The sequence below is a fragment of the Pigmentiphaga sp. CHJ604 genome (assembly GCF_036972535.1).
Classification (GTDB): Bacteria; Pseudomonadota; Gammaproteobacteria; order Burkholderiales; family Burkholderiaceae_B; genus Pigmentiphaga; species Pigmentiphaga daeguensis.
The window spans coordinates 5,465,713-5,522,166 of sequence record NZ_CP136998.1; the positions used below are offsets into that span (position 1 = coordinate 5,465,713).

Below are 56,454 nucleotides of genomic sequence, written 5' to 3' on the forward strand. Positions count from 1 at the left end.
TGCGTCGAGTATGGCGGACCGGCGCTGGCGGGCCTCAGCCTGGACGACAGGCAGGCCATCCTCGCCTCGACCTTTCACACGGGATCGGACACCGCCATCATGGACGTCGATGCGCGCGCGCTCGACTACGTAGACGAACGCGCGGACGGCCGGCCCTACCAGGTGATGCGCAGCGACCCGGACGCGGACTACGCGGCGGTGCTGACCTACGACCTGTCGCGGCTGACGCCCATGGTGACCGTGCCGCCCACGCAGAGCGGCGCGGTCGACGTCGCGCAGGTGGCGGGCCGGCGCATCGACCAGGCCGCGGTCGGGTCCTGCGCCAACAACCGGCTGGAAGACATGCGGGCGGCGGCCGCCGTGCTGCGCGGCCGCCGGGTCGCGCGGCACGTCACGATGTACATCTCGCCCGGCAGCCAGAACGTCTATGCCGCGGCCGCGCGCGAAGGTTTGCTGGAGGTGTTCGCCGAGGCCGGCGCCACCGTGCTGTCGCCCGGCTGCAATACCTGTTGGGGCTACCTGGGCGTGCTCAGCGGCGAAGACGTCTCCATCACCACCCACCAGTTCAACTACCAGGGCCGCAACGGCAGCACCCAGGCCGCGGTCCACCTCGCCTCGCCCTACACGGTGGCGGCCTCGGCCGTGGCGGGAGAGATCACGGATCCGCGCCCGCTGCTGGCGGGCAGGCTTTGAGGAGCGGCGCGACATGAACGAGACATCCTCCGTGCGCACCCTGCGGGGCCGGGTCTGGAAATTCGGCGACCAGGTCTGCGGCGACGACGGCATCATCGAATTCGCCGCGGTGCGGGACGGCTTCGGCAAGCCGTTCGACCTGGACGCGCTCCGGCAGATGTGCTTTCGCCAGTTACGGCCGGAGTTCCCGTCGCAAGTCCGGCCGGGCGACATCGTCGTCGGCGGCAAGAACTTCGCGCATCACAACCACGTGGAAGTCAGCGTTGCCATCAAGGCCTCGGGGATCGCGGCGGTCCTGGTGGAGTCCTGCGAATCGGGCTTCATCCGGCGCGCGCTCAGCCAGGGGCTGCCGATACTGCTCGTTCCAGGCATCACGCGGGCCGTGGCCGATGGCGACGTGATCGGCGTCACGCCGGCCACCGGGGCGATCGAACTGGCCGACGGCCGCATCATCCCGTCACCACCGTTCTCGCCGCAGATGGTGCGGATCTGGGAAAGCGGCGGACTGGTCAACGCACTGGCGAGCGAGTTCGCGGCGGCGCGCATCTAGGGCCTGTTCCCGCTAAAAGCAGGCCCGCACAGGCCGGGAATGGGCCCTAGGCTGGATTCTTCAGGCGCGGGTCGAACTGCACGGTCCGGCGCAGCGACTCCCGCTCGGCCATGCGGTCGGCCCAGGCCGACAGGCGCGGCCGCGTGGCGCGCCACCGCAGGTCGGCGAAGCGGAAATCCGCATGGCCGACCCCCACCGCCACGCCCAGGTGGCCGATGTCGAATTCGCGGCGATCCAGCTCGTCCACCGTGGCTTCGAGCGCATCCAGCGTGGCCAGGGTCTTGGCGTGGTACGAGGACAGATGCGCCGGCGACTGGAGCGCCGGGTCGCGGCCGCGTTCGTTGTTCCACAGGATCAGGATGTCGGTCAGTCCGTTGCCCAGCGCGTGCCAGCGCAACGCCTCCAGCCGCTGGTCGAACCCCTGGGGAAACAACCGTCCCTTGCGGCTGTGATGGTCCAGGTATTCGCAGATGACCAGCGAGTCGTACAGGGCCACGCCCTCGTCGGTCACCAGGGTGGGGATCTTGCCCAACGGGTTGTCCCGCTCCACGTCGGCGTTCACGGTGGACAGCGAAACGATGGACAGGCGGGTTTCGATGGACGCGTCCAGTCCGGTCTCGATGGCCGCCGCCATGACCTTGCGCACGTAGGGGGAACGGGTGGACCAATGCAGCTTCATGCGCGCTTTCCGTCGAAACAGTTCGTATGGCGGCCAGTATATCCACCCGGGCATCCGGCCACCCCGCGCAAAGCAGGTGTGACGGCCGGGTGATAGCAGCGGACGGGCGGCGTCGCTATAGTCCGTGGATGCCTAGGAACGCGCGCGCCCGGGCGCGCCACAGGGGAGACAGATGGCCATCAGCTACGACCTCGTGCGATCGGTCAGCGCCCAGCTCTACGAACGCGCGCTGAAGAAAATACCCGAGGACACCAAGGAAGCGCTGCGCGCGGCCGAGCGCGGCGAGCACAACGAGGTGGCGCGCGGCACGCTGCGCATCATGCTGCAAAGCGCCGATGCCGCCGAGGCCCGCCAGCATTTCGTCTGTTCCGACTCCGGCGTGCCGGTGTACTTCGTCGGCATCGGCACCGGCGCCCAGCTGGAAGGCGATATCAAGCGGGCCTTCGCCGACGGCTTCGACGACCTGGTCGCCACCATCCAGCCGCCGCTGCTGGCCCACGTGACCAATCCGCTTACCAACGAGCGTGGCTACAAGGGCAAGGACATGCCCATCGTGACCTTCGACCTGATCGACGGCGCCGACTACGTGGACATCACCTGTTCGCCGAAGGCGCTGGGCTCCGGCCGCTGGGCCGCGCTGGAGATCTTCACCTTCCCCAGCCTGGAGACCATCGAGCGCTACGTGATGGAGGTCATCCTGAAGGCGGGGTCGCAACATTGCCCGCCGGTGGTGATCGGCGTGGGCATAGGCGGCACCTTCGACTATGCCGCCAAGCTGGCCAAGCAGGCGACGCTGCGGCCCATCGGCACGGTCAATCCCGAGCCCGTGCTGGCCGCGATGGAGGACCGCCTGAAGGAAGCCGCCAACGCGACCGGCTTCGGTCCCATGGGCACGGGCGGCGACAGCACGGCGATGGCCGTGCACGTGGACTATGCCTCGGGCCACGGCTTCACGCCGGTGGCGGTGTGCTTCAACTGCTGGATCAACCGCCGCACCCGCGCCCGCATCCATGATTCGGGCCGCGTGGAGATCATCGAATGACCGGCCGCCATGACGAGGACGCGACATCGTGAGCACCGTACACGAACTTGAATTGCCACTGGGCGAGCAAGCGGTCCGCGCGCTGCGCGTGGGCGACCAGGTCCGCCTGCACGGCGAGGTCGTGCTGTGCGCGGGCATGACCACGCATGAACGGCTGACCGGGCTGCTCGACCGTGGCGAAGCGCCGCCCATCGATCTGCGCGGCGCCGCGCTGCTGCACCTGGGCAGCTACAGCCGGGAAGCCGATGGCCATTTCGAGGTGCTCTACCTGAATCCCACGACGAGCACGCGCTTCAATGGCTTCATGCCGCGGTTGATACGCGGATTGGGTTTGCGGGTGGTGGGCGGCAAGGGCGGACTGGACGCTGGCAGCGTCGAGGCGATGCGCGCGGAGGGTTGCATCTACCTGTCGTTCCTGGGAGGTGGATGCACGCTTCTATCCGAGGCGATACGCGAGGTGGTAGCGGTGCACTGGAACGACCTGGTGCACCACTACCGGCTGGTGAAGCTGCGGGTGGAGGGGCTGGGCCCCGCCACCGTGGGAATCGACGCCCAGGGCAACAGCCTTTACGGCGACCTGGCGGAGACGGCCAGGGAACGGTTGCCTGAAATACTGGCCCGGCTGGATGAGCGGCGGCGTTCCGCCCGGGGTTGAGCGCTAGGGTTTGGGATTGGGCTCGGGTTCCGCGCCAGGCTGGCGCTGAAGCATGGGCCGGTGGAAGATCTCGCCCAGCGCGGCGTAGAAGGGCCCGCCCAGGCGGGCGATGGGGCGCATGGCGGCGCTGGCGACGCGGCGGCCGTCGTAGATGTCGGGAGACAAGTGGAAGGCGACGACCTGGCCGATGTACAGAGTGTTGTAGCCCTCGCCCAGGGCGATGGCCTGGTCCAGGCGGCATTCCATCTGCACGGGGGTCGAGGCGATGCGGGGCGGCTTGACGTGGTGGCTGGGCAGCAAGGGAATGCCCAGGGCCTCGGGTTCGCTGATCTCGGGCGGGTACTCGGCAGCGCTGGCGTGCATGATCTCCAGGTCGGCCTCGGTCGAGACGTTGACGACGAATTCGCCCGTCTGGACGATGTTGCGCGCAGTGTCCTTCAGGTCGCCGTCCAGCGTGGAGATGTTGACCGCCAGCATGGGCGGGCGGGTGGCGACGTAATTGTAGGAGCTGAACGGGGCGGCATTGACGCGGCCGTTCCCGTCCTGCGTGGTGATCCAGGCCACGGGGCGCGGCACCACGCAGCCGACGACGAGGCGGTAGGCGTCGGCCGGGTCCAGACCCTGGCCGTCGACGCGTATGAATTCCTTCATGTTCTCCGGTTCCAGTCGCGACGCGGCGAAGAGGCCGCACCCGCGGGGGTTCATTTCGCCAGCATGTCCAGGGCGCCCAGCAGTTCGGTCATCGCCGTCTTGTCCTTCTGGGCGAAGGCGGTGACTTCGGCCGGCGTCATGTTGTCGATGCTGCCATCCTGCTGCGCCAGGAAGCGCTGGTGTTCCGGCTCGGCGTTGATCGCCGTCAGCGCCGAGCTCAGTTTCTCGATGATAGCCGGGGGCGTGCCGCGCGGCGCCGCCAGCGCATACCAGGTGGAGACTTCGTTCCAGTTCTTGATGCCGGCCTCGGCCATCGTGGGCACGTCGGGCAGCAGCGAAGACCGCTTGGCACCGGTATAGGCGATGGCCTTCAGGCGGCCGTCCTTGACGAAGGGCAGCACGGGCGAGGCGCTCAGCATGCCCAGCTCGACCTGGCCGCCGATCAGGTCCTGCAGGGCCGGGGCGGCGCCCTTGTAGGGAACGTGGGTGATGTCTATGTTGGCGCGCCGGCGCAGCAGTTCGCCGGCCAGGTGGGTCGGGCCGCCGGTGCCGGCCGACGCGAAGTTGAGCTTGCCGGGCTGCTTGCGCGCGCGGTCGAGCAGGTCCTGCATGGTGTTGATGCCGAGCTTGGCGTTGGCCACCAGGACCACGGGCTGGTTGGCGACCAGGCCGACCAGGTCGAAGTCCTTCAGGCCGTCGTAGGTCGCGCGCTCGATCAGCGGACCGACCACCATGCCGGGCGAGGTGCCCATCAGCAGGGTATAGCCGTCGGGCTTGGCGCGCGCCACGTAGCCGGTGCCCACCATGGCCCCGCTGCCGGCCTTGTTCTCGACGACGACGGGCTGGCCCAGGCGGTCCTTGAGCCGGGATGCCAGCTCCCTGGCCAGCGTATCGGCGGGGCCGCCCGGCGCGTAGGGGTTGATCAGGGTGACCGGCCGGGTGGGGTAGTCGGACTGGGCGTGGGCGGCAGGCAGCAGCAGGGCCGTGGCCGCCAGGCCTCCGAGCAGGATGGCGAGTGCGCGTTTCAAGGTCGTCTCCATGGCTTATGGTTGTCCGCCATCCGGCCGCATCCGGCCATGGCGCTGCGACCCACTATAGAAGCGCGCACTTCCCCGTCCCAGGTCCGGGGAAGGCAAAGCTGATATGTACGGCGGCGCAACGGGCGCCGCGCCTACTCCGCCTGGATCCCCGCGTGCCGGATCTGCGCGCCCCATTCCTCGTACTGGGCGCGCACGAAGCGCTGGAAATCGTCTCCGGCCAGGAAGTCGGTCTCCATGCCCATGCCGCGCAGGCGTTCCTTGACCTCCGGCTTGTTCAGCGACAGCTTCAACTGATCCTGCCACCATTGCACCACCTGGGCGGGAAGCCGCGCCGGCCCGGCCACGCCTATCCAGCCTGTCAGGTCCAGCCCGGACAGGCCCAGCTCGGCGGCGGTCGGAACGTCGGGCAGGATGGTGGAACGCTTGTTGGATACCAGCGCGATGGCGTGCAGGTTGTGCGCGCCGATCTGCGGCAGCACGGCGCCCAGGTCGGAGGAAACGAAATCCACCCGGCCGCCCAGCAGGTCGGTCACGGCCGCGGGCTGGCCCTTGTAGGGCACACTCAGCACCTCCATGCCGGCGGCGCGGCTGAAGGCGGCCGAGGCGACCTGGCCGGTGCCCGACCCGTACCCGGTTGCCAGTGATTTCGGCTTGGCGCGGCCGGCCGCGATCAGGCTCCTGGCGTCCGCGTGCCCGCCCGCGGCGCGGGTCACCACCACCACGTCGAAGCGCACCATGCGGGCCACCTGGGTGAAGTCCGCCAACGCGTCGTGCTTCTGGATGGCCTTGGACAGGAAGGGGCCCGAGGAACTGGTGGCGCTGGAACTGGGCATCATGGTGTAGCCGTCGGGCGCGGCGCGCGCCACCGCGTCCACGCCCAGCGCGCCCAGCGCCCCGGCCCGGTTCTCGACGACGATCACGGCGCCCGTGCGGGCGCGTATGTCGTCGGTCACGATGCGCGACACGTTGTCGATGGAGCTGCCGGCCGGGAAGCCGATCACGAAGCGCACGGTCCTGCCCGCCTCGGGATAGCCCTGGGCATGCGCCGGCATTCCGGCATGCAGGGCGGCGCATGCCAGGCCCAGCGCGATCACCTTCCGCATAGAAGTCTCCTCTTTCCTTGTCGTGGTTGTCGTCAGCGCGGCGTGGACCAGGTCCGGCCGCCCAGCACTTCTTCGGTGTGTTCGCCCAGGCCCGGCGCATGCCGGCGCACGTCGCCCGGGGTCGCGCCGAAATGCACGGGGATGCCGGCCTGGCGCAGGCGGCCTTCGGTAGGGTGTTCGCATTCGCGCCAGAAACCCAGCGCGGCCAGGTGCGGGTCGGCCAGCAGGTCGTCGAAGCTGTGCACGGGCGCGAAGGGAATATCGGCGGTCTCCAGCGCCGCCAGCCACTGCGCGGTGGTGCGCGTGCGCAGGGTGTCCTCGACGTAGCGGTACAGCTCGGGAAAATGCCGGCTGCGGTCGCGGGCGGTGCAATAGCGCGGATCGTCCGCCATGCCCGGGTCGCCGGCCAGCGCGAAAAAGCGCCGCCATTGGGCATCGGTATAGGGGACCACGCTCAGGTAGCCGTCACGCGTCGCGAAGGGCCGGCGATAGTCGTTCAGCAGCCGGGCATAGCCGGCCTCGCCCTCGGCCGGCACGAAGCTGCGGCCGGCCAGGTGTTCCGGCGCCAGGAAGGCCACCATGCATTCGAACATGGGCACTTCTATGGACTGCCCGGTGCCGGTGCGTTCACGCGCGTACAGGGCGCAGGCGATGGCGTTGGACACGTACAGCGCGACGGTCTTGTCGGCCACGACCGAGTTGACGTAGCGCGGCGGCTCGGCGCCGCCCGCCCCCTGCAGCCACGCCAGGCCCGATGCCGCCTGGATCGTATCGTCGATGGCCGGCCGGCCCGCGTAGGGGCCGCGCTCGGAATAGCCATAGCAGACGCAATGGATGAGCCTGGGAAAGCGCGGCGCCAGCGTTTCGTGGTCCAGCCCCAGGCGCCGCAGCGCCGGCGCCCGCATGTTGGAGACGAACACGTCGGCCCCGGCGATCAGTTCCAGCAGCGCCTCGAGGCCGCGCGGGGTCTTGGCGTCGAGCACCACGCTGCGCTTGTTGCGGTTCAGGTTCAGGTGGGCATGGCTCATGCCCGCATGGCGTTGCGGCGTGACGTGCCGGAACACATCGCCCGCCGGCGGCTCGACCTTGATCACGTCGGCGCCCATGTCCCCCAGCATCTGGGTCGCCATGGGCCCCATGCCGACGGTGCTCATGTCCAGGATGCGCACCCCGTCCAGCGGACCGGCCATGTTCATTCTCCTCCCAGCAGCCGGCGCGCCAGCCGCAGGTGCGGCCGGTCGATCATCTTGCCGTCCAGGTTCAGCGTGCCCGCGCCGGGATGGGCGTCGAACGCCCGGACCACCGCCCGGGCCCACTGCAACTGGGCTTCGTCGGGTGTCAGCAGCCGGTTGATCGGCTCCACGTGGCGAGGGTGGATGGCCAGCTTGGCGACGAAACCGTCGCGTACCGCCTCGCGCGTTTCATCCGCCAGGATGTCGGGCGCGTCCAGGTCCACGCACACGGTATCCACCGCCCGCACGCCCGCTGCCGCCGCGGCCGCCAGGCACAGGGAACGCGCCAGCCGGAACGGCTCGGTGTAGCGGCCGGCCTCGCGGTTGCCGCGCGCGCCCAGGTCCGCGGCCAGGTCTTCCGCGCCCCAGGACAGCCCCCACAGCCGGGGCGTGGCGCCGGCATAGTCATGCAGGCCGAACAGCGAACGCGCGGTTTCGGTGACGATGGCCAGGACGCGTATGCCGCCCTCGGGCAATCCGGCCATGGCCTCGCAGGCGTCCAGGTAGTGGGCCGCCCGCTCCAGGTCGGCGCGCCGGGCACATTTGGGCAGCACGATGCCGAACGGCCGACCGGGCACGACGGCCGCCAGGTCGGCCAGCGCCTGGCCGCTGTCCAGCGCATTGATGCGCACCCACGCCTGCTTGGCCGCGGGCGCCTGGCCCAGCATGGCGCGCACGGCGTCCCGCGCCGCGACCTTGCGATCGGGCGCGACCGAGTCCTCCAGGTCGAGGATCAGGGCATCGGCGGGACTGGCGGCGGCCTTGTCGAACTTGCGCGGCGCATCGCCCGGAACGAACAGCATCGAGCGGACCATGGTGGTCTCCTCTAGGCCGGAGCCTTGTGCATCAGGGCGGAGCGCTTGCAGCGGGCGACGATGTCGTCGTCCTGGTTCAGCGCGAGGTGCTCGAATTCCACGATGCCGGCGTTCGGGCGCGAACGGCTTTCGCGCACCGACAGCACGCGGGTGCGCACGTGCAGCGTATCGCCGGCGAATACCGGCTTGGGGAAGGCGACCTCGCTCATGCCCAGGTTGGCCACCGTGGTGCCCAGCGTGGTGTCGTTCACCGTCATCCCTATCATCAGCCCCAGCGTGAACAGGCTGTTCACCAGCGGGCGCTTGAATTCCGTCCCGGCCGCGAAGTGCGCATCGATGTGCAGCGGCTGCACGTTCATGGTCAGCGAGCTGAACAGCACGTTGTCCATTTCCGTGACCGTGCGGGTCCAATCGTGGGCGAACTCCTGCCCCGGGGAGAACTGTTCGAAATACAGTCCGGCCATCGTCGTCTCCTGATCATTGTTCTTGTCTATGAAAAAAAGTTTATATACTTGAACATCAATATTCAAGCCTGCCCAGGCGCCGGCGCCGGGAAGTGGCCCCCTCGCATTCATGCCTATAGACTTTTGCCCATGAATACGAACGACGTGAAAAGCGCCAAGCGGGTGCTGACCATCCTGCAATTTTTCGCCCAGACCCGGGCGCCGGCCTCGCTGACGCAGATCTCGGCGGCGCTGGGGTTTCCCAAGTCCAGTTGCCTGGCGCTGCTGGATACCCTGGAAGGGGAAGGCTACGCCCACCAGACGGGCGGCCGCTACTACCTGACGCGCCGCTGGTTCAACGAGGCGCGCGCCATCGCCGAACACGACCAGTTGGCCGCCCGCGTCCGGCCGGTGCTGGAAGAACTGCGCGACAAGCTGCGCGAGACGCTGATCCTGGCCCAGCGCTCGGACAGCCAGGTGCTCTACCTGGACGTGGCCGAACCCGAGCGCATCGTCCGCTTCACCGCCCGCACCGGCGAACTCAAGCCCCTGCACGCCGCCGCCTCGGGGCGCGCGCTGCTGGCCGCGATGGCGCCGGCCGAACGCGAGGCGCTGCTCGCGCGCATGCCGCTGCCGCGCTTCACCGACCAGACGCCAACGACGCGGGACGCGCTACAAAAGATGCTGGAGGAAGGGGACCGGCGGGGCTATCACGTGAATCTGGGCGAGCACCAGGCCGACACGCTGTCGGTGGCCGCCCCGGTGGTGCTGTATGGCACGCCCTATGCACTGACCGTCGGGGCGCCGCTGGAGCGCGCGAAACCGCAGGTGCGGCAGATAGGCGGGATGCTGGTGGAAGCGGCGGCCAGGCTGGCCGCCGAGGTCGGCCGCGCCAACGCGGCGCCGGCCTGACACCGCCTACGCCGCCCCGTTCTCGTCCAGGCGCAGCGAGCGGGCCAGTTCGTTGATCCGGTCCTTGGTCTCTTCGACCAGCGAGCCGATCTCGCTGGCCGACGTGGACGAACGCATGGCGAGCTTGCGCACTTCGTCAGCCACCACCGCGAAACCACGCCCGGCGTCGCCGGCGCGGGCGGCCTCGATGGCCGCGTTCAGCGACAGCAGGTTGGTCTGCGCGGCGATCTCGTTGATGACCGCCACGATCTGGCCGATCTGCTCGCTGGAGGCCAGCACGGAATTCATGGCGCTGTGCGTGGTCTCGCGCTCGGTGTGCTCGGCCTGCACGTTCTTCAGGAAGGCGGTGTAGGCGATCTTGCCCTCGAGCCGTATCTTCGACAGCGACAGGAGGCCCCATACGCGCGTGCCGTCCTTGCGCTCGATGGGCACCTCACGGCTGGTGCCCACGATCTTGTCCTTGCCGGTCTCGCGGTTGGCCTCGACCAGCCGGTCGTGGTCGGCCTGGATGGCATGGGGCACCAGCATCTTGACGTTCCTGCCCAGGACCTCGTCGCGGCCGTAGCCCCACAGACGTTCGGCCGCGGCGTTGAAGAAGGTGACGTTGTTCTGTTCGTCGATGGTGACCACCGCGTCCAGCGCCTGCTCCAGCGTCTGGTTCATCATCTCGCGCGCGTTGTGCTCGCCCGTGATGTCCTTGACGAAGGCCGTGTAGGTGATGCGGTCGCCCACCTTCACGCGCGACAGCGACAGGCTCGCCCACACCTTGGCGCCGTCCTTGCGCTCGAGCCTCACCTCGCGGCTGGTGCCCACGATCTTGTCCACGCCGGTGCTGCGGTTGGCGTTCACGTAGCCATCGTGGGCGGCCTGGATGGCCTGGGGCACCAGCATCTTGACGTTGCGCCCGATCACCTCCGCGCGGTCATAGCCCCACAGCCGTTCGGCGGCCGAATTGAAGAACGTGACGTTGTTCTCGGCGTCGATCGAGACCACGGCGTCGATGGCCTGCTCCAGCGTCTGGTTGATGACCTCGCGCACTTCTCGCTCGCGCGAGATGTCCTTGACGAAAGCGGTGTACAGGATACGGTCGCCGACCCGGATCTTGGACAGCGACAGCGCGCCCCAGGCCTGGGTGCCGTCCTTGCGCTCGACCTGCACCTCGCGACTGGTGCCCACGATCTTGTCCTTGCCGGTCTCGCGGTTGGCCTGGACCAGCCGGTCGTGGTCGGCCTGGATGCCGCGCGGCACCAGCATCTTGACGTTGCGCCCGATCACCTCCGCGCGGTCATAGCCCCAGAAGCGCTCGGCGGCGGCATTGAAGAAGGTGACGTTGTTCTTCTCGTCGATGGAGACAACGGCGTCCAGCGCCTGCTCCAGCGTCTGGTTGATGGTCTCGCGCTCCTCGTGCTGCGCGGTGATGTCGCGCACGAAGGCGGTGTAGGTGATGTGCCGGCCGATGTTCACCCGCGACAGGGACAGGCTGACCCAGACCTTGCGGCCGTCCTTGCGGTCGATCTGCACCTTGCGGCTGGTGCCCACGATCTTGTTCTGTCCGGTCTCGCGGTGGGCGTTGACGTAGCCGTCGTGGGCCGCCTGGATGGCCTGCGGCACCAGCATCTTGACGTTGCGCCCGATCACTTCCGATCGCTCGTAGCCCCATAGCCGCTGCGCCGCGGCGTTGTAGAAGGTCACGTTGTTGTGCTGGTCGATGCTGACCACCGCATCGACGGCCTGTTCCAGCACCTGGGTGGAACGATCCGAACGGAATTCGAATACGCGCGCCAAGCGACTTGCGGTTCCCGACATGCCGACCTCCTATGAATACCAGGATCTCGGCCGCGCCCCGGGGGAATGGATCAGGGACAACCCTGAGTGCGCATAACTTCGGTCATCACGAACCTTTCTCCGCGCCGAAGGCTTCAATCCAGGCGGATGCCGAACTCGGCGACGATCGCACCCGCACGCCTGTAGTCGTCGCGCGTGCGCCGCGTGAAGTCTTCCGCCGAGCCCCCCACCGGCACTTCCCACTGCGCGCGGAATTCCTTCTGCACGTCGGGTTCGGCCAGGATGGCCGCGACCTCGCGATTGAGCCGCGCGACCACCGGCGCGGGCGTACCGGCGGGCGCCAGCATGCCGTACCAGGTCGTCACGTCCAGCCCCTTCACGCCCTGTTCCTCCAGCGTCGGGACCTGGGGCAACAGCGGGGAACGGGTAGGCTGCACGACGCCCAGGGCCACCATCTTGCCGGCCTGGACATGCGGCCAGAGCGAGCCGGGCACGCCATAGATCAGGTCGATGTGGCCGCCCAGGAGGTCGGTGATGGCGGGCGCCGTGCCCTTGTAGGGCACGTGCGTGATCGACACGCCCGCCGCGCGGTTGAACAGTTCTCCGGCGATGTGCATGGGCGAGCCGCTGCCCGGGCTGCCATAGCTCAGGCCCGGGCGCTTCCTGGCCAGCGCGACCAGTCCGGCCGCGTCGGACACGTCCAGGCCGGGCCGCGCGGCCAGCAGCAGCATGCCTTGCGACAGCTGGATGACCGGCGCGAAGGCGCGCACGACGGCTGGCGTACTTGCCTTGGGCAACAGATGGGCGGCCAGGATGTCCTGCTGCATCTCCTGGGCGTAGTCCTGCTTGGCCGCCCACTCCGCGCCTTCGTCCGGCAGGCAGGGGGCGGGCCGCGTCAAGGCATAGCCATAGGTCTGGCATACGCCCTCGCCTTCGGCGCGCATGCCCTTGGGCCGCTCGCCCGCCTGCACGGCGCGGATGCCCGCCCGCAACTGGCGGCGGAACAAGGCGATGCCGGCATCGGCGGCGGTGAGGTTCTCGTTGGCCTGGATCGCCATCCTGCCCTGCGCGACCCAGGCATCCCAGTCGCCCGGGTTGCGGTGCCGTTCCTCGTAGCTGCGCTCGCCCGTCTGGCCGAAGGTGATCGTGGCAAGGTAGTCGGCACGCGCTTTTTCGCTCCATTTGGGCGACAAATGCAGCCATCCCATGTGCATCGCGTTGAAATCGTCGTTGGGCACGATCCAGGTCGACAGGCCCAGGCCATGGCTGGAAGGCAGTTGGCGCCGGTAGCGCAGCTCGATCGCCTGCCGTCTGCCCGGCTCGCCAGCCATGTTCTCGGGAATCGCGTCGCCCAGGCGGATGCCGTCGGGCACGCGGGCGATGTTGGGCAGGATCAGCTCGTTGACGCGGCAGTAGTACAGGTCATGCACGCGCCGCACGCTGGTGGTGATCTGCCCGATGGGCGTCTCGCAGGCCTGGATGACGGGAAGATCGTAGGCGTAGTCGCCGAACTGCTGCACGTCGAACATCGAATGCAGAAAGGTCAGGTGGATGGGATCCTGCGTGTTCTCGCGCAATTGCACCCAATTGCATGGGTTATGCCAGCAGAACGGCAGATATTCTTCCTCGTCGTGGTGCATGAAGTCGTAGTCGGGAAATGGCGGCCGCTGGTCGGGCGGTCCCATGTACGCGAACACCAGGCCGCGGAACTCCCGCACCGGATAGGCGCCGTGATACATGCGGGACGCCAGCGTGCCGGGCACCTTCTCGCCCGGCACGTCCAGCAGCGCGCCGTCCACGCCATAGTGCCAGCCATGGTAGGCGCAGCGCAGCCCGTGGTCCACGATCAGCGCGAACTCCAGCGAGGTGCGCCGATGGCTGCAATACCGCTCCAGCAGGCCGAGCTGGCCGGAGCGGTCGCGGAACACCACCAGTTCTTCGCCCAGGATGGTGATGGGCACGGGCAGGTCCTTGATGTCGGCGGCCAGCGCCACCGGCTGCCAGAAACGGCGCAGGTACTCGCCGGCGGGCGTGCCGCGGCCGACCTCGGCCAGTTCCCGGTCGGGCGTCGTGGATTGCCGGCGGTCGTAGCCGCCATACGGTCGGGTTGCGTTGCGGACATCCTGCGCCATCGCGAGCCTCATCGAAGTGGAATTGATCGCATTGTCCCGACCGGCCCACGGCAGGGGAAGCCGGCCACGGTCAATTCAGCTGTAGGTAAACAGGATGTAATCGAACGTGCAGCACTAGGTATCGCGATAGAGCCATGGCACACTCGGCCTGTTCCGTCCGGCCCGGGATCACGCCATGGACCATTGCAAACAGCTCGAATCCTTCGTTGCCGTGGCGCTGCACGGCAGCTTCTCGGCCGCGGCCCGCAGCGAAGGCGTGGCTCCCAACGTGATGCGCGAACGCATCGACGCGCTGGAGGGGCGCCTGGGCGCCCGGCTGGTGCACCGCAGCCCGCGCGGGCTGTCGCTGACCGAGGCGGGCGCCGGCTTCCTGGATGCCGCGCGCGCCTTGCTCGCCAACCTGGAACAGGCCGAGGCGGCCGTCTCGGCGCGCGCCTCGGGCGCGCACGGCCACCTGCGCGTCACCGCCCCCGCGGGCTTCGGGCGGCGGCACATCGCCCCGCTGATCCCGGCGCTGGTGGCCCGCCATCCTTCGCTCGACATCACGCTGGACCTGCACGACCACTACGCCAGCCTGCCCACCGGCGACTTCGATTGCGCCTTCTTCATCGGCGACCCTCCCGACAGCAGCCAGGTCGCGATCCCGCTGGGCGGGACGCGGCGCGTGGTGGTCGGCAGCCCCGCCTACCTGGACCGCGCGGGCGTACCGGCCCGCCCCGCCGACCTCGCCCGCCACAACTGCCTGTGCTTCCACGGCGAAAGCCAGATGCAGGCCCGCCATTGGCAGTTCCGGGTGGATGGCCGGCTGCTGCAGCAGCCGGTCTCCGGCACGCTGCGCTGCTCGGACGGATCGACGCTGCACCAATGGGCACTGGCCGGCATAGGCCTGGCCTGGCGCGCGCTGTGGGAGGTCGACGACGACCTGCGCCACGGCCGGCTGCGGTCGGTGCTGGACGACTACGCGGTGTCGAACGTGGGCATCTACGCCGTGGTGCCCCAGCGCCGGCACATGCCGTCGCGGGTGCGGGTGTTCATCGACCACCTGCGGCAGGCCTACGGCGATCCGGGTTATCCGTCGGCGCCGGCGGCGCGGCTGTAGTTCAGGACGCCTGGGCGGCCCGCGCCTTGGCATAGCGGATGAACAGGGCGGGGATCTCCGGCAAGGTCCGGCCCCGCACGCCGACCAGCACCGGTTGCAGTCTGGGCGACTGTCCCGGCACGGCATGGAACTCCAGCACGCCCGCCTCCACTTCCGCAGCGAAGACGCTGCGGCCGGCCAGGGTGAAGCAGCCTCCCAGCGCCAGCATCTCGCGCAGTATCTCGGCCGAGCCCGCTTCCTGGAAAAGCGGCATCGCGGGGGTGACTCCCGCGTCCTGGAACAGCAGCCTGACCGACGCTTCGTACAGCGTGCCGCGGCGCACGGAATACAGCGGCAGCCCGGCCAGCACCTGCATCAGCGGCCGCCCGCCGGGACGCACGGTTCCCGCTTTCGCCACCCAGCCCAGTTGCTCGTTGAAGCGCGCCTGGACCGTCATGGTGCCGTCCACCGCCGCGCCAGGCAGGAAGGCGCAATCGATATCCCCTTCGGCCAGGCAGGCGCGGATTTCCTCCGAGGTCCCCGCGCGCACGGTCAGCCGCACGCCCCGGTTTTCGCGGATGAAACCGGACAGCACCCTGGGCACCAGGCTGGCCGTGGCCGTGTGGAAGGCGCCGATGCGCAGTTCGGGGCGCCCGCCGGCACCCTGCTGCACCGACGCGATGGCGCTGGCCGATAGCCGCAGCAGTTCGCGGCAATGCGGCAGCAGCGCCTCGCCCGCGCTGGTCAGGTTGACGCCCCGGTTGTGCCGGCGCAGCAGCGCCACGCCGACGCTGGCTTCCAACTGGGCGAGGCGGGTGGAGACGTTGGACTGCACGGTGCCGAGCGACACGGCCGCCCCGGAAATGCTCTGGGCTTGCGCCACGGCCAGGAAGTAGCGGGCGGATTCGATGTCGAGCAGCGGCGCGTTCATCGTTCCAGCATAGCAGGATGGCACTTTCTCATATCCATGAAAAAGATTGATCCCATCTTTAAAACAGGGATCCATCTCCACATCCCGGGACTATCGTGACGGCATGGAAAAAAGCTATGACGCAATCGTGATAGGCGCGGGATCCGCCGGCTGCATCGTCGCCCGCCGCCTGTCGGAGGACGGCCAGTGCCGGGTGCTGCTGCTCGAGGCGGGCCGGGACCCCGGTCCCCTGGAAACGCCGGCCATCCGCCACCCCTATCCGCTCTCGGCCTACGACGCGGCGCTGCAATGGCCCGGGCTGACAGGACAGATCGTGGGCGGCGCCGACCGCCGCATGGCCCGCGTCCCGCAGGGCCGGCTCGTGGGCGGTTCGTCGTCCATCAACGCCATGGTGGCGATGCGCGGGATCGCGGCGGACTTCGACGAATGGTGCGAAGCCGGCGCGCAGGGCTGGAGCTGGCGCGACGTGGAGCCCTACTTCCGCCGGCTCGAATCCGCCGATCCGCACCGGGACTGCGACGATGCCGCCGCCATCGCCATCACGCGGCAATCGGCCTCGCCGCATCGGCGGCTCAGCAACGCGCTGCTCGCCACGTGGGAAGACGCGGGCTATCCGCGTATCGCGGATCCCAATACCGATTTCCGCGACGGCTGCTTCGTGCAGCCGGTCTCGACCGACCGGGGCGGCCGCTGCTCGGCGAACCGCGCCTACCTGGGCACGGCCACGCGGGCCCGGGCCAACCTGGACATCCTGCCCGACACGCGCTGCCTGCGGCTGCGGATCGAACAAGGACGCGTGTGCGGCGTCGAAACCGAGTCGGCCGGCACGCCGCGGGTCTTCCTGGCCCCTCGCGTCTTCCTGTGCGCCGGCGCGTTGCAGACGCCCACCCTGCTGCTGCGTTCCGGCATCGGCGATGCCGCCGCGCTCGAAGCGCTGGGCATCCGGACGGTGGCGGACCTGCCCGGCGTCGGTCGCAACCTGCAAAACCATTGCGCTCTGCCCCTGGGCGTCATCCTGAAAGGCAGAAAAGGACTGCCGCCCGGCCTGCCGACCGCGCACGCAGCCTTGCGGCTGTCCTCGGGTGCCCATCGCTCCGGCGGCGACGTCTACCTGTCGGTCTGGGACCGGGCCGCGTGGCATGCCGCGGGCAGCCACGTGGGTGTACTGAACGTCGTGCTCCACCGCCCCGCGTCGAGCGGATCGGTCACCCTGCGCTCCGGCGACAGCCGGATCGCGCCCGCCATCGACTTCAACATGCTCGACCACCGATCGGACGTCGAGCGCCTGTCGATGGGCGTGCGGGCTGCGATGGAGTTCCTGGAAAGCCCGCGTGTACGCGCCATCGGCCGCGGCACCGGACTGGTCAAGCTGGGCAAGGCCGCCGCGTGGATGGGCTTTCGCACGTCCGCGACGCGCCTGGCGAGCCGCGCCATGACCGCCGCCAGCAGCCTCTGGCCCGGCCTCCTGTCACCCCTGTATGCGCTGGCGGTAAAGCCGCTGCCTGATCCGCTGCTGGGCCCCGCCGACCCGCAGGCCATGCAGGCGGCGCTGCGGGCGTCGATCGTGCTCCAGTACCACCTGGTCGGCACCTGCGCGATGGGCCCGGCGGCATCGAGGCTGTCGGTGGCATCGCCCGACGGCCAGGTCCACGGCGTGGCGGGGCTGACGATCGCCGACGCGTCCCTGCTGCCCGCGGTGCCGCGCGCCAACACCAATCTTCCGGTGATGATGGCCGCGGAGAAAATCTCGGCCATGTTCCTGAATCGATGAAAAAAGACACCCGCGCGACAGGCGCGAACAAGGAGACATCATGCTGACACGACGGACCTTCCTGGGCATCGCCGCCGGCGCCGCCATCACCGTCCGGCCCGCTTTCGGGGAAACCTTTCCTTCCCGGCCGGTCAAGGCCCTGCTGGGCCTGAGCCCGGGCGGCGGCGCGGACCTGCTGGCCCGCATTCTCTTCCGCAGCATGGAGGCGGAACTTCACCAGCCCATCGTGCTGGAGAACCGGCCCGGCGCCGGCACCACGCTGGCGGCGGAGGGCACCGCCCGCGCCGAGCCCGACGGCTACACGATGTACGTGGCCACGGGCAGCTACGTCACGAGCGCGGTCCTGCTGCGGGAACGCGGCGCGGCGCTGCAGCGTTCGGGCCGGGGCCTGCTGGATGCGCTCGCGCCGGTCAGCCTGATGTTCACCGCACCCTATTGCATCGCCGCGCGGCGCGGTTCGGGGCTGGACTCGATCCAGGACGTGCTGGCGCAGGCCCGGCGGCGCCCGGGCGAACTCACCTATGCCTCGTCCGGCATAGGCAGCCAGCCCCATTTCGCCGGCGAGCTGTTCCAGTCCGCCACCGGGACCCGGCTCCTGCACATCCCCTACAAGGGCCTGGGGCCCGCCATTGTGGGCGTGCTGGGCGACCAGGTGCAGTTGGTGTTCTCGGACATGAACTCGGTCTTTCCCCGGCACCGCAGCGGCGAGATGAAGATCCTGGCGGTGACCGGCGACGCGCGGCCCGCGCTGGCGCCCGACATCCCGACGATGAAGGAATCCGGCATCGCCGGCATGGATATCGCCGCCTGGCAAGGCTATCTGGTGCCCGCACGAACGCCGGCCGCACGCATCGACGTGCTGGCCTCGGCCATCGACCGCAGCCTGCGCGACCCGGCGGTGCGCGACCGCGTGCTCGAGAACGCCGGCGTGCCGGCGGACACGTCGCCGGCGCACTTCCGCGCCTTCCTCGAAAAAGAAACGCGGCTCTATCGCAGGCTCGCGGAATCCGCGGGCATCAAGGCGGATTACTAACAGCGTCCGGCATGGACAGGGAGAGACAGGTGGTCAACTACGATTTTTCAGGACAGGTCGCCGTCGTGACCGGCGCGGCCAGCGGCGTGGGGCTGCGCATCGCGCAGGACCTGCTGGGCGCCGGCGCGCGGGTGTCGATGTGGGATGTCGGCGCCGAGACGCTGCGGGCGTCGGCCGCGTCCCTGGACCCGGCCGATGGCATCGATCAACGCACGGTGGACGTGCGGCGTCACGAGCAGGTGGAACAGGCGGCCCACGCCGTCCTTGCCCGCTGGGGGCGGATCGACATATTGATCAACAATGCGGGCATCATCCGCCCGCCCGGCCCGTTGGCCTCGTCGTCGCTGGCCGACTGGGACGACGTCCTGGCCGTCAACCTGACCGGCACCTTCCACTGCTGCCGGGCCGTGATGCCCATCATGGCGCAGGCGGGATACGGACGCGTGGTCAACGTCGGCTCGACCTCCGGCAAGGAAGGCAATCCCTACACGCCCTCGTACTCCGCGGCCAAGGCGGGCGTCATCGCGCTGACCAAGAGCCTGGGCAAGGAATTCGCCGCCAGCGGCGTGCTGGTCAACTGCGTCGCGCCCACCGTGCTGAACACGCCCATGACCCGCCGCAACATCGAGATCGCGCCGGAACGCACGCAGCGGCTGCTGGAAAAGATTCCCATGGGCCGCCTCGGCGAAGTGGAAGAACTGGCCGCCATGCTGGCCTGGCTGTCGTCGCGGGCGTGCAGCTTCAGCACGGGCGCGGTCTTCGACCTGTCCGGCGGGCGCGCCACCTATTAGTCCCCCACAGCCGCACTTGATCCGCAAATGAAAAACGCCCGTGAGGGCGTTTTTCATTCAGACCGCAACGAACGTCCATCCAACCCAGGGCACAGCGGCGCCGGGCCGCCCCAAGGCGGGTCCCCGCCCCCTCGGGGGGCTGCCGCGTAGCGGCTGGGGGGCTCACCATGCTGGGGCGCGCGTCAGCGCGTAGGGGGGCCCTCTACCCCAGCTTGGCCAAGGCCGCGTTCAGCGTGGCGCTGGGACGCATGGCCTTGCTGGCCAGCTCGGGGCTGGGACGGTAGTAGCCGCCGATGTCGTTCGGCTTGCCTTGCACCGCGCCCAGCTCAGCCACGATCTTGGCTTCGTTGTCGGCCAATTCCTTGGCGACGGGCGCGAACGCGGCCTGCAGTTCCTTGTCCCCGGTCTGGGCGGCCAGGGCCTGGGCCCAGTACAGGGCCAGGTAGAAGTGGCTGCCGCGGTTGTCCAGGCCGCCGACCTTGCGGGCGGGCGACTTGTCCTCGTCCAGGAACTTGCCGGTGGCCTGGTCCAGCGTGGTGGCCAGCACCTTGGCCTTGGCGTTCTTGTACGTGTCGGCCAGGTGTTCGATGGAAGCGGCCAGGGCCAGGAACTCGCCCAGCGAATCCCAGCGCAGGAAGCCTTCTTCCAGGAACTGCTGCACGTGCTTGGGCGCCGAGCCGCCGGCACCGGTCTCGAACAGGCCGCCGCCGGCCATCAGCGGAACGATGGACAGCATCTTGGCGCTGGTGCCCAGTTCCATGATGGGGAACAGGTCGGTCAGGTAGTCGCGCAGCACGTTGCCGGTGACCGAGATGGTGTCCTGGCCCTTGCGGATACGCTCGACCGACAGCCGGGTGGCCTCGACCGGCGACAGGATGCGGATGTCCAGGCCGCTGGTGTCGTGGTCCTTCAGGTACTTCTCGACCTTGGCGATGATCTGGGCATCGTGGGCGCGGTTCTTGTCCAGCCAGAACACGGCCGGGGCGCCGGTGGCGCGGGCGCGGCTGACGGCCAGCTTGACCCAGTCCTGGACCGGCGCGTCCTTGGTCTGGCACATGCGGAAGATGTCGCCGGCTTCGACCGGCTGCTCCAGCAGCACCTTGCCGGCTTCGTCGACCACGCGCACCGTGCCGTCGGCCGGCAGCTGGAAGGTCTTGTCGTGCGAACCGTATTCCTCGGCGGCCTGGGCCATCAGGCCGACGTTGGGCACGGTGCCCATCGTGACCGGGTCGAACGGGCCGTTCTTCTTGCAGTCCTCGATGACGACCTGGTAGACGTCGGCGTAGCAGCGATCGGGAATCACGGCCTTGGCGTCATGCAGCTGGCCGTCCGGGCCCCACATCTTGCCCGACTCGCGGATCATGGCGGGCATCGAGGCGTCGATGATGACGTCGCTGGGCACGTGCAGGTTGGTGATGCCCTTGTCGGAGTTCACCATGGCCAGTTCGGGACGCCTGGCGTATTCGGCCTTGATGTCGGCTTCGATCTCGGCCTGCTTGTCGGCCGGCAGGTCCTTGATCTTGGCGTACAGGTCGCCCAGGCCGTTGTTGGGGTCGAAGCCGACCTGCTTGAGCGCGTCGGCGTGCTTGGCCAGCACATCCTTGAAGAACACGGACACCACCTGGCCGAACAGGATGGGGTCCGAGACCTTCATCATGGTGGCCTTCAGGTGCACCGAGAACAGCACGCCCTGCTTCTTGGCGTCCTCGATCTGGGCTTCGATGAAGCTGGCCAGTTTCTTCTTGCTCATGGTCGAGGCGTCGATGATCTCGCCCGCCTTGACCGCGGTCTTTTCCTTCAGCACCTTGGTCGTGCCGTCCTTGCCCACCAGCTCGATGCGGACGTTGCCGGCGTTCTCGACCACGGCGGACTTCTCGCTGCCGTAGAAGTCGCCGCTTTCCATATGGGCGACGTGCGACTTCGAGTCGGCGCTCCAGGCGCCCATCTTGTGGGGGTGCTTGCGGGCGTAGTTCTTGACCGACAGCGGCGCGCGGCGATCGGAGTTGCCTTCGCGCAGGACCGGGTTCACGGCGCTGCCCTTGACCTTGTCGTAGCGGGCCTTGACGTCCTTGTCGGTGTCGTTCTTGACCTCGTCCGGATAGTCGGGAAGCTTGTAGCCCTTCTGCTGCAGTTCCTTGATCGCGGCCTTGAGCTGCGGGATCGAGGCGCTGATGTTGGGCAGCTTGATGATGTTGGCTTCCGGCTTGGTCGCCAGCTGGCCGAGGTAGGCCAGGTCGTCCGAGATCTTCTGCGCGTCGGTCAGGTACTCGGGGAACACGGCGATGATGCGGCCGGAAAGGGAGATGTCCCGCGTTTCGACGTCGACGCCGGCGGAACGGGTGAAAGCCTGGACGATGGGCAGCAGCGAGTACGTCGCCAGTGCAGGCGCTTCGTCAGTGAGGGTGTAGATGATCTTCGACGTGGTAGACATTCTTTATTGAATCTCACTCGATTACGGAAGTAGCGGAGATTCTCGGACAACCCCCTGGGACCGGGCATGCACTGGCGGCCATGCAGGGGACGTCGCGCGGGCGCCCTGACACCCGCGCGCCGGCTTCGATTGCCTGAAGAATCGCGTCCTCGCGAATGCCGTGGCGGCCCGGGCCTCCCGGCCCCGGATCCGCGGCTTTCACAATGCGGAGTGAGATTTTATCACTGCCTGCCTGGTCGGCGCCCCGGGCGGCAACGACGGGAAAGCCGTCCCGTCATGCACATCCGAGCACGACGCGGACCGCCAGCGCTCGGCCGCGCCGGACGCGACTCCGGCGACAACCGCGCCTTTCCGGCTCGACCGGGCACGGCACTTGCGCAATCGGGTCGCCCGTGGCGGGCATGCGTGCCCGCCGCCGTCCATCCACCTTCCAATCGGAGATCTTCATGCGCGCCATCCTGCTCTGGCTCCTGGGCGTTCCCATTCCCATCATCATCCTGCTCGCCCTGTTCTGGCACTAGCGCCCGCGCCGCTTCGCGGTCCACGCCTCCTTCCAACCACAAGAAAAGGCCACCTCATGGAAAACGCTACATCCGCAGGTAATTCTTACGTTTCCAGCCCCACCCTGGCACGCGCGAACGAATCCCCCGCGTCCGCGGTCTCCTGGGCCGCCATCATCGCCGGCGCCGTCATCGCCTCGGCGGTCTCCTTCATGCTGCTCGCCGGCGGCGCGGGACTGGGCTTCGTCTCGATGTCCCCGTGGTCCGGCGAAGGGGCCTCGGCCACCGCGCTGGGCATAGGCGCCATCGTCTGGATGATCCTGACCCACATCATCGCGTACGGCCTGGGCGGCTACCTGGCCGGACGGCTGCGCACGAAATGGGTCGGCATCCACACCGACGAGACCTACTTCCGCGACACCGCGCACGGCTTCCTGGTGTGGGCGCTGAGCGCCGTCGTCAGCGCCATCGTGCTCGGTTCAGCGCTGATGTCCGCCGCGGCCGGCACGGCGAAGGCCGGCGCCACCATCGCCGCGGGCACCGGCGCCGCAGCCACGGCCGCCGCCGGGCAGGCGATGCAGACGGACCAGGGCGGCATGCCGACCGGCTACGTGGCCGACCTGCTGCTGCGGAGCGAACAGCCCAACCCGGCCGGGGACCCCGGCGCGGTGCGGGCCGAGGTCGGCCGCATCGTCGCCGCCAGCGTGGCCCGCGGGGAGCTGAGCGCCGAGGACCGCGGCTACCTGGCGCGGGTCGTCTCGGCGCAGACCGGCGCCGACCAGGCCACGGCCGAGAAGCGGGTGGACGACGTCGTCACGCGCGCCCGGCAGGCGGCCCAGCAGGCCGAGCAGACCGCGCGGCAGGCGGCGGACACGGCCCGCAAGGCGGCCGCTGCGTTCGCCCTGTGGGCCTTCGCGGCCATGCTGATCGGCGCCTTCGTGGCAAGCTGGATGGCCACCGTGGGAGGCCGGAGCCGCGACGACATCGTCTAGCGGAACGGGCCGGGCCGGCCGCGGGCGTCGATTTGCGCGACAATTGCGGCATCGACCACACGCGGCGCCCGCCGGCCCGCCCCAGCCCCTTCCCCCCGCAATGACAGCGCCGCGCAGCGACACTCCCTTCAGCCTCAAGCAGATCGCCGTCCCGGCATTCGGTCCATCAGTCCTCTACGGCGTCGGCAACGGCGCCATCCTCCCGATCATCGCGCTCAGCGCCCGCGAGCTCGGCGCCTCGGTGGCCCTGGCCGGATTGATCGTGTCCCTGATGGGCATAGGTTCGCTGGTCAGTAACATCCCGGCCGCCATGATCACGTCCCGCCACGGGGAACGCCGGTCCATGGCGGGCGCGGCCGCGTTCAGCGTGCTGGCGCTGCTGCTGTGCATCTTCGCCACGCATGCCTGGATGCTGGCCGTGGGGGTCTTCCTGGTGGGCATGGCGGCGTCGGTCTTCATGCTGGCCCGCCAGACCTACCTGATCGATGCCGTGCCCTCCTACATGCGGGCGCGGGCACTCTCCACACTGGGCGGCACCAACCGGATAGGCGTCTTCATCGGCCCTTTCGCCGGCGCGGCCATGATTCACTTCGTGGGCATCAACGGTGCCTACTGGGTGGCCGCGGTGGCGATCTCAGGCGCCGGGCTGATCGCTCACCTCGCCCCCGAGATGGGCGGCCAGCTCCATGCCGATCCCGCGCGCGCCAAGCCGCGCGTCCAGGACATCGCGCGCGACCATGCCAAGGTGTTCCTGACCCTGGGCCTGGGCATCCTGCTGGTCAGCGCCCTGCGCTCGTCGCGCCAGGTCGTGATCCCGCTGTGGGCCGACCACCTGGGGCTCGCGCCGACCGCCGCCTCGATCATCTACGGGCTGGTCGCCGCCATCGACATGTCGGTGTTCTACCCGGCCGGCACGATCATGGACCGGCACGGCCGCCTGTGGGTGGCGCTGCCCTCCGTGCTGCTGATGGGCGGCGCGCTGATGGCCACCTCGCTGACGACCGGCGTCGTGTCCTTCCTGATCGTGTCGCTGATCCTGGGCTTCGGCAACGGCATCAGTTCGGGCATCGTCATGACACTGGGGGCCGACTCCTCGCCCGCCCATGGACGCACGGAGTTCCTGGGCATCTGGCGCCTGATCGCCGACGTGGGCAACAGCCTCGGACCGGTCATCCTGTCGGCCATCACGGCCCTGGCGTCGCTGACCATAGGGGTGGCATCGGTAGGCACGCTGGGGCTCGCAGCGGCGGCCGTCCTTTGGCGGTGGCTGCCGAAGAGGGCCCCCCCTACGCGCTGACGCGCGCCCCCCAGGGGGCGATGCGGGTGGACCGGCGGAGCCGGATCCACCGCATCCTGGGTCTAGTACCCGTTTCTTGGGTTGTAGCGCCGGTGCTATCGCTGGCTGCCGGCGACAGCACCGGTGCTTCATCCCAAGACAGTTTCCCCAGACCCAGGAAACCGCGGATCTGGCTTTGCAGTCCGCCGGTTTCGCCCCCTCGAGGGGGCCCGCGCAAGCGGGTAGGGGGTGGGCTTCCCCGACCGGCGGAGTCGGATCCTGGGTCTGCTCTTCGTTACTCGGGTTTTACGCCGGCTTCGGCGATGACTTCTTCCCAACGCTTCTTTTCGCTGCGGATGAAGTCGCGCGCCTGGGCGTGGGACTTGATCATCGGATAGGTGCCCAGTTCCGTCAGGCGGGCGACGAAGGGGCCCTGGCGCAGCGCCGCGTTGACGTCGGCGCTGGTCCGGTCGATCACGGCCTGGGGCGTGCCCTTGGGGGCGAACATGGCGAACCAGCCGGAAGCGACGGTGCCGGGTACGGCGTCCTTGGCCAGGGGAATGCCTTCCAGGCCGGGCAGCGCTTCGTCGGCCGTGACGGCGATGGCCTGGATGCGGCCGCTGCGCACCAACGGAAGCAGCGGCGCGGTGCCGTCGACGTACAGCGGGATGTCGCCCTTGATCAGCGCCTGGATGGCCTGCGTCGTACCGCTGAAACCGATCTGCCGGAACCGGGCATGGGCGTACTGGCCCATCATCTCGGAGGTCAGGTGGGGAACGGATCCGCGGCGGGGGCTGCCGATGACCACGTCGTCGGGCCTGGCGCGGGCGGCGGCCAGGATCTCGGCCACGCTCTTGTACGGCGCCTGGGCATTGGCGACGAACAGCATCGGCGTATAGGCGATGGTGGCCACCGTCTCGGCATCGCGTTCGATGTCGAAGCGGGCTTCCTTGTACATGACCGGCGTGGTCACGGCCGCCGCGGCATGAAAGAGCCCCAGCGTATAGCCGTCGGGCGCGGCCTGGGCCAGTTCCTGCATGGCGGCGATGCCGTTGCCGGCGGGGCGGTTCTCCACCACCACCTGCTGGCCCCAGGCCGCGGTCAGCCGTTCGGCCACCAGCCGCGCGATGATGTCGGGGGCGCTGCCGGCGATGGACGGCACCACCATCTTCACCATGCGGGCCGGATAGGTCTCGGCGGCAAGCGCCGGCACCGCGGCCAGGATGCCCGCCAGCGCGGCGGCGCAGGCCAGTTTGCGATCCATGTCGTGTCTCCTCCGGTACGCGCGGGCAGGCTGGGCGCCACCCGCTCCTCGACCATATTTGATATGCATTCAATTAATGTACGAATAATTGATTGAGTATCAAATAATGGTTTGTACGGAGGCAGGACGCGCGCCGCGCCATGGCGATCCTATCCCTGGCGCGGGCGCCGGGTAGAGGAAGCGCCCGCGCGCCAGGCGGCGATGCCGTCCAGCGTGATGCGCAGCCCTTCGTCGAAAGCCGTGGCCGAACTCAGGCGAGCGAACGAGCGGCTGATGGCGCGCGCGGCGGGGTAGGGATCCGCCGACTCCAGCCGCGCCCGGATGAAATCCTCGTGGTAGGCCGGCATCTGCCGCGAAGCCTCGGCCATGCTGGCGCCCACCAGGTACTGGGCGATCAGGTGGTAGGCCAGCGCCACCTGGTCGTTCGTGAAGCCGCCCTGCATGATGGCCGAGGCCATATGGTTGAAGAACACCATGCCGTAGTCGGTCTCGTCCGGCTCGACGTCCTGGAACAGGCGGTAGCGGTTGTGCGAGGCCACGTACATGCTGGCACCCGGATTGGCGATGGCCACCGCGAAGCTCAGCCGCGCGATGGTCTCGACGTCCGAGCGCCAGTCGCCAGTCAGCGCGGGCAGCTTCTCGACCCGCTGGCGGTAATAGTCGTTCAGGACGCCCGACACCAGCTTGTCGCGTCCGCCCATGTAGTAGTGGATGAGGCCCGGCGCGACGCCGAAATCGCGCGCCAGCTGCACCATCGAGATCTGGTCCAGCGGCATGCTCTTGGCCAGTTCTATCGCGCGCTGGAGTATGGCCCAGCGGCTCAGCATGGGCTCGGCGGTGATCGGCGATTCGACCTTGGGAGGCCGGCCGCGGCGGCGGGGAACGGGGGCCTGGGCGGCGGCCTTCTTGGGGGCGGGCATGGCGGGCGGGGCGGGTGGAGACGGCTCTATCGTAGAAAATTATTGCCAGGGCGGCAATTTCCGCGTCCGTCGCGCCCGCTATCCGGCCAGCGCCGCCACCCCGGCCTCCTCCATCTCGCGGACCAGTTCCGGATACTGGAGCTTCAGGCGGTCGCGATCGACCCGCCCCGTGCGGGTCATGAAGCGGTAGACGAATTCGTGCGGCGAGTCGATCCGCATCCATTCGCGCACGCGCTCGTACCAGGTGTAGGACGCTTCCGAGGCGCGGATGAGCCGCTGCTTGGCGGGCTTGCGCGACGCCACGTACAGCGCCAGCGCACCGCCGACGTCGTCCGGGCGCTGCCGCAGTGCCTCGGCCAGCGCGACGGCGTCCTCCATCGCGATGCGGGTGCCCGAACCGATGGAGAAATGCGCGCTGGCCAGCGCATCGCCCAGCAGCACGCGGTTGCCCGCATGCCAGGATCGATTGCGCACCACCGGAAACTGGCGCCAGCTGGAATGGTTGGACACCAGCCCATGCCCGCCCAGCTCCGGCGCGAACACCTGTTCGAACAGGGCTTGCCGCCCCTGCGCGTCCATCGCCTCCATGCCGAACTCGACCCAGGTCCGGTCGTCGCACTCGGCCACGAAAGTACTCATGGCCGCCGAGTACGGGTAGTAGTGCGCGACGAAGCAGCCGCCCCGCCATTCGCGGAACACCAGTGCCGGCGTCTCGAAGGCCTTGTCGACGCCATACCAGGCGAAGTGGTTGGTCAGCCGGCCGTGCGTCGTGCCGAAGGCGGCTTCGTCGGCCGCGCGCAGCGTCGAATTCACGCCGTCCGCGCCCACCACCAGGTCGGCGTCCAGCGCATGGACGTCGGCCAGCCGGTGCTCGTGGCGTACGTCCACGTCCAGGCGGCGGGCATGGTCCTGCAGGATGCGCAGCAGGTCGATGCGCGGAATCGCGCCGCCGCCCGCCCCCGGCCGGCGCACGACGATGGGCCGCTCGCGCATGACGATGGTCTGGCGGTCGTTGAAGCGCATGGCGCCCATCAGGTCCTCGACCACCTCGGGCGCGGCCTCGCGCAGCGAGGCCAGGCCGGTGTCGGCCAGCACCACGCCGAAGCCGAAGGTCGCGCCGGCCGGGTTCTGCTCGAGCACCGCGATGCGCGCATGCGGCAGGCGCTGCTTGAGCAGGATGGACAGGAACAGCCCCGACGGGCCTCCACCGACGATGATGACCTTCATGGCGACTCCGGGTCGATGGCGAGGGTGTCCATGTCGAACGCGGCGATGCGGCCCGCCAGGCCGCCCGTCAGCGCGCCGTACCAGACGGCGGGCTTGAAGCCCAGCTCCTTGCGCCGGAACCGCAGGCCGGGCGTGCCATCGATGCGGGCGTAGCCGGCCGCGCCCCGGCGCACCGCGTAGCCTCGGGCGCGCGCATCGTCCAGCAGCGGGGCGAACTCGGGCACGTCCAGCACGTACACCGACGCCACGCCGGCCGGCCGGTCCGCGTCGTCCAGCGCCGCCGCCTTGCGCCGCCACACGGGCTCGATGCCGTCCAGGCGCTCGCCCTGCCCCGCCTCCAGCGCCATCGCGGCCTCCAGCGTACGGGCGGCATCGTCCGCATCGGCCTGGCCGAAGGGCCGCAACTGGGTGGTGATCTCGATGGGGTAGCCGTTGGGATCGTTGAAGTAGATGGACTCGATCACCTCGTGGCGGATCTGGTAGCGCAGCGGGATGCCCGCGGCTTCCACGCGCGCGCGCCACCGCAGCAGCTCGGCCTCGTCCGGCACCCGCCACGCGGTGTGCGTCGCGCGTTCCTGGTAATGGTCGCTCACGCGCAGCTTGTCCGGACGCTGCGTGCCGATGTAGTAGAAGAACGCGATGGTGCTGCCATTGCCGCTGTCGAAGAAGAAGTGCAGGAAGTCGGCATGGTCGTCCGACCCCCAGCCGCGCGCGGAGATCGCGTGCACCAGCGGCAGGCCGAGCTGGTCGCGGTAGAAGCGCACCGTCTCGGACAGTTTCCAGGTGGGGCGGGCGGTATGGTGCACGCCGTGCAATCGCAGAGGGGAAAGCGCTTCGGTAGTCATGTCGGAAGTTCCTCGTTGCTGGGCGCGGCCTGCGCCAGGATGGCGGCGATCCGTTCCCGCAGGATCTGCTTGCTGAGCTTGCCGGAGGCCGAGAGCGGGAAATCCGCCAGGACCTCGATGCGTTCGGGCCACTTGAACTTGGCCAGCCCCTCGCCATGCAGGAAGCGGCCCAGTTCCTCGACGTCCGGCGCGTGCGCCGACGGCCGGAGCGTGGCGAACAGGCAGGCCTTTTCGCCGTAGACGGGATCGGGCATGCCGACCAGCGCGCAGTTCAGGATGGCGGGATGGCGGCTGACGACGCCTTCGACTTCCTCGGCGTTGATCTTCTCGCCGCCCCGGTCGATCACGTCCTTGATGCGGCCCTGGAAGAAGTAGTAGCGCCGCCCGTCCTCGATCCGGCTGGACATCAGGTCGCCCGAACGGTAATGGCCGTCCGCCGTGAAGCGGTGCGCATCCTCGGCGGCGGACTTGTAGTAGCCCTGGATGGTGTACGGGCCGCGGAACAGCGCTTCGCCGATCTCGCCGTCGGCCACAGGCTCTTCCGTGCCGGGGCGCACGATCTTCACTTCGTCGTGCTCGGATACCGGCCGGCCCACCGAACCGTCGTTCAGATGGGGCGGATCGTCTTCGCGCGTGAACATGATCACGCCTTCGGTCATGCCGAAGATGTGCCGTGCCGGCGATCCCGTCAGCCGCGCCATGCCGCCCGCGTTCTTCGAGGTGATGAAACGCCGGCGCGCCTTCTCGCGCTCGTCCGCCAGGGCCAGTTCTGGCGCGATGCGCGTCAGGATGGGACCCGGCGCGCCGAACCACGTGGGGCGATGGTCCCGGACCAGCGCACGCAGCGTTTCCTCGCCCAGGTCGGGGGCCACCGTGATCGCGCCGCCGCACAGCAGGAAGGGGCCGAAGCAGCAGCCCATGTTGAGGTTGTGCATGTACGGCGTGGGGAAGAACAGCACGTCGTCGCGGGTGTAGCCGTTGCAGGCGGCGACGGCCCGCATGTTGTACACGTATTCGCTCTGGAAGCGGGGGATGATCTTGGGCACGCCGGTCGTGCCGCCGGACAGCTGGAATACCGCGACCTGCCATGGGTCGTGTTCGATGTCCGCCAGCATCGCCCTGGCGCGCTCCCAGGGCATGGCATCGATCAGTTGGCGCAGCCCGTGCGCGCCGGCGCGCGGCTCGCCCCGCGCCTGCACGATGTGGCGCAGCGTGGGCACGGCTTCCTGCATCTCGCGCGCGAAGGCCACGTCGTCGAACCGGGCGTCGTCGCCCTGGACGAGATGCAGGCGGGCATCGGCCAGCTTCGCCAGGTAGCTCACTTCCAGTTTGCGGAAGGCCTGCAGGGCACAGATGGGAATCAGGCCGGCCTTCAGGCAGGCCAGGAAGGCCACCAGCAATTCGGCGCAATTGCCGCTCTGCAGCAGCACGCGGTCATGCCGGGCCAGCCCCAGCGCCAGCATGGCGGCGCCCAGCCGGTCGCTGTCGCGGTCCAGGTCGCGGTAGCTCATCCTTAGCCGCGGCCCGACCAGCGCCAACCGGTCGGCATGCAGCGCGAGCGAGCGTGCGAACGCGCCAGCCAGCGTCTCGCCGCCCAGCAGTCCCAGCCGCGCGTAGCGGCGCAGGCGATCGGCATCGGGATAGCGCACGCCCTCGAGCCGGACCCTTGGTTCCACGTTCATCATGTCTGCGTCCATGTCATGCTTGAGCTGGGGCCTAGGCCATTTTTTCGCGCAGCCATTCGCCGACCGCGCGCCCGGCGATACGCTGGCCGGGCTCCTCGCCCGGGGCCAGCGCCAGGCCATGGTGATTGCCGCGCACGCGCACGTGGCGCTTGTCGGCCGCCCCGATCTGCTCGTGGATCTTCCGTATGTCGGCCGGAAAGGTGCACTGGTCGCCGGTGTACTCCACCAGCAGCGTGGGCTGGGTGATGGCGCCCGCGGTCTTCTCCAGCGAAGCGTTGGACGACAGTCCCGACCAGGTGGACAGCCACGACTCGGGCGTGACCACCCGGGCGAATCCCACGCTGCCCCAGTTCGAAACCAGCGGGTTCCTGCCCCACAACGATCCGGTCCTGCGGTCCGACGGATCGATGGAAATATCCCACGAGCGCAGGTCCGCGTCGGTGCGCCACACCTGGAAGATGGGCGCGTGCGTCGCGATCCGCTGCTCGGCCATCGACGCCCCGCCCGCCTTGACCTTCGCCCTGGCCTCGGCCTTGCGCCGCAGCATCTGCCGCGCGCGGGCATCGATGCGGGCGACGCGCTCGGCCTGGGCGGCACGGTAACGCTGGACGAATGCGGGATCGTAGGACGCGGCGCCCGTCTCGGCATCGTAGCCGTTGTCCCGCGAGAAGGGATCCAGCGCGGGATCGGTCTCCAGGGGATCGTCCTCCGACACCACGGAAGGATCGATGCCCGCCATCAGCAGCCTTCCCTGCCCGGGATGCGGGGACAGCAGGATCATGCCGTCGGCGCGCGGCATCTCCAGCTCGGCCAGGGCGATGGGCCGCCCTCCCGGGGTGCGGGCGATGCGCTGCCCGGCCGGCAGCGACGACTGCTGGTTGTACAGCGTGTACAGGCCGGCGCCGCCCGAGTTGCCCAAGAGCACGATGTTCTCGTAGCCCAGCGAACGCAGGTGCGCCATGCCGGCCGCCACGTCGAACAAGGCCACCTCATGCTCGAGCCGCAGGTCGTTGCCGATGGAACGCGATCCCTGCACCCAGCAGGCGCAGCCGGCGTCCAGCACATGAGGCACCATATAGTGCGTCACCGCCATTTCCCGCGGATGCATCAGCGACACGACCGTCTTGCCCGACTCGGCCGTGGTGAACAGGAAACCCAGTGTGCGCTGGCCGTCGGCCGTGCCCAACGCGTAGGGCACCACCTGGTAAGGCCGGCTCATCAGCCGTGGGTCCCACGACGCGCCTCTCATGCCGGCCGTGACGACCGGCTTGTCGGTAGTGGCCAAGGCAGTCTCCTCGAATTAAATATCACCCTGTCAATTAAATTATGCTTTATTTGACATCATGTCAATTATTTCCATCGCATGGCGATTCACCTTGTTACAGGCCCCATGATGGAGCGTGTATAGACTCGTTGTTCGAGCACCACGAGGTGATGCCTTGAGCTTCTCAGCCATGGACTCGGCCCGACTCCAGGCCGAGGAAAAAGAGCCCGGGACGGGCGAGGCGGCAATGGGGTTCGGAAGCGATACGGACATCAGCTTCCGTATGTTCGTCAATGCCATCGAAGACTATGCGATCTTCATGCTGTCCCCCGACGGACGGGTGAGGACCTGGAACGCCGGCGCGGCCAAGATCAAGGGCTATGAAGCCGACGAGATCCTGGGCAAGCACTTTTCGGTCTTCTATACCGCCGAGGCCGTGGCGCGGGGCTGGCCGCGCTACGAGCTGGAAGAAGCCGCCCTGCATGGCCGCTTCGAGGACGAGGGCTGGCGCGTACGCAAGGACGGCTCGACCTTCTGGGCCAATGTCGTCATTACCGCGCTGCGGGACGAGTCCGGCACCCTCAAGGGCTACGTCAAGATCACCCGGGACCTGAGCGAACGCCGCCAGACCGAGGCGCTGCGGCAGAGCGAGGAGCGGTTCAGGCTGCTGCTCGAAGGTGTGGAAGGCTACGCGATCTACATGCTCGACACCGAAGGCATGATCACGAGCTGGAACACCGGCGCCACGCAGATCACCGGCTACCGGCGGGACGAAGTCATCGGCCGGCACTTCTCCATGTTCCATCCCGCCGACGACGCGTCCCCCGAGGGCCCCGACCGGGTGCTGCGCATCGCCCAGGCCGAGGGCCGCTATGAAGAGGAAGGCTGGCGCCAGCGCAAGGACGCCTCGTTGTTCTGGGCGAACGTGACCACCACCGCCGTCTACGACGAGGCCAACCAGTTGCGGGGCTACGCCAAGATCATGCGCGACATGAGCGAGCGCAAGCGCCTGGAGGAACTGGAGCTGGCCAACCGGCGCATGAGCGAGTTCCTGGCCACCCTGGGCCATGAGCTGCGCAACCCGCTCGCCCCGGTGCGCAACGCCATCGGCATCCTGCAGAAGGACCTGGACATCGACCCCACCGTGGCCCGCTGCCGCGACATGATCGATCGCCAGATCACGCACCTGTCCCGGCTGGTCGACGACCTGCTGGACATCGGCCGCATCACCTCCGGCAAGATCGAGCTGCGCCTGGCGCCGGTGGACATGCGCACCATTATCGAACGCAGCCTCGAATCGTCGCGTTTCCACACCGATGCCCGCGAACAGCGGATCGACGTGGACCTTCCCGCCGAGCCGCTGACGGTGAAGGGCGATATGACACGGCTGGTGCAGGTGCTGCACAACCTGCTGCACAACGCCTCCAAGTTCTCGCCCCCGGGCACGGCCATCACCATACGCGCCTCCCGGCAAGGCCGGTCGGCGCTGATCGAGATGGCCGACCAGGGCCGCGGCATGCCGGAACAGGCCCTGGATGCGGTCTTCCAGTTGTTCGTACAGGAAGACCGCGAGACCAACCCCACCGACAGCGGACTGGGCATAGGGTTGACGCTGTGCCGGTCGCTGGTGCGCATGCACGGCGGCGCCATTTCCGCGTCCAGCCCCGGGCCCGGCCTCGGCAGCACGTTCACGGTCCGCCTGCCCCTGGACGAGCCGGCGCCGCCCGCGCGGGCCATGGCCACCAGCTCGCGCCGGACGTCGACCGCCAGGCGCATCCTGGTGCTGGACGACAACCGCGACTCGGCGGACAGCCTGGCCATGCTGCTGGAGATCAACGGCCACCAGGCGCGTCCGCTGTACACGGCGGAAGCCGCGCTGCGCATGGCGCCCAGCTTCCAGCCGCACATCGTCTTCATCGACCTGGCCATGCCCACCATGGACGGCTTCGCGGCGCTGCGGGCCCTGAAGGCCATCCCGCAACTGGCGCACACCATCTTCATCGCCATGACCGGCTATGGGCAGGAAGAAGACAGGCAGCGCACGGCGCGGGCCGGCTTCGACATGCACCTGGTCAAGCCGCTGGACGTCTCCCAGCTCGGCCCCATTGTCGACGGGGTCGAGCCTGCCGTACCATCCGACGCTCCACCCGGCGCACCCGACGATGCAGGAACCCGCGATGAACGATGAACTTGTCTTCTACACCCACCCGATGTCCCGCGGCCGCATCGCGCGCTGGATGCTCGAAGAGGTCGGCCAGCCCTACCGCACCGAGGTGCTGGATTTCGCCACGACCATGAAGGGTCCGGAGTACCTGGCCATCAACCCCATGGGCAAGGTGCCCGCCATCCGCCACGGCGACACCGTGGTCACCGAATCCGCGGCGATCTGCGCCTACCTGGCCGATGCCTTCCCGCAGGCGCAGCTCGTCCCGCCCCCGCACAGTCCGCTGCGCGGCGCCTACTACCGCTGGCTGTTCTTCTGTGCCGGCCCCGTGGAAGCGGCGGTCACCAACCAGGCACTGGGCATCAGCGTGCCGGAAGACCGGCGGCGCATGGTGGGCTACGGCTCGCTGGCCGAGGTGCTGGACGTGCTGGAGACGGCCGTGGCCGGCGAAGGCTACGTGGCGGGCGACGGTTTCACCGCGGCCGACGTCTACGTGGGCTCGCAGCTGGCCTGGGGCATGATGTTCGGCACGATAGAGAAGCGGCCGGCCTACCAGCGCTACGTGCAGCGCCTGACCAGCCGCCCCGCGGCGGTCCGCGCCCAGCGGATCGACGACGAGCTGGGTGCGGCCATCCAGGCCGGCAAGGCCGGCTGACGGCAGCTAGCGCGCCACGTGCAGGAAATGCCGGTGGCGCTCGTACTGGTCCAGGATGTCGCCGATCACGGCGTCGCGGCTCCACCCCATGATGTCGTAGTCCTGGCCGCCCTCGCGCAGGTGGACCTCGGCCCGGAAGTACTTGCGCCCTTCTTCGTCGCGCACCTCGGCGGCGGTCAGGCCGGGGCGCACGAAGGACTCCGGCCGCACGGCGTAGGAAAAATCCAGGGCCTCCTGGTGCACCACCTCCAGCGCCACCTCGCCTTCCTCGCCGTCGCGCACCCGCGCCTCGTAGCCCAGCTTCTGCAACTCCGCGACCACCGCCTCCATGGCGGGCCGCACCACGCCCGACAGGAAACGCAGCACATGGGCGCGGCGCGGCATCATGACCATGTTGCGCAGCCGCGATTCCCACGGCTCGCCGCCACCCGCCGGCCGTGAAAGCGCCAGCGACTGATGGTGGATGCGGCGCTTGGTGGCATCGAGCTTCAAGGCCTTGAACAACCCCCATACCGAGGCCAGCAGCACGATGGAGAACGGCAGCGCGCTGGCGATGGTCGCGGTCTGCAGCGCCTGCAACCCGTCGGCCAGCAGCAGCGCCACGGCCACCACGCCGGTCAGCACCGACCAGAAGATGCGCTGCCACACCGGCGTGGACTCGGCGCCGCCCGAGGCCAGCAGGTCCACCACCAGGGCCCCCGAATCGGCCGAGGTCACGAAGAACACCACCACCATCGCGATGGCCAGCATGGAGATCGCGTGGCCCCAGGGATAGTGTTCGAGGAAGGCGAAGAGCGCCAGCGAACTGTCCGCCTTGACGGTGTCGGCCAGGCTGTCCAGGTGTTCGAACAGCACGAGATGGATGGCCGAGCCGCCGAACACCGTCATCCACAGGAAGGTGAAGCCGGTGGGCACCAGCAGCACGCCCATCACGAATTCGCGTATGGTCCTGCCGCGCGAGATGCGGGCGATGAACAGGCCCACGAACGGCGACCAGGCGATCCACCAGCCCCAGTAGAACAGCGTCCAGCCGCCTATCCAGTCCGTGGGGCGGTAGGCGTACAGGTTGAAGGTCTTGGCGACGATGTCCGATAGATAGGCGCCGGTGTTCTGCAGGAAGCTCTGGAACAGGAAGATGGTCGGTCCGACGGCCAGCACGAACAGCAGCAGGATCACGGCCAGGTACAGGTTGAGCTCGGACAGGATGCGGATGCCGCGATCCAGCCCGCTGGCCACCGACAGGGTGGCCAGGCCGCATGCGATGGCGATCAGGATGATCTGGGTGGCCGTGCCGATGGGCGTGCCGAACAGATGGTGCAGGCCGCTGTTGATCTGCGCCACCCCCAGCCCGAGCGAGGTCGCGACGCCGAACACGGTGCTGATGATGGCGAAGATGTCCACCGCGTTGCCCAGCGGACCGTGGATGCGGTCGCCGATGAAGGGGTACAGCGCGGACCGCAGCGTAAGCGGCAGGTTGTGGCGGTAGCTGAAATAGGCCAGGACCAGCGCCACCACCGCGTACAGCGACCAGGCATGCAGTCCCCAGTGGAAGAAGGTGATCTTCATGGCCTCGCGGGCCGCCGCCACCGTGCCCGCCTCGCCCACCGGCGGCGCCACCAGGTGCATGACGGGCTCGGCCACGCCGAAGAACATCAGGCCTATGCCCATGCCGGCCGAGAACAGCATCGCGAACCAGGTGAAGTTCCGGTAGTCGGGTTCGCTGTGGTCGGGACCGAGCTTGATGTTGCCGTAGCGGCTCACGGCCATGAACACGACCGACAGCAGGATGATGGCCACCGCCAGGATGTAGAACCAGCTCGCGTTGGTCAGTATCCACCGCTGTATCGTGTCGAAGACGTCCCCGACGATGCGCGGGGCGGAGACGGCGCAGACCACCAGCGCCAGGATGAAAGCGGCCGCGGTGAAGAACACTGGGCGATCTATCGTTGTTTTCATGAGGACTCCCCGTTGAACATGCATGCGCGCGCCAGGAACGCGCGCGGCGGGTATCGCCTGCCCCGCATTTTTTCACCCCTGGCCCCTTCCAGGCAAACGCCGTGCGTTAACCAGTTAACCGACAGCCCCGCGGTCCCCCCGCAGAATGGCGTCATTCAAGGTGGAGACTTGCGATGACTATCCTGCGTACCACACTGGCCGCGCTGCTGGCCCTGGCCGCGACGCCCCCGGCCACGGCGGCCGATTTCCCGGCCCACCCCATCAATCTGATCGTTCCTTTCGCCGCGGGCGGCACCACCGACCTGCTGGCCCGCACCGTGGCCGGCGGCATGAGCCGGCAACTGGGCCAGGCGGTGGTCGTCATCAACCGCCCGGGCGCCGGCACGGTGGTGGCCGCGCAATCGGTGGCCAAGGCGCCGGCCGACGGCTACACGCTGCTGGTTGCCAGCAACGCCACCCTGGCGATCAATCCCCTGCTGATGAAGGACGTGGGCTACTCGCCCACCGACTCCTTCGGCCACGTCTCGCTGCTGGGCACCGTGCCCAACGTGGTGGTCGCCCGCCCCGATGCCCCGTGGACCACCCTGGCCCAGGCGCTGGACCAGGCGCGCGAGCGCCCCAAGGGCCTGGCCTATGGCTCCATGGGCGCCGGCACCTCGAACCACATCGGCATGGAGCTGGTGGGCCTGCAACGGTCGGCCACCCTGCTGCACGTGCCCTACAAGGGCAGCGCGCCGGCGCTGGTGGACCTGATGGGCGGCAACGTCGACGTGGTGGTGGACACGCTGGCCGCCACGCTGCCGCAGGTGCGCGCCGGCAAGCTCAAGGCCCTTGCCATCCTGAGCGCCAAACGATCGCCGCTGGCGCCCGAGATCGGCACCGCGCAGGAGCAGGGCGCGGGCGAGGTCGACCTGTATTCGTGGTTCGGCATCGTCGCGCCCGCCGGCACGCCGGCTCCGGTCGTCGAGCGCCTGAACGCCGCCGTGCGCGCGGCGCTGGCCGATCCCGGCGTCGCGGCGACCCTGAAGCAGGCCGCCATCGAGCCCGCGGGCTCGACGCCGGCCGGGTTCGCCGAGTTCGCCGCGCGCCAGCGCGAGCTGTATGCCCGTATCATCGAACGCACCCGGATCACGCTCAACTGACGCCCGCCATGCACCCCTACGTCTCGTTCATCAATCCCGACCGCCTGCCCGCCCCGAACGGCTTCACCCACGTCGCCATCGCCCCGGTGGACCGGCTGATCGTCGTCTCGGGCCAGGTGGCCTACGCGCCCGACGGCAGCATCGTCGGCAAGGGCGACCTGGCCGCCCAGACCCGGCAGGTGTTCGAGAACCTGGCGACGGCGCTCGAGGCCGCCGGCTCGGCGCTGGCCTATGTTGTCAAGCTCAACTACTTCGTGCGCGACCTGACCGAGGAAGCGGTGGCCACCATACGGCGCGTGCGCGCACCGTACCTGGACGCGGACCGGCCGCCGGCCAGCACGCTGGTGGGCGTGGCCGCGCTGGCCAAGCCCGACCTGCTGCTGGAGGTCGAGTGCCTGGCGCTGCTGCCGCCTCAGTACCCGTCCGAATAAAGCCGGGCCAGCCTGGCCACGTCGGGCACGCGCAGCCCGCCGCGCCTGCGCAGCACCAGGCCCGCGCGCTCCAGGGCTGCCAGCCGCAGGCTGGCCCAGGTGCGGCTGATGCCTGCCATCTTGGCCAGGTCCGCGCGCGTCACGCCCGCTATCTCGGCGCCATGCCCGTCGTAGCCGGGATCGGCCAGCGCCAGATCATGCAGGATGCGCGCCAGTTTCGCCGTGGCCGAATCCAGTACCCTGGGGCCGGCTCGCGCGATGCTGTGGGTCGCCAGCATGGCGGCCACGCGCGCCACGTTGATGGCGAAAACAGGCACGGCTTCCATCAGCGCAAGCAGGTCTGCCCGCTCCATGGCCAGCAACGACGCCGGCTCCAGCGCCTCGCACGAGATCGCGCGGGGCTGGTCCAGCAGCGTGCTCAGCAGCCCCAGGGTCTGCCCGGACGTCCAGACGGCGGTCGTGAACTCCTCGCCCGACTGCGCCAAATGATAGGTGCGCAACCGGCCCGCCCGTATCACCCACAGGCGCGGGCTGGGGTCCCCCTGCGCGAACAGGCCCTGGCCGCGCGCCAGTTCGCGTGCCGTCATGCGGTCGAGCACGGCCCGCGCCTGCGTATCGGACAGGCGCTCGAACAACAGCGAGAAGGCGGTATGGGGCAATGCCATGGCGCATTCTTCTTGCCGCCCGCGGAAAAATCAACCGCACCCGGTTCCCCGGGGATTCATTACACTGGCCGCGTAGCAGCACCCTGTCCTGTCGACCCATCGCGGAAACCACGATGCTTCAAACGTACGCGGAACGCTTGCTTGCCAATACCCTGGAAGACCTGGTCCGGCGCGGCATGCTGGATGTCACCCTGCCCGACGGCCGCCGCCTGGCCTTCGGCGACGGCACCTTGCCGCGCGCCGCCATCCGCTTCACCGACACCCGCGCCGTGCTGGCGCTGCTGATGGACCCCGACCTGCGCCTGGGCGAGCTGTCCATGGACCAGCGGCTGGTGGTCGACGAAGGCAGCATCTACGACGTGCTGGAACTGCTGCTGCGCGATGCCGACGCGGTGCGGCCCGGCGTCATGGTGCGCGTGCTGGACGCGATGCGCATGTCGATACGGCGCTTCCTGCAGAACAACCGCCCGGGCCGCGCGCGCGCCAACGTCGCCCACCACTACGACCTGGACGACCGCCTGTACTCGCTGTTCCTGGACGAGCAGCGGCAGTATTCCTGCGCCTATTTCGAGCACCCCGGGCAAGACCTGGAATCGGCCCAGCGGGCCAAGCAGCGCCACATCGCGGCCAAGCTGCTGGTCGAGCCCGGCCACCGCGTGCTCGACATCGGCTGCGGCTGGGGCGGCATGACGCGCTACCTGGTCGAGGTCGCCGGCGCCGGGCACGCCACCGGCATCACGCTGTCCGAGGAACAACTGAAGGGCGCGCGCGAACTGGCCGCCCGCACCGCCCATCCCCAGGCCTACGACTACCGCCTGGAGGACTACCGCGCGACGCCCGGCCGCTTCGACCGTATCGTGTCGGTGGGCATGTTCGAGCACGTGGGCGTGGGCTATCACGACGCCTTCTTCCGCAAATGCCACGAACTGCTGACGGACGACGGCGTGATGCTGTTGCATTTCATCGGCAACTCCGACGTCCCGGACTTCAACAATCCGTGGATAGAGAAGTACATCTTCCCCGGCGGCCACATCCCGTCGCTGTCGGAATTCACGCCCGCCATCGAACGCTCGGGCCTGGTCGTCACGGACATCGAGGTGCTGCGCCTGCACTACGCCAGTACGCTGCGCATCTGGCGCGAGCGCTTCCTGGCGCGCCGGGCCGAGGCCGTGGCGCTGTACGACGAACGCTTCGCCCGCATGTGGGAGTACTACCTGTCGATGTCGGAAACGGCGTTCCGCTACCAGGACATCGCCATCTTCCAGGTGCAACTGGCCAGGCGCCAGGAAAGCGTGCCGCTGACGCGGGACTACGTGGGCGAGCGGGAAGCCCGGCTGCGGGAAGCCGAGGCGCGCGCGGTCCTGCCGGGCCTCACGCCTTCAGGAACATGAACGCACTCATCGACACGCCCACCAGCACCACGATGGCCCGCATCACGACGGCGGGCACGCGGCGCGCCAACCGTGCGCCCGCGAATCCGCCCACCGTCGCGCCCACGGCCATCACGCCCGCCTCGCGCCATTGCACGAGCCCGCCGGCCACGTAGACCACGACGGCCACCACGGTCAGCACGCCGGACAGCAGGTTCTTGAGCCCATTGAGGGCGCTGAAATCGCCGCGCTTGGACATCCCGAACAGGGCCAGCAGCATGATGCCCACGCCGCCGTTGAAGTAGCCGCCATACAGGCTGACGGCGAAGAGGCCCGCCGCCGCCGCACCGGAAGACAACATCCGCCCGCGCGCCGCCCTCAGCATGATGGGCGCGCACAGGAACAGGGCGGTGGCGAACAGCAGCAGCCAGGGCGCCACGTTCCGGAAGACGGCGCCCGAGGTCCACAGCAACAGCAGTGCCCCCGCGCTCCCGCCCGCCAGCGCGATGCCCGACAGGCCCGCGAGCGAGCCGGATTCCGACCGCGCGATGTCGCGCCGCAGCGCCCAGGCGCCGGTCACATAGCCGGGCAGCAGCGCCAGCGTGCCGGTGGCGTTGGCAACCGCCGCGGGCATGCCCACGGAGACCAGGGCCGGGAGCGTGAGGAAGCTTCCCCCGCCCGCCGCGGCGTTGAGCATGCCCGCGCCGAAGGCGGCCGCCAACAGCAGCAGTTCCGACATGTATCCCCCCGGATCACCTGAGGCGCAGGCTGCGCAGCGGCGCGACGGCGCGCATGTCCACGCGCGGGTCGCGGCCGCTCGCCACGTCGGCGATGATGCGTCCGGTCAGCGCGGCCAGCGTCACGCCCAGATGGCCATGGCCGTAGGCCAGCAGGACGTGGGGCGCGGCCGGGGCCGTCCCCAGGATGGGACGGCTGTCGGGCACGGAAGGGCGCGGCCCCACCCATTTCGATACCGGTTCGGCATCCACTCCCTGGACGAAGCGTTCGAGTCCGTCGAACACCGGCGCCGCGCGCACGTGATCGGCCGGAGCATCGGCGTGCGTGAATTCCGCGACGCTCGCCATCCGGATGCCCGCCGCCATGGGCGTCAGCGCGACCTTGCGTTCCACCATCAGCACCGGCATGCGCAGCGGACTGCTGCCCGGCGCCAGCATGACGTGATAGCCGCGCTCGGCCACCAGCGGAATGTCCACGCCCAGCCCCCGCGCCAGCCGGTGGGACCAGGCGCCGGCGGCCAGCACCACGCGGTCGGCGCGCAGGCGCCCGTCCCGGGTCAGCACGCCACCGGCATCGATGCCGGTGGCCTGGGCGCGCACGATGCGCCCGCCCAGCGCCTCGACCCGGGCGGCCAGGCGCCGGGCCAGCATCAGTGTATCGGTGACGTATCCCATTCCCGGTATCGACATCGCGCCGCCGATGCGATCGGTCAGCGCGGGCTCCATGGCCCGCGCCTCGTCCACGTCGAGCGGCGTGCACGCGACCCCCAGGCTGCGCCGCAGCTCGTAGGCCCCCTGTGCCGCGCGCAGCGCCGCCTGCGACCCGAACACGTGCAGGGCGCCGGACCGGCGCACCAGGTCGTTGCCGCCGATGTCGTCCAGCACGGGCTGCCAGGCCTCCCAGGCCTGCGCCAGCATCGCGGCCGTGGCATGGGTCCCGACGCGCGCGCGCTCGGCGGTGCCCTGGGCGATGAAGCGTGCGAACCACGGGAGATGCCGGGCGGCATAGCCGGGCCGCACAATCAGCGGGCCCCGGGGATCGCGCAGCATCCGGACCGTCTGCCCCAGTATGCCGGGCGTGGCCTGCGGGAAGATGGAAGCGATGGCGATGTGGGCGGCGTTGCCGAAGCTCGCGCCCTCGCCCACGCCGCCGCGATCGATGACCGTCACGTCGTATCCGTCGCGCTGCAGGGCATGGGCGCAAGCCAGGCCCACCAGCCCCGCGCCCAGCACCACGATCGAACCGCGTGCCGATGCGCTCATGCGCCGCCTCCGGGCGCCGGTTCGTTGCGCAAGCCGCCCAGGCTGTCCGCGCGCAGCGCGCGCCACAGCACGCCCGCGGCCAGCACCGTGGCGCCGCGCAGATGGCCCTGGTCCACCAGCGCCCTCGTATCGGCGGGCGTCAGCAGCAGGCGCAGCGCGCTGTCGGGTTCGTCGAAGCCGGCGATCAGGCGCAGCGCGGGAATGCCCCAGGCGGCGAAGTTCGCGTGGTCGCTATTGGACATGAGCGGCAGATGGACGCCCAGGTCGCCTCCGGCCAGCGACGCCCCCGACCGGGCGAACCCGCCCAGCCGTTCGAAGCCCGACGTCAGCGCGGTCAGGCGCGGCGATCCCGCCAGCGAGTCGAGATTGACGTTGAGCGCCATCGCCGCGCGCCGCGCTTGCGGCAGCGCCGCCAGCCACTCGCGCGAGCCGTTCAGCGCCCATTCCTCGGCGCTGAACAGGCACACGGTCAGGCCCCGGCGCATGACGTGCATCCGCGGCGCGAACGCCCGGGCCAGCGCCATGGCCGCCGCCACGCCGGTCGCATTGTCCAGGGCGCTCTCGGCCAGGGGATGGCCGTCGATGTGGGCGGACAGCACCACGCGCTCGTCCGGGTGAGCGGCCTGCCCGGCCGGCAGGTCGAGCACCAGCGTGTCGGTACGCGCCTGCGGCAGGTCTTCGCCGCCGATGCACAGGCGGACGCGCGCCCCGGGCTGCCGCAGCGCCAGCCCGGCCTCGGCCGAGATGCCCATGGCCGGGATGCCCGGCCCGCCCCCTCGTCCCGAGGATCCCGACACCGGGCCTATTCCGGCCTCGGGCTGCACGACCAGCAGCGCGGCGGCGCCCGCCTGCTGCGCCGCGGCCAGCTTGACCCGGCGATGGACCGTCCGGGTGGAAAAGGGGTATTCGTGCTGCACCATCACCGCGTGCCCGCGCACCGCGTCGCCCGCGGCGGTGATCATGTCGGGCGTTCCGCGTCCCAGGTCCAGCACGGGCAGTTCGATGCCCTCTTCCGGCGTGAACGCCGTCCCCAGCAGCGGCACGGCCTCCAGTTGCCGGCCATCGGGCAGGCGCGTCAGCACCGCATGGTCGCACCGCCACCCGGCGTAAGGCGTGGACTCGCGCGCGACCGTTCCGAAAACGCTCAATTGCTGTTCGCACCAATCCTGCGCGGCGCGTTCGCTGGCGGTGCCCGCCATGCGTCCGCCATGCCGGCACAGGGCCTGGAAATCGGTCCACAACTCCTCGTCCCGCCGAAGGCGCGCGGCGACCTCGTCGAAGGCCGCCTGTTCGGCTGCCTGCGCGCCGATGTCGTCGCGCGTCATGCCAGGTGCTCGCCAAGGAAGTCCAGCGTACGCTGCTGTGCCAGGGCCGCCGATTCCGCGTGGTAGAGGTCGCGCTGATCGCAGTTGAAGCCATGTCCCGTGGCATAGAAATGCACGGCCACCTCGGGCGCGGCCCGGCCCGGCTCCATCATTTTTTCCTTGGACACCAGGTGATCGCGCTCGCCCCAATGCAGCATCATGGGGATGCGCGGCGTCGGCTCGATCACCGTTGGAATGGCGTTGCCGTAGTACGAGACCGCACACGCGAATCCCGTGCCGCGCCCCGCCGTCACCCATGCCGCGGTACCGCCCCAGCAGAAGCCGACGATGCCCACCTTGCCCGCCTGGGCCGCGAACGCGCCGGCGGCCTCGATGTCCTTGACCGCATCGTTCCAGTCGATCAGCTTCATCAGGGCCTGCCCCTTGCGGACGTCGTCGTCGCCGTAGCCCAGGTCCAGCCCGGGCTCCACCCGGTCGAAGACACTGGGCGCGATCGCGAGATAACCCCATCCGGCATAGCGGTCGGCCACGCTGCGTATGTGGCTGTTCACGCCGAAGATCTCGGGCAGGATGACGACGCCGGCGCGGGGCGTGCCCGCCGGCCGGGCCACGTAGCCGTCGAATTCGAAACCGTCCGCCGCGGTCAGGCGCATCCGTTCACCACTCATCTTGTATCCTCCTTGTTCTCACGAACACCTGTTGGTGCCGTCCATCAATCCACTTTGATACCGGCCCGCGTGGCCACGTCGCGCCAAGCGGCGAATTCCTTGCTCATCAGGCCGGCGAAGGCCGCCGCGTCGCGCGTCGACGGCGAGATGCCCAGCGCCGCGAAGCGTTCCACGATGGCGGGATCGCGCATGGCCGCCGCCACCGCCTTCGCGATGCGGGCCGAGATGTCGGCGGGCAGCCCCGCCGGCGCGATCACGCCCCACCAGTTCAGGACGTGCACGCCCTGCACCCCGAGGCGGTCGAAGGTGGGAATCTCGGGAAAGTCCTTCAACGGCTCGGGCGAGGCGACGGCCAGCGGCCGCAGGCGGCCGCTCTTGACCAGCGGCATGCCGGAAGCGGTGCTGGTGAAGATGGCATCGACCTGCCCGGCGATCGTCTCGTTCATGGCGGGTCCCGATCCACGATACGGCACGCTCACCAGCGTGGTCTTGGTGCGCAACTGCAGCAGTTCGGCCGCCAGGTGGCCCAGCGAGCCGGGGCCGGCGTTGGCGATGTTCACGGGGCGATCGTGCGCCTGCTTCAGGAACGACGGCAGGTCGGCCGCCCCCGAGGCCGGCACGAACAGCACCAGCGGCGCGGAGCCCACCTGGGCGATGGTGGAGAAATCCTTGGCCACGTCGTAGCCGGGCGACGTCTGGCGCACCGCGGCGTTGAGCACCAGCGCCACGTCGGCCAGCATGATCGTGTAGCCGTCCGGGGCGGATCGCGCCAGTTGCGTGGCGGCGATCGCCGTGTTGGCGCCGGCGCGGTTGATGACGACGACCGATACGCCCAGCTGCTTCTGGAGTTGCGGGGCCAGCGCCCGGACGACGATGTCCGAGGCGCCGCCGGGCGCGTAGGGCACGACGAACTCGATGGGCCTGGAGGGATAGGAATCGGCCAGGGCGGGGGCGGCAGCCACGGCGCCAGCCGCGCCCGCGATGCAAAGACGGAGAATGGAAAGGACGCGCATGTCACGGACGCCTGGAAGAATGAGAGGCGCCACATTAAGTTCCGCTCCGGGGAGGGTCAAACGAAAACTTCGGGACCCTCATTCCGCCATGGAATACCCCGAATCCAGGTGCTTCTGTATGCGCATCTGCGTCGCTTCGGCCTCGGGCAGCATCCAGTCCAGGAACCGGTCCCGGGCGGCGCCATGCCCGGCGCCGGTGGGCAGCACGGCGTGATAGGCGTACCGCGTCCGCACGCATTCGCCCAGGGGCCGCACCAGACGGCCGCTTTCGAGCTGGTCCAGCACCAGGAACAGCGGGCATATCGCCACGCCCAGCCCGGCCACCACCGCCGGGATCAGCACCGAGAACCCTTCGAACAGCAGGCCGGTGCCGGCGCGAGGCGTCCAGGCGGGCGCCGCCGCCGCGCTCCATTCCCTCCAGTCATAGCCCCGCTGCGCGCGGTGCAGCGCGGGCAGTGCCTGGACCTGCCGCAGCGTGGCGCGCGTGTCCCCCAGCAGATCGGGGCTGGCCACCAGCGCCATTTCGCGCCCCAGCAGGCGGATCGCCCGGGCATCGGGCCATCGTCCTGCGCCGACCCGGACCTCGACGTCGAAGCGCTCGGTCACCGGCGAGAAATCCGGCAGGCGCGGGCGGACCGCCAGGCGCGTGCCGGGCGCACGCTCGCGGAATCCCGGCAGGCGGGGAATGAGCCAGTACGACGCGAAGGCCGGGGACGCGGATATCTCCACCGCGGTGGCGGGCGCCTTTTCCCCGGCTACCTCCTGCGCGATCGCCCTGCCCTCCTGCAGCATGGCCAGCGCATCGCCGGCGTGCGCAAGATAGGCGTGGCCGGCGGGCGTCAGCGCCAGCAGCTTTCCCGAACGCACGAACAGCCGGCAGCCCAGTTGCTCTTCCAGCGCCTGAACCTGCTTGCTGACGGCGCTCTGGGTCAGGCACAGCGTATCGGCCGCGCGGGTGAAGCTGTTGCAGCGGGCGACTTCGATGAACGCGCGCAGGACCGGTATGGAAGGAATGTTCATGGTGTAGGACGCGAGCCGGAAAGCCGCCCCGGGGCCGTCGAACGCAGCCGCGGCGCCGCATAACATTTGCTTATCGATCGCGCCGAGAATTCGATTATGCCCCCGGACGCGAGACGACTCAGAATGGCTCCAGTCTAATCCAGAGCCATCCGGGAGCCTCCGATGCCCGACATCATCGGCGAGTACGTCGACCGCCTCGTCACGGTCGAGATGCGCAACCGCGCAATGAACCACAACATCATCGGCCCGATCTACGACCGGGCGCGCGCCGAAGGCGGCGGACGGCCGATCAGCGCGCGCGCCGCGCAGGCGCTGTTCGACCGCGTGCGGCCCGGCGACCGCGTCCTGATCGTGACCGGCGCCGGCTACGCGCCCGAGGCGCCCAACGGCGAGAGCGACGGCCCGCCCGGCGCGGCGGCCCTCGCCCATGCACTGTTCTGGGGCTTGCAGGCGGTGCCGGTGTTCGTGACCGAACCCTGCCACGCCCCCCCGGTCGTGGCCAGCAGCCAGGCCGCGGGCATCATGGTGCGCGACTACGCGCTGTGCCGCGACCGCAGGATGGGCGCGGCGCTGTCCACCTCGCCCGAGCGGCAGGACGAAGTACCGGACTGGGCCGCGGCGCTGCTGGACGACTGCCAGCCCCGGGCCATCGTGTCGATCGAACGCCTGGGGCCCAACGAGCACGGGCTGATCCACTATTCCACGGGCGTGCGGCCGCAGGAGTGCGTCGACCTCTCGCCGCTCTTCACGCAGGCCGCGCGGCGCGGGATCCTGTCCATCGGCATCGGCGACAACGGCAACGAGATCGGCTTTGGCCGGATCTTCGACTTCATGAAGTCCTTCCACCCCTACGGCCGGCGTTGCCAGTACGAAGGGGGAGTGGGCGTGCCCACCACCGTCGCCACCGACATCTTCCTGCCGGCCTCGATCTCCAACTGGGGCGCCTACGGCCTCTGCGCCATGCTGGCCTTCCTGTGCCGCCGGCTCGACGTCCTGCATACGCCGGCCATCGAACGCGACGTCCTGCGCGCCTGCCTGGACGCGGGTGGCTGGGAGATGCGCTATTGCACCTCGCGCTTCATCGTCGACGGCACCGAGGGCGAGAGCTCGATGGCGATCATCCAGCTTCTGCGCGACATGGTGCGCGTCAACATCGCGCCGCCCGACCGCGGGCTGTCCCACGGCACGCTCGACCGCTAGATTTCCCTACTTCGGAGAACCGACATGTCCGCTTCGTTCAGGCGCATCGCCGCCTGCCTTTCCCTCGCGCTGGGCGCGCTCGGCGCCGCCCACGCCCAGTCGCCCGCGGCCTCCTCCGGCCGGCCGCTGCGCATCGTCGTTCCCTACGCCTCGGGCGGCCTGGCCGACATCACGGCGCGGCTGTTGTCCGAGCACCTGGCCGCGCGGCTGCACCAGCCCGTGGTGGTGGAAAACAAGCCGGGCGCCAACGGCGCCATCGGCACCGCCCAGGTCGCCAAGGCCGCGCCCGACGGCAACACGCTGGTGTACGTCGTCAGCTCGCACGTCTTCGGCCGCGCCCTCATCCCCGACCTGCCGTTCGATCCCATCAAGGATTTCGCGCCCGTCACGCTGGCGACGCGCACCGCGATGGTGCTGGTGGCCTCGCCCTCGCTGCCGGTGAACAACGTGCCGGAACTGGTGGCCTACGTGCGCGCCCGGCCGAACCAGCTCGCCTTCGCCTCGGCCGGCAACGGCAGCAATGTCCACGTATTCGGCCAGTGGTTCGCCGACCTGGCCGGGCTCAAGATGACCCACGTTCCCTACAAGGGCAGCGCGGCGGCGCACATGGACCTCATCGCGGGCCGCACGCAGATCGTGTTCGATACGCTGGGCGCGGTGCAGCCGCACGTGGCCGCGGGCAACCTCAAGATCCTGGCCGCCGGCGCCGAACGGCTCCCGAAGTATCCGGACATCCCCACGGTGGCCGAGGCCGGCTATCCCGGATTCCGCGCGGAGTCCTGGGGCGCCGTGCTGGCGCCCGCCGGCACCCCTGCCGCCCGCATCGACCAGCTCAATCGCGAGATCGTCGCGGCACTGAACCTGCCGGAGGTCCGCAAGCGCCTCGAGGACGCCGGCGCGCAGGTGGTCGGCAGCACGCCCGCCGAACTGGGCCAGACCCTGGTGGCCGAGGAGAAGAAATACGGAGATCTGATCCGCCGCATGGGGATACGGCTCGAATGACCCGGAAACCAGAAGGAGCATGTCCATGAAGGCCGTTTCCCTGTACGCGCCCTATGGCTGGAAGGCGAAGATCGGCCTGATCGTCCCATCCACCAACACCATCAACGAACCCGAGTTCTGGCGCATGGCGCCCGAGGGCGTGGGAGTGTTCACGGCCCGGGCCATGCTGCTGGGCAGCATGACCCAGGAATCCTACGTCGCCATGGCCGAAGCGACCCGGACGGCTGCGGACCAGCTGGCCACGGCCGAGGTCGACATCGTCGCCTACGGCTGCACCTCCGGGTCGTTCATGTGCCCCATGTCCGAGATCGTGGCGGACATACGCCAGCGGGCAGGCGCGCCGGCGCTGGCCGCCTCGGGGGCCGTGGTCGCCGCGCTGCGGGCGCTGGGCGTGCGCAACGTGGCCGTGGCCACGCCCTACGTGGAATTCGTCAACCGGCGCGAGCGGGAATTCCTGGAGGAGTACGGCTTCCGCGTGGCCTCGCTGCACGGCCTGGAACTGGGAGAGACGCAGGAGGAACGCCGCGGCATCGGCCGGGTCCCTCCCGAGGCCCTCTACCGGCTGGCCCGCCTGGCCGACCGCCCCGAGGCGGACGCCGTGTTCATTTCCTGCACCAACCTGGCTTCGCTGGGCGTGGTGGCGGCCCTGGAACGCGACCTGGGCAAGCCCGTCATCACCAGCAACCAGGCCTGCTTCTGGGCATGCCTGCGGCGCCTGGGGCTGAACGATGCGATCGGGGGCCATGGAAGGCTGCTCGAATCGTGCCTCGCGCCTATCGACGATTCGGCCTTCGAAGTATGATCGGCGCGTCCGAGCATCGATAACCGCATCGCCACCTTGGCACGCCCGCTGAACTTCCGCCAGCTCGAAGCATTCCGCGCCGTCATGCTGACCGGCAGCATGACGGCCGCCGGCCACGCGATGTCCATTTCGCAGCCCGCGGTCTCGCGGCTGATCCACGATCTCGAGCACGAGCTCAGGCTGGTGCTGTTCCAGCGCCAGGGCATACAGATCATTGCGACCGAAGCGGCGGTCCGGCTGTACAGCGAGGTGGAACGGCACTTCTCGGGCGCCGACCGGATCCGCGAGGCCGCGCGCGCGATCCGGCTGTCGACGGCCGGCTATCTGCACGTGGGGACGATGCCGAACCTCGCCTCGCATTGCCTGCCCGAGGCCATCGGCCTGCTGCTGCGGCACCACCCCGACGTCGTCGTTTCCGTCCATCCCGACAGCTCGATCAACCTCGTTTCCATGCTGCTCCACGCGCAGCTGGACATCGTGTTCGGCACGCTGCCGCCCGATCCGAGCGGACTGGAACACGACCCCTTTCCCTCGACCCAGGCGGTCTGCGTCATGCCTGCCGCCCATCCTCTCGCGCGCAAGAAACGGGTCACGGTCAACGATCTCGACGGCCAGGACTTCGTCGCGCTGGGCCAGGCGAGCCGCCAGCGCATCCAGCTCAACAATGCGGTGCTGGCGGCCGGGGTACGGCCCAACATCCGCGTCGAGACCATGCACTCGTCCTCGGTGATCGGCTATGTGAGCCGCGGGATAGGGATCGCGGTCATCGACCCCATCGCCGTCATAGGCCACCACACGCCCAAGGTCGCCATCCGCCCCTTCACCCCTACGATATCGCTGGACTTCTCGGCCGTTTACCGCCGCAACGTGCCCCGGCCGGATGCCGCCGCCGCGCTTACCCGGGCGCTCGGGCAGGTGGTGCAGGAGAAGCTGGGGCAACTGGGCGCCGGGATCCCTGCGCGCCGCCCGCCGCGTGACGGGCAAGGATTAAAATGACGGCCCCCTCCCTAGATAGTCCCAGTCCAGATCATGTCCGAAGGCTTCACCACCCGCATCCTGCATAGCGACCGCCGCGGCTCGGTCGAGCATGGCGCCCTGCACAAACCCATGCACACCGCCTCCGCCTTCGGCTATGGCGACGCGCAAACCCTGGTCGACGTGTTCCAGGGCCGCAATCCGGGATACTCGTACGGCCGCCAGGGCAACCCCACCACCGCCGCGCTCGAGGCCAAGATCACCGAGATGGAGGACGGCATCGGCACCGTCTCCTTCTCGACCGGCATGGCCGCCATCGCCGCGGTGCTGACCACTCTGCTGCGCGAAGGCGACCACGTGGTCTCCAGCGGCTTCCTGTTCGGCAATACCAACAGCCTGTTCGCGACGATGAAGGGGCTGGGCGTGGAAATCGACTTCGTCGATGCCACCGACGCCGCCAACGTCGAGCGGGCGCTGCGCCCCAACACCCGCCTGGTGTTCGTCGAGACCATCGCCAATCCCCGCACGCAGGTGGCCGCGCTGGCCGAGATCGGCGTGCTGTGCAAGGCCCGCGGCGTGCTGTACGTGGTCGACAACACCATGACCTCGCCCTACCTGTTCCGTCCCAAGGCGGTCCAGGCCGACCTGAGCATCAACTCGCTCACCAAGTACATCTGCGGCCACGGCAACGCGCTGGGCGGCGCGGTCACGGACACCGGGCTGTTCGACTGGACCGCCTATCCCAACATCAGCCCGTCGTACCGCAACACCAAGCCGGCCATGCAGGGCCTGCAGCAGATCAAGAAGAAGGGCCTGCGCGACATGGGCGCCACCCTGGGTTCGGAGGCCGCCCACCGCATCGCGGCCGGCGCCGAGACCCTCAGCCTGCGCATGGAGCGCGCCTGCTCGACCGCCGCCGCGCTGGCCGCGCAACTGGCCGCCCATCCCAAGGTCAAGCGCGTCTATCACCCCAGCCTGCCCGACCACCCGCAGCACGAGCGCGCGCGCGCCCTGTTCAAGCGCGGCGGCGCCTTGCTGGCCTTCGAGCTGCTGGACGGAATCGATCCGGTGCATTTCCAGAACCAGTTGCGCGTGGTCATCTCGGCCACCCACCTGGGCGACAACCGCACGCTGGCCATCCCGGTGGCACAGACCATCTATTGGGAAATGGGCCCCGAGCGGCGGCGGGAGATGGACATCGCCGATTCGCTGATACGCGTTTCGGTCGGCATCGAGGATCCCGAGGACCTGCTGGGCGACTTCGCCCAGGCCTGCGACGCCGTCTAGGGCCTGGTCCCGCTAAAAGGAGGCTCGCCAGGAACGGGCCGCTGGCCCGCGGCGTCTTCGTTCACGCCGCGTATCGCCGCGATCAGCGTCGCGGCCCGGTAGGGCTTGGTCACGTGGGCCTGGAAACCGCTTGCGAGCGCCCGCCTGCGGTCATCCTCGCGCGCCAGGGCGGTCACCGCCACCGCGCGCAAGGCCGCGCCGTCCAGGCCCATGCCCTTGCGCACCGACTCGATCAACTGATAGCCATCCATGCCCGGCATGCCTATGTCGGCCACCAGCGCGGAATAGAAACCGGCCCCGCGCTCGGCCAGTTCCTCGAGCGCGGCGTAGGCCGAGGTCACGCCCGTGACCTCGGCGCCGTACTCGCGCAGCAGGTGGGTCAGGTACTCCAGCATGTCCGGCTGGTCCTCCACGGCCAGGATGAGCTGGCCCGCCAGGCTGTCGGCATGCAGCAGGTCCCCCTTCTCGCCCTGGATGTCGCCGGTCTCGGAAGCGATGAGCGGCGACCGGTACACGGGCAGGCTGACCGTGAAGCAGGCGCCGCGGTTCATGCCCTCGCTCTCGGCCCACACTTCGCCGCCGTGCATTTCCACCAGCTGCTTGACGATGGACAGGCCCAGCCCCAGGCCGCCGTAGCGCCGCGAGGTCGAACCGTCGGCCTGGCGGAAGCGGTCGAACAGGTGGGGCAGGAAATCGGGCTCGATGCCCACGCCGCTGTCGGCCACCGAGATCTCGAACCGCGTATCGGTACGGCGAGCCGCGATGCTGATCCGGCCGTTGGGCGGCGTGAACTTGATCGCGTTGGACAGCAGGTTCCAAAAGATTTGTTGCAATCGCGCGGGGTCCGCCAGGACCAGGCAAACCTCGAAGCTGTGCTGGAATTCCAGCCGTATCCCCTTGCTCTGCATGGACGGCTCGCTGGACTGCACGACCCGCGCAACCTGCTCGAAGCCATCCAGGGGTTCCAGGTCGAGCTTGATCTTGCCCAGGAAGATCGCGCTCATGTCGAGCATGTCGGAAATCAGCGTGGCCTGGGTGCGGGCGCTTTGCAATATGGTCGAGAGGCCCTTGCGCAATTGCTCGTTGTCGGGCGCCCGCTTGAGCAGCAGCTGGCTCCAGCCGATGATGACCGACAGCGGTGTGCGCAGTTCGTGCGACAGCGTGGCCAGGAATTCGTCCTTCATGCGGGTGGCGGCCTCGGCGTCGTGCCGGGCGGCGCGCTCGGCCTCCAGCAACTGCTCGCGCTGTGCTTCCATGACGTAGCGCTCGGTGATGTCGCTGAACAGCACGGCGACGGTCGCCTCGTCGGGTTCCCCCAGGCGGAACGCATAGACGTCGAACCAGCGCTCCAGCGTTTCGGCATGATGTTCGAAGCGCGCCGGCTGGCCGGTCAGCGCGACGTCGCCATAGATCTGGTACCAGTGTTCCTCGTGGTCGGGAGACAGCTCCCGCATGCGCTTGCCCAGCGCATGGCGCAGGCCGGTGTGGGCCTCGAAGGCGGGATTGATCTCAAGGAAGCGATAATCGACCGGCTTGCCGTTGTCGAAGATCATCTGCAGGACGCAGAATCCCTGGTCGATGGATTCGAACAATTGCCGGTAGCGGTCCTCGCTGCGCCGCAAGGCGTCAGCGGCGGCCTGGTCGTCCAGGCGGCGCTGGCCCCGGAACCTGTAGGACGCGATATCCCACGGCTGCATACGCGTCGTTGCTCCCATCCGCTGGTTGGCGATCGATGGCGAAGTGTACCCGCGCGCGCGTAGCCTCCTCGGGGAGCATGTGTTTCAAGGCATGACCCTTGTGAGTCCGGCGCGGCCCGGCCGCCGGGCCGCGCCGGGGATGCTAGCATCCCGCCCATCGGACCTCGCCCCGCCCTGCTCCATCCGCCGTGAACGCTCCCACCGATACCCATTCCGTCACCCTCGATCCGCAGCAATGGACCTTCGCCGCCGGCGAGGACGAGAGCCTGTTCCAGGCCGCGCGGCGCGCCGGGATACGGCTGCCCACCATCTGCCGCAACGGCACCTGCCGGACCTGTTTTTCCCGCATGGAAAGCGGCAGCGTCCGCTATCTGGTCGAATGGCCGGGCCTGAGCGCGCAGGAAAAGCAGGAAGGCTTCATCCTGCCCTGCGTGGCGGTGGCCACCTCGCCCATCGTCATGGTGAACCCGCACGCCGAGAAGACCGCCGACGCGGCGGGCTGACGCCCACGCCCGTATCCATGAACAGCTCGGCCAGGGTCTGGCGCAGCCAGGCGTGGCCGGGATCGCGGTGGAAGCGCGCGTGCCAGTACTGATTGACCGCATAGCGCTCGATCGGAATGGGGGGCGCGTGCACGCGCAGCCCTTCCTGCCGCGCCACGATCCCGCCCAGGAGGCTCGGCACCGTGGCGACGAAGTCGGTCTGCGCGATGATCGCCGCCAGGCCCAGGTAGCTGGGCAGCCGCAGCACCACCTGCCGCTCCAGCCCGGCACGGCGGATGGCCTGCTCCACGATCAACTGGCTGGTGGTCGAGGGCGAGACGTCGACGTGGCCTTCGCGGGCGAAATCGGCACGCGTGAAGGTGCGGCCGATGCGCGGATGGCGCGGTCCCGCCACGCACACGAAGTCCTGCTCGAACAGCCGCTGGCGGTAGAAGCCGGCATCCAGCTGCGGCATGAAGCCTATGGACAGGTCGGCTTCGCCGCTTTCCATGCGCGCCGGGGTGTCGGGCCCGATACGGAAGATCTCGATGCGCACGGCGGGCGCCACGTCGCGCAGGCGGTTGACGATGCGCGGCAGCAGCACGATGTGGCTGATGTCCGTCATGCACAGGCGGAAGACGCGATCGGAGGCCGCCGGCAGGAAGACGGCAGGCTCGAGCAGCGCCTGCATCGCGGCCAGCGCGGCGGCCACGCGGCCTTCGAGTTCCAGCGCGCGCGCCGTGGGCTCCATGCCCGAGGTGGTGCGCACGAACAGCGGATCGTCGAACAGTTCGCGCAGTTTCGCCAGGAAAAAACTCATCGTCGACTGGCTCATGCCCATGCGCTCGGCAGCGGCCGAGACGCTGCCGGTGCGGCGGATCTCGTCGAACACGCGCAGCAGCTTCGTATCGATATTCTCCAATTTTCTTATTGATCCATATCGATAAATTCGATCCAGCGTATCGATACCGCTCCATGGAGTCAAGCGCACCCGCTTACTAACATGGCGCCAGATTTCACGCGAGGAGACACCATGAGTACCGGAACCCAAGCGACCGCCATCGTGGTGGGCGGCGGCATAGGCGGCCTGGCCGCCGCGCTGGCCCTGGCCAGGGAAGGCGTGTCGGTCGAACTGCTGGAGCAGAGCCCGACCATAGGCGAGATCGGCGCCGGCATCCAGCTCGGCCCCAACGCCTTCGCCGCGCTGGACGCGCTGGGCGTGGGCGAGGCCGCGCGGCGCCGCGCAGTCTTCACCGAGCGCCTGATCATGATGGACGCGGTCGACGCCACCGAGGTCGGCGGCTTCGAGGTGGGCGAGGCGTTCCGTGCGCGCTTCGGCAATCCCTACGCCGTCATCCACCGTGCCGACATCCACCTGTCCATCCTGGAAGCGGTGCAGGTCCATCCGCTGATCCGCTTCAAGACCTCCACCCGCGTGCAGGCCCTGGAACTGGGCGACGGCCAGGCCACGGTGGTGGACGACCAGGGCGGCCGCCATACGGCCGATGCCGTGGTGGGCGCCGACGGCGTGAAGTCGGTGATACGCGACACGCTGATCGGCGACGAGGCCCGGGTGACCGGCCACGTGGTCTACCGCGCCGTGGTGGACGAGGCCGACATGCCCGACGACCTCAAGATCAACGCCCCGGTGGTGTGGGCCGGCCCGAACTGCCACCTGGTGCACTATCCGCTGCGCAACGGACACCAGTACAACCTGGTGGTCACCTTCCACAGCCGCGAGCCCGAGGTCTGGGGCGTGCGCGAGGGCAGCAAGGAGGAAGTGCTGTCCTACTTCGAGGGCATCCATCCCCGTCCGCACCAGATGCTGCACCGTCCCACGTCCTGGAAGCGCTGGGCCACCGCCGACCGCGACCCGCAGCCGCGCTGGGGCCAGGGCCGCGCCACGGTGCTGGGCGACGCCGCCCATCCCATGACCCAGTACCTGGCACAGGGCGCCTGCATGGCACTGGAAGATGCCGCCACGCTGGGCGCGGCGGTGCGCCATGCCCGCGGCGACCTGGAAGCGGCGTTCCGGCTGTACGAGAACTCCCGCATCACCCGCACCGCGCGCGTGGTGCTGTCCACCCGCGCCATGGGCACGCTCTACCACGCCAAGGGCGTCGAGCGCCTGGTGCGCAACTCGCTGTGGGTGGGCCGCACCCAGGATCAGTACTACGACGCGATGCAGTGGCTGTACGGCTGGCGCGTGGAGACCTGCCTGAAACCCTTGGTGTAACCGACCGGCCGCCGATACATCAAATAATACTAATTCGCGTTATCATTCCCGGAATTTCAACATTCCGGGAATCGCGGCCTCTCCACAGGCGCGACCTTAGCCTCATGTTGCGCAAATTCGGAGTCCTGCTGCACCGCTGGTTGGGCCTGGGCGTCGCGGCCTTCCTGTTCATCGCCGGCCTGACGGGCGCCTTCATTTCGTGGGACCACGAACTCGACGCCTGGCTGAATCCGCAGTTGTTCGAACCGGCCACGCAGGGAGAACCGTTGCCGGTGGAGACCCTGATCGCCAGGCTCGAGGCCGAGGATCCGCGGCTGATGGTCACCTTCAGTCCGCTGGAGGTCGAACCCGGCCACGCCCTGCTGGTCTCGGTCACCGGCCGCATCGATCCGGCCACGGGCAAGGCGTTCCCGCTGGACTTCAACCAGGTCGCGCTCGATCCCGTCACCGGCGACGTCCAGGGCCGGCGCGAATGGGGCGCGATCTCGCTCAGCCGCGAGAACCTGCTGCCTTTCCTGTACAAGCTGCACTACACCATGCACCTGCCCGACGTGAAGGGCGTGGAACTGGGCATGTGGTTCATGGGACTGGTCAGCATCGCCTGGTTCCTGGACTGCTTCGTCG

General features: G+C 69.1%; 51 protein-coding genes (2 of these 51 cut by a window edge). 24 read left to right on the plus strand and 27 right to left on the minus strand.

Features of this window, described 5'->3' with window-relative positions; translation table 11 throughout:
- Positions 1 to 693, plus strand: the 3' portion of a protein-coding gene (locus R4823_RS26285; RefSeq protein WP_279815688.1) for an aconitase family protein. It extends 594 nt beyond the left edge of the window; 693 of the gene's 1,287 nt are visible here — the last part of the coding sequence; its start codon lies off the left edge, out of view; its stop codon occupies positions 691 to 693.
- 13 nt (positions 694 to 706) lie between these two features.
- On the plus strand, positions 707 to 1,243 hold the full coding sequence (locus tag R4823_RS26290) for a 3-isopropylmalate dehydratase (protein WP_087838028.1): 537 nt from the start codon (positions 707 to 709) through the stop codon (positions 1,241 to 1,243).
- Between the two features lie 46 nt (positions 1,244 to 1,289).
- Here R4823_RS26290 and R4823_RS26295 read toward each other — a convergent pair whose 3' ends face one another.
- A complete protein-coding gene (locus R4823_RS26295) occupies positions 1,290 to 1,922 on the minus strand; it encodes a glutathione S-transferase N-terminal domain-containing protein (protein ID WP_165963122.1) in 633 nt (210 codons plus the stop codon).
- Positions 1,923 to 2,094: 172 nt separating this feature from the next.
- Between R4823_RS26295 and R4823_RS26300 the strand changes: the two genes are divergently transcribed.
- Positions 2,095 to 2,964 (plus strand): fumarate hydratase, encoded by an 870-nt coding sequence (locus R4823_RS26300; protein ID WP_338616679.1) that lies wholly within the window; start codon positions 2,095 to 2,097, stop codon positions 2,962 to 2,964.
- Positions 2,965 to 2,992: 28 nt separating this feature from the next.
- Positions 2,993 to 3,619, plus strand: coding sequence for a fumarate hydratase C-terminal domain-containing protein (locus R4823_RS26305; protein WP_338616681.1), 627 nt, complete (start codon positions 2,993 to 2,995; stop codon positions 3,617 to 3,619).
- 3 nt (positions 3,620 to 3,622) lie between these two features.
- Here the strand turns inward: R4823_RS26305 and R4823_RS26310 are convergent, their stop codons facing one another.
- From R4823_RS26310 to R4823_RS26335, 6 genes are all read right to left on the minus strand, one after another.
- Positions 3,623 to 4,270 carry a flavin reductase family protein gene (locus R4823_RS26310; protein ID WP_165963121.1) on the minus strand — a complete coding sequence of 216 codons (648 nt, stop codon included), beginning with the start codon at positions 4,268 to 4,270 and terminating at the stop codon, positions 3,623 to 3,625.
- A 50-nt stretch (positions 4,271 to 4,320) separates the two neighbouring features.
- Complete coding sequence (locus tag R4823_RS26315; RefSeq protein WP_243724479.1) at positions 4,321 to 5,298, minus strand: tripartite tricarboxylate transporter substrate binding protein; 978 nt, start codon at positions 5,296 to 5,298, stop codon at positions 4,321 to 4,323.
- A 143-nt stretch (positions 5,299 to 5,441) separates the two neighbouring features.
- Positions 5,442 to 6,413 (minus strand): tripartite tricarboxylate transporter substrate binding protein, encoded by a 972-nt coding sequence (locus tag R4823_RS26320; RefSeq protein WP_087838034.1) that lies wholly within the window; start codon positions 6,411 to 6,413, stop codon positions 5,442 to 5,444.
- 32 nt (positions 6,414 to 6,445) lie between these two features.
- On the minus strand, positions 6,446 to 7,603 hold the full coding sequence (locus R4823_RS26325; RefSeq protein WP_087838035.1) for a CoA transferase: 1,158 nt from the start codon (positions 7,601 to 7,603) through the stop codon (positions 6,446 to 6,448).
- Positions 7,604 to 7,605: 2 nt separating this feature from the next.
- Entirely contained in the window at positions 7,606 to 8,460 is an 855-nt protein-coding gene (locus tag R4823_RS26330; protein WP_087838036.1) for a CoA ester lyase, read from the minus strand.
- A gap of 11 nt (positions 8,461 to 8,471) precedes the next feature.
- Entirely contained in the window at positions 8,472 to 9,035 is a 564-nt protein-coding gene (locus R4823_RS26335) for a MaoC family dehydratase (protein WP_338616686.1), read from the minus strand.
- Between the two features lie 18 nt (positions 9,036 to 9,053).
- Here R4823_RS26335 and R4823_RS26340 point away from each other — a divergent pair, with 18 nt between their 5' ends.
- The gene (locus R4823_RS26340) at positions 9,054 to 9,815 is read left to right on the plus strand and encodes an IclR family transcriptional regulator (protein ID WP_087838038.1); all 762 of its coding nucleotides are present in this window, start codon (positions 9,054 to 9,056) and stop codon (positions 9,813 to 9,815) included.
- 6 nt (positions 9,816 to 9,821) lie between these two features.
- On the opposite strand, the gene R4823_RS26345 is transcribed toward R4823_RS26340, so the two are convergent.
- Together R4823_RS26345 and R4823_RS26350 are read right to left on the minus strand one after the other, a co-directional pair.
- Complete coding sequence (locus tag R4823_RS26345; RefSeq protein WP_338616688.1) at positions 9,822 to 11,621, minus strand: PAS domain S-box protein; 1,800 nt, start codon at positions 11,619 to 11,621, stop codon at positions 9,822 to 9,824.
- Between the two features lie 113 nt (positions 11,622 to 11,734).
- Complete coding sequence (locus R4823_RS26350; protein ID WP_338616689.1) at positions 11,735 to 13,732, minus strand: tripartite tricarboxylate transporter substrate-binding protein; 1,998 nt, start codon at positions 13,730 to 13,732, stop codon at positions 11,735 to 11,737.
- A gap of 175 nt (positions 13,733 to 13,907) precedes the next feature.
- Here R4823_RS26350 and R4823_RS26355 point away from each other — a divergent pair, with 175 nt between their 5' ends.
- Positions 13,908 to 14,831 carry a LysR family transcriptional regulator gene (locus R4823_RS26355; RefSeq protein ID WP_338616690.1) on the plus strand — a complete coding sequence of 308 codons (924 nt, stop codon included), beginning with the start codon at positions 13,908 to 13,910 and terminating at the stop codon, positions 14,829 to 14,831.
- A gap of 1 nt (position 14,832) precedes the next feature.
- On the opposite strand, the gene R4823_RS26360 is transcribed toward R4823_RS26355, so the two are convergent.
- Positions 14,833 to 15,741, minus strand: coding sequence for a LysR family transcriptional regulator (locus R4823_RS26360; protein ID WP_338616692.1), 909 nt, complete (start codon positions 15,739 to 15,741; stop codon positions 14,833 to 14,835).
- Positions 15,742 to 15,844: 103 nt separating this feature from the next.
- Here R4823_RS26360 and R4823_RS26365 point away from each other — a divergent pair, with 103 nt between their 5' ends.
- The 3 genes from R4823_RS26365 to R4823_RS26375 are packed head-to-tail and all read left to right on the plus strand — an operon-like array spanning position 15,845 to position 19,336.
- Positions 15,845 to 17,512, plus strand: coding sequence for an FAD-dependent oxidoreductase (locus tag R4823_RS26365; RefSeq protein WP_338616693.1), 1,668 nt, complete (start codon positions 15,845 to 15,847; stop codon positions 17,510 to 17,512).
- A gap of 40 nt (positions 17,513 to 17,552) precedes the next feature.
- Positions 17,553 to 18,545 carry a tripartite tricarboxylate transporter substrate binding protein gene (locus R4823_RS26370; protein ID WP_338616694.1) on the plus strand — a complete coding sequence of 331 codons (993 nt, stop codon included), beginning with the start codon at positions 17,553 to 17,555 and terminating at the stop codon, positions 18,543 to 18,545.
- A gap of 11 nt (positions 18,546 to 18,556) precedes the next feature.
- A complete protein-coding gene (locus R4823_RS26375) occupies positions 18,557 to 19,336 on the plus strand; it encodes an SDR family NAD(P)-dependent oxidoreductase (RefSeq protein ID WP_338616695.1) in 780 nt (259 codons plus the stop codon).
- A 202-nt stretch (positions 19,337 to 19,538) separates the two neighbouring features.
- On the opposite strand, the gene R4823_RS26380 is transcribed toward R4823_RS26375, so the two are convergent.
- A complete protein-coding gene (locus R4823_RS26380) occupies positions 19,539 to 21,767 on the minus strand; it encodes an NADP-dependent isocitrate dehydrogenase (protein ID WP_338616697.1) in 2,229 nt (742 codons plus the stop codon).
- Positions 21,768 to 22,344: 577 nt separating this feature from the next.
- On the opposite strand from R4823_RS26380, the gene R4823_RS26385 reads away from it, so the two are divergent.
- Both R4823_RS26385 and R4823_RS26390 read left to right on the plus strand, forming a co-directional pair.
- Positions 22,345 to 23,259 carry a hypothetical protein gene (locus R4823_RS26385; protein WP_176400683.1) on the plus strand — a complete coding sequence of 305 codons (915 nt, stop codon included), beginning with the start codon at positions 22,345 to 22,347 and terminating at the stop codon, positions 23,257 to 23,259.
- A 100-nt stretch (positions 23,260 to 23,359) separates the two neighbouring features.
- Complete coding sequence (locus tag R4823_RS26390) at positions 23,360 to 24,556, plus strand: MFS transporter (protein ID WP_338616699.1); 1,197 nt, start codon at positions 23,360 to 23,362, stop codon at positions 24,554 to 24,556.
- Positions 24,557 to 24,830: 274 nt separating this feature from the next.
- Here the strand turns inward: R4823_RS26390 and R4823_RS26395 are convergent, their stop codons facing one another.
- The 6 genes from R4823_RS26395 to R4823_RS26420 form a co-directional block, all read right to left on the minus strand.
- Positions 24,831 to 25,799 (minus strand): tripartite tricarboxylate transporter substrate binding protein, encoded by a 969-nt coding sequence (locus tag R4823_RS26395; protein WP_338616700.1) that lies wholly within the window; start codon positions 25,797 to 25,799, stop codon positions 24,831 to 24,833.
- Positions 25,800 to 25,948: 149 nt separating this feature from the next.
- Positions 25,949 to 26,719 (minus strand): TetR/AcrR family transcriptional regulator C-terminal domain-containing protein, encoded by a 771-nt coding sequence (locus R4823_RS26400; protein ID WP_087838045.1) that lies wholly within the window; start codon positions 26,717 to 26,719, stop codon positions 25,949 to 25,951.
- A 78-nt stretch (positions 26,720 to 26,797) separates the two neighbouring features.
- Positions 26,798 to 27,946, minus strand: coding sequence for an FAD-dependent monooxygenase (locus R4823_RS26405; RefSeq protein ID WP_087838046.1), 1,149 nt, complete (start codon positions 27,944 to 27,946; stop codon positions 26,798 to 26,800).
- Positions 27,943 to 28,791, minus strand: a complete 849-nt coding sequence (locus R4823_RS26410) for a VOC family protein (RefSeq protein ID WP_338616706.1) — start codon at positions 28,789 to 28,791, stop codon at positions 27,943 to 27,945. Before R4823_RS26410 ends, R4823_RS26405 begins: the two co-directional genes overlap by 4 nt.
- Positions 28,788 to 30,488: an AMP-binding protein gene (locus tag R4823_RS26415; protein ID WP_338616708.1), complete on the minus strand. Its 1,701-nt coding sequence runs from the start codon at positions 30,486 to 30,488 to the stop codon at positions 28,788 to 28,790. Before R4823_RS26415 ends, R4823_RS26410 begins: the two co-directional genes overlap by 4 nt.
- 19 nt (positions 30,489 to 30,507) lie before the next feature.
- A complete protein-coding gene (locus R4823_RS26420; RefSeq protein ID WP_338619231.1) occupies positions 30,508 to 31,695 on the minus strand; it encodes an alpha/beta hydrolase in 1,188 nt (395 codons plus the stop codon).
- A gap of 220 nt (positions 31,696 to 31,915) precedes the next feature.
- On the opposite strand from R4823_RS26420, the gene R4823_RS26425 reads away from it, so the two are divergent.
- Positions 31,916 to 33,928 carry a PAS domain S-box protein gene (locus R4823_RS26425; RefSeq protein ID WP_338616710.1) on the plus strand — a complete coding sequence of 671 codons (2,013 nt, stop codon included), beginning with the start codon at positions 31,916 to 31,918 and terminating at the stop codon, positions 33,926 to 33,928.
- The gene (locus R4823_RS26430) at positions 33,918 to 34,559 is read left to right on the plus strand and encodes a glutathione S-transferase family protein (RefSeq protein WP_338616712.1); all 642 of its coding nucleotides are present in this window, start codon (positions 33,918 to 33,920) and stop codon (positions 34,557 to 34,559) included. Before R4823_RS26425 ends, R4823_RS26430 begins: the two co-directional genes overlap by 11 nt.
- 6 nt (positions 34,560 to 34,565) lie before the next feature.
- On the opposite strand, the gene betT is transcribed toward R4823_RS26430, so the two are convergent.
- Positions 34,566 to 36,515, minus strand: a complete 1,950-nt coding sequence (gene betT / locus R4823_RS26435) for a choline BCCT transporter BetT (RefSeq protein WP_338616714.1) — start codon at positions 36,513 to 36,515, stop codon at positions 34,566 to 34,568.
- Between the two features lie 173 nt (positions 36,516 to 36,688).
- Here betT and R4823_RS26440 point away from each other — a divergent pair, with 173 nt between their 5' ends.
- Positions 36,689 to 37,657 carry a tripartite tricarboxylate transporter substrate binding protein gene (locus R4823_RS26440; RefSeq protein ID WP_338616716.1) on the plus strand — a complete coding sequence of 323 codons (969 nt, stop codon included), beginning with the start codon at positions 36,689 to 36,691 and terminating at the stop codon, positions 37,655 to 37,657.
- An 8-nt stretch (positions 37,658 to 37,665) separates the two neighbouring features.
- Positions 37,666 to 38,088, plus strand: coding sequence for a RidA family protein (locus R4823_RS26445; RefSeq protein ID WP_338616717.1), 423 nt, complete (start codon positions 37,666 to 37,668; stop codon positions 38,086 to 38,088).
- Here the strand turns inward: R4823_RS26445 and R4823_RS26450 are convergent.
- The gene (locus R4823_RS26450; RefSeq protein ID WP_132979528.1) at positions 38,070 to 38,753 is read right to left on the minus strand and encodes a Crp/Fnr family transcriptional regulator; all 684 of its coding nucleotides are present in this window, start codon (positions 38,751 to 38,753) and stop codon (positions 38,070 to 38,072) included. The genes R4823_RS26445 and R4823_RS26450 overlap by 19 nt on opposite strands.
- 113 nt (positions 38,754 to 38,866) lie before the next feature.
- Between R4823_RS26450 and R4823_RS26455 the strand changes: the two genes are divergently transcribed.
- Positions 38,867 to 40,144, plus strand: coding sequence for a cyclopropane-fatty-acyl-phospholipid synthase family protein (locus R4823_RS26455; RefSeq protein ID WP_132979527.1), 1,278 nt, complete (start codon positions 38,867 to 38,869; stop codon positions 40,142 to 40,144).
- Here R4823_RS26455 and R4823_RS26460 read toward each other — a convergent pair.
- The 6 genes from R4823_RS26460 to R4823_RS26485 all read right to left on the minus strand — a co-directional run bounded on the left by R4823_RS26460 (position 40,125) and on the right by R4823_RS26485 (position 46,149).
- A complete protein-coding gene (locus R4823_RS26460) occupies positions 40,125 to 40,862 on the minus strand; it encodes a sulfite exporter TauE/SafE family protein (RefSeq protein WP_087838056.1) in 738 nt (245 codons plus the stop codon). The genes R4823_RS26455 and R4823_RS26460 overlap by 20 nt on opposite strands.
- Positions 40,863 to 40,875: 13 nt before the next feature.
- A complete protein-coding gene (locus R4823_RS26465) occupies positions 40,876 to 42,123 on the minus strand; it encodes an FAD-dependent oxidoreductase (RefSeq protein WP_087838057.1) in 1,248 nt (415 codons plus the stop codon).
- Positions 42,120 to 43,448, minus strand: a complete 1,329-nt coding sequence (locus R4823_RS26470) for a M28 family peptidase (protein ID WP_132979526.1) — start codon at positions 43,446 to 43,448, stop codon at positions 42,120 to 42,122. The genes R4823_RS26465 and R4823_RS26470 overlap by 4 nt, the downstream gene beginning before the upstream one ends.
- Positions 43,445 to 44,116, minus strand: coding sequence for a dienelactone hydrolase family protein (locus R4823_RS26475; protein ID WP_087838059.1), 672 nt, complete (start codon positions 44,114 to 44,116; stop codon positions 43,445 to 43,447). The genes R4823_RS26470 and R4823_RS26475 overlap by 4 nt, the downstream gene beginning before the upstream one ends.
- A gap of 44 nt (positions 44,117 to 44,160) precedes the next feature.
- Positions 44,161 to 45,078, minus strand: coding sequence for a tripartite tricarboxylate transporter substrate-binding protein (locus R4823_RS26480; RefSeq protein ID WP_338616721.1), 918 nt, complete (start codon positions 45,076 to 45,078; stop codon positions 44,161 to 44,163).
- A 129-nt stretch (positions 45,079 to 45,207) separates the two neighbouring features.
- Positions 45,208 to 46,149: a LysR substrate-binding domain-containing protein gene (locus R4823_RS26485; protein WP_165963118.1), complete on the minus strand. Its 942-nt coding sequence runs from the start codon at positions 46,147 to 46,149 to the stop codon at positions 45,208 to 45,210.
- A gap of 162 nt (positions 46,150 to 46,311) precedes the next feature.
- On the opposite strand from R4823_RS26485, the gene R4823_RS26490 reads away from it, so the two are divergent.
- From R4823_RS26490 to R4823_RS26510, 5 genes are read left to right on the plus strand one after another with little or no spacing between them, the layout of a single operon-like run.
- Positions 46,312 to 47,349 (plus strand): glutamate cyclase domain-containing protein, encoded by a 1,038-nt coding sequence (locus tag R4823_RS26490; protein ID WP_132979523.1) that lies wholly within the window; start codon positions 46,312 to 46,314, stop codon positions 47,347 to 47,349.
- A 24-nt stretch (positions 47,350 to 47,373) separates the two neighbouring features.
- Entirely contained in the window at positions 47,374 to 48,351 is a 978-nt protein-coding gene (locus tag R4823_RS26495; protein ID WP_338616724.1) for a tripartite tricarboxylate transporter substrate binding protein, read from the plus strand.
- 25 nt (positions 48,352 to 48,376) lie between these two features.
- Positions 48,377 to 49,153 (plus strand): aspartate/glutamate racemase family protein, encoded by a 777-nt coding sequence (locus tag R4823_RS26500; protein WP_243724476.1) that lies wholly within the window; start codon positions 48,377 to 48,379, stop codon positions 49,151 to 49,153.
- A gap of 36 nt (positions 49,154 to 49,189) precedes the next feature.
- Positions 49,190 to 50,149 carry a LysR family transcriptional regulator gene (locus R4823_RS26505; protein WP_132979522.1) on the plus strand — a complete coding sequence of 320 codons (960 nt, stop codon included), beginning with the start codon at positions 49,190 to 49,192 and terminating at the stop codon, positions 50,147 to 50,149.
- A gap of 33 nt (positions 50,150 to 50,182) precedes the next feature.
- The gene (locus tag R4823_RS26510) at positions 50,183 to 51,415 is read left to right on the plus strand and encodes a cystathionine gamma-synthase family protein (RefSeq protein ID WP_087838066.1); all 1,233 of its coding nucleotides are present in this window, start codon (positions 50,183 to 50,185) and stop codon (positions 51,413 to 51,415) included.
- Here the strand turns inward: R4823_RS26510 and R4823_RS26515 are convergent.
- Entirely contained in the window at positions 51,412 to 53,112 is a 1,701-nt protein-coding gene (locus R4823_RS26515; protein WP_087838067.1) for an ATP-binding protein, read from the minus strand. The two genes, R4823_RS26510 and R4823_RS26515, sit on opposite strands and share 4 nt — an antisense overlap.
- A 188-nt stretch (positions 53,113 to 53,300) precedes the next feature.
- On the opposite strand from R4823_RS26515, the gene R4823_RS26520 reads away from it, so the two are divergent.
- Positions 53,301 to 53,615 (plus strand): 2Fe-2S iron-sulfur cluster-binding protein, encoded by a 315-nt coding sequence (locus tag R4823_RS26520; RefSeq protein WP_087838068.1) that lies wholly within the window; start codon positions 53,301 to 53,303, stop codon positions 53,613 to 53,615.
- On the opposite strand, the gene R4823_RS26525 is transcribed toward R4823_RS26520, so the two are convergent.
- The gene (locus tag R4823_RS26525; protein WP_087838069.1) at positions 53,569 to 54,516 is read right to left on the minus strand and encodes a LysR family transcriptional regulator; all 948 of its coding nucleotides are present in this window, start codon (positions 54,514 to 54,516) and stop codon (positions 53,569 to 53,571) included. The two genes, R4823_RS26520 and R4823_RS26525, sit on opposite strands and share 47 nt — an antisense overlap.
- A 111-nt stretch (positions 54,517 to 54,627) precedes the next feature.
- On the opposite strand from R4823_RS26525, the gene R4823_RS26530 reads away from it, so the two are divergent.
- Complete coding sequence (locus tag R4823_RS26530) at positions 54,628 to 55,830, plus strand: 3-hydroxybenzoate 6-monooxygenase (RefSeq protein WP_087838070.1); 1,203 nt, start codon at positions 54,628 to 54,630, stop codon at positions 55,828 to 55,830.
- A 107-nt stretch (positions 55,831 to 55,937) separates the two neighbouring features.
- A protein-coding gene (locus tag R4823_RS26535; protein ID WP_338619232.1) for a PepSY-associated TM helix domain-containing protein crosses the window boundary here: on the plus strand, positions 55,938 to 56,454 show its beginning. Its footprint extends 719 nt past the window's final position; the window shows 517 of its 1,236 coding nt (coding positions 1-517); its start codon is at positions 55,938 to 55,940; its stop codon lies beyond the right edge, outside the window.

Excerpts from the sequence above, each read along its gene's own strand:
- R4823_RS26380 (WP_338616697.1), bottom strand. The coding sequence starts at position 21,767 with ATGTCTACCACGTCGAAGATCATCTACACCCTCACTGACGAAGCGCCT.
- R4823_RS26495 (WP_338616724.1), top strand. The coding sequence starts at position 47,374 with ATGTCCGCTTCGTTCAGGCGCATCGCCGCCTGCCTTTCCCTCGCGCTG.
- R4823_RS26320 (WP_087838034.1), bottom strand. The coding sequence starts at position 6,413 with ATGCGGAAGGTGATCGCGCTGGGCCTGGCATGCGCCGCCCTGCATGCC.
- betT (WP_338616714.1), bottom strand. The coding sequence starts at position 36,515 with ATGAAAACAACGATAGATCGCCCAGTGTTCTTCACCGCGGCCGCTTTC.
- R4823_RS26310 (WP_165963121.1), bottom strand. The coding sequence starts at position 4,270 with ATGAAGGAATTCATACGCGTCGACGGCCAGGGTCTGGACCCGGCCGAC.
- R4823_RS26460 (WP_087838056.1), bottom strand. The coding sequence starts at position 40,862 with ATGTCGGAACTGCTGCTGTTGGCGGCCGCCTTCGGCGCGGGCATGCTC.
- R4823_RS26515 (WP_087838067.1), bottom strand. The coding sequence starts at position 53,112 with ATGCAGCCGTGGGATATCGCGTCCTACAGGTTCCGGGGCCAGCGCCGC.
- R4823_RS26385 (WP_176400683.1), top strand. The coding sequence starts at position 22,345 with ATGGAAAACGCTACATCCGCAGGTAATTCTTACGTTTCCAGCCCCACC.
- R4823_RS26465 (WP_087838057.1), bottom strand. The coding sequence starts at position 42,123 with ATGAGCGCATCGGCACGCGGTTCGATCGTGGTGCTGGGCGCGGGGCTG.
- R4823_RS26475 (WP_087838059.1), bottom strand. The coding sequence starts at position 44,116 with ATGAGTGGTGAACGGATGCGCCTGACCGCGGCGGACGGTTTCGAATTC.
- R4823_RS26490 (WP_132979523.1), top strand. The coding sequence starts at position 46,312 with ATGCCCGACATCATCGGCGAGTACGTCGACCGCCTCGTCACGGTCGAG.
- R4823_RS26445 (WP_338616717.1), top strand. The coding sequence starts at position 37,666 with ATGCACCCCTACGTCTCGTTCATCAATCCCGACCGCCTGCCCGCCCCG.
- R4823_RS26455 (WP_132979527.1), top strand. The coding sequence starts at position 38,867 with ATGCTTCAAACGTACGCGGAACGCTTGCTTGCCAATACCCTGGAAGAC.
- R4823_RS26450 (WP_132979528.1), bottom strand. The coding sequence starts at position 38,753 with ATGGCATTGCCCCATACCGCCTTCTCGCTGTTGTTCGAGCGCCTGTCC.
- R4823_RS26295 (WP_165963122.1), bottom strand. The coding sequence starts at position 1,922 with ATGAAGCTGCATTGGTCCACCCGTTCCCCCTACGTGCGCAAGGTCATG.
- R4823_RS26330 (WP_087838036.1), bottom strand. The coding sequence starts at position 8,460 with ATGGTCCGCTCGATGCTGTTCGTTCCGGGCGATGCGCCGCGCAAGTTC.
- R4823_RS26530 (WP_087838070.1), top strand. The coding sequence starts at position 54,628 with ATGAGTACCGGAACCCAAGCGACCGCCATCGTGGTGGGCGGCGGCATA.
- R4823_RS26300 (WP_338616679.1), top strand. The coding sequence starts at position 2,095 with ATGGCCATCAGCTACGACCTCGTGCGATCGGTCAGCGCCCAGCTCTAC.
- R4823_RS26510 (WP_087838066.1), top strand. The coding sequence starts at position 50,183 with ATGTCCGAAGGCTTCACCACCCGCATCCTGCATAGCGACCGCCGCGGC.
- R4823_RS26360 (WP_338616692.1), bottom strand. The coding sequence starts at position 15,741 with ATGAACGCGCCGCTGCTCGACATCGAATCCGCCCGCTACTTCCTGGCC.
- R4823_RS26350 (WP_338616689.1), bottom strand. The coding sequence starts at position 13,732 with ATGGCGCAGGATGTCCGCAACGCAACCCGACCGTATGGCGGCTACGAC.
- R4823_RS26370 (WP_338616694.1), top strand. The coding sequence starts at position 17,553 with ATGCTGACACGACGGACCTTCCTGGGCATCGCCGCCGGCGCCGCCATC.
- R4823_RS26440 (WP_338616716.1), top strand. The coding sequence starts at position 36,689 with ATGACTATCCTGCGTACCACACTGGCCGCGCTGCTGGCCCTGGCCGCG.
- R4823_RS26355 (WP_338616690.1), top strand. The coding sequence starts at position 13,908 with ATGGACCATTGCAAACAGCTCGAATCCTTCGTTGCCGTGGCGCTGCAC.
- R4823_RS26405 (WP_087838046.1), bottom strand. The coding sequence starts at position 27,946 with ATGAAGGTCATCATCGTCGGTGGAGGCCCGTCGGGGCTGTTCCTGTCC.
- R4823_RS26430 (WP_338616712.1), top strand. The coding sequence starts at position 33,918 with ATGAACGATGAACTTGTCTTCTACACCCACCCGATGTCCCGCGGCCGC.
- R4823_RS26410 (WP_338616706.1), bottom strand. The coding sequence starts at position 28,791 with ATGACTACCGAAGCGCTTTCCCCTCTGCGATTGCACGGCGTGCACCAT.
- R4823_RS26420 (WP_338619231.1), bottom strand. The coding sequence starts at position 31,695 with ATGAGCCGGCCTTACCAGGTGGTGCCCTACGCGTTGGGCACGGCCGAC.
- R4823_RS26415 (WP_338616708.1), bottom strand. The coding sequence starts at position 30,488 with ATGGACGCAGACATGATGAACGTGGAACCAAGGGTCCGGCTCGAGGGC.
- R4823_RS26500 (WP_243724476.1), top strand. The coding sequence starts at position 48,377 with ATGAAGGCCGTTTCCCTGTACGCGCCCTATGGCTGGAAGGCGAAGATC.
- R4823_RS26470 (WP_132979526.1), bottom strand. The coding sequence starts at position 43,448 with ATGACGCGCGACGACATCGGCGCGCAGGCAGCCGAACAGGCGGCCTTC.
- R4823_RS26345 (WP_338616688.1), bottom strand. The coding sequence starts at position 11,621 with ATGTCGGGAACCGCAAGTCGCTTGGCGCGCGTATTCGAATTCCGTTCG.
- R4823_RS26395 (WP_338616700.1), bottom strand. The coding sequence starts at position 25,799 with ATGGATCGCAAACTGGCCTGCGCCGCCGCGCTGGCGGGCATCCTGGCC.
- R4823_RS26335 (WP_338616686.1), bottom strand. The coding sequence starts at position 9,035 with ATGAATGCGAGGGGGCCACTTCCCGGCGCCGGCGCCTGGGCAGGCTTG.
- R4823_RS26375 (WP_338616695.1), top strand. The coding sequence starts at position 18,557 with ATGGACAGGGAGAGACAGGTGGTCAACTACGATTTTTCAGGACAGGTC.
- R4823_RS26340 (WP_087838038.1), top strand. The coding sequence starts at position 9,054 with ATGAATACGAACGACGTGAAAAGCGCCAAGCGGGTGCTGACCATCCTG.
- R4823_RS26290 (WP_087838028.1), top strand. The coding sequence starts at position 707 with ATGAACGAGACATCCTCCGTGCGCACCCTGCGGGGCCGGGTCTGGAAA.
- R4823_RS26365 (WP_338616693.1), top strand. The coding sequence starts at position 15,845 with ATGGAAAAAAGCTATGACGCAATCGTGATAGGCGCGGGATCCGCCGGC.
- R4823_RS26400 (WP_087838045.1), bottom strand. The coding sequence starts at position 26,719 with ATGCCCGCCCCCAAGAAGGCCGCCGCCCAGGCCCCCGTTCCCCGCCGC.
- R4823_RS26485 (WP_165963118.1), bottom strand. The coding sequence starts at position 46,149 with ATGAACATTCCTTCCATACCGGTCCTGCGCGCGTTCATCGAAGTCGCC.
- R4823_RS26390 (WP_338616699.1), top strand. The coding sequence starts at position 23,360 with ATGACAGCGCCGCGCAGCGACACTCCCTTCAGCCTCAAGCAGATCGCC.
- R4823_RS26325 (WP_087838035.1), bottom strand. The coding sequence starts at position 7,603 with ATGGCCGGTCCGCTGGACGGGGTGCGCATCCTGGACATGAGCACCGTC.